Genomic DNA, 55,039 nt, shown 5'->3' with positions numbered 1-55,039 from the left:
TAACCATCCAGCGATTAGGATCGGACCGATTCAATGTGCCCGGAGCATTTCCGTTCAGGGCCCAGCAAATATTTTCGGTTCGGGACAGGCTATATGCGGCAAGGATATTCGCCCTCATACCCGCTGCGTGACGAGCGGATTACGGAAGACAGGCTGAAACTGGCCAATCTCTTCCGCAGGCAGTTCTATATCCTGTTCGGATTGGGCCTTCTGGCGCTCACCGGCATGGCTGTTGGCGCATTGGCGACATGGAATGTTGCCGATCCGAGCTTCAGTCATGCGACCGACAATCCGGTAACGAATGCGCTTGGCTATCCCGGCGCAGTTTTCTCCGACATTGCCATGCAGTTTTTCGGTCTGGCGAGTGTTCCCGCTCTGCTTCCGCTCGCCGTGTGGTCGCTTCTGATGATGACGCGCGGCGGCATCGGACGCATAGCCAAACGCAGTTTCGCATGGCTTGGCGCAGCACTCCTGTTCGCAGCCATCGCCAGTTGCTTCGCCGTACCCGAAAGCTGGCCGATGCCGATCGGTCTCGGTGGCGTCTTCGGTGACATGATTCTGAAGTTTCCGGGCCTTTTCCTCGGCAGTTTCCCGCAAGGAGCCATCGCCTCGGGCATTGCGCTTATCCTTGCAGTCCCGGCTTTCTGGCTCTGCCTTTTCGCCAGCGGCATCATTGGCCGCGGTGCGGGGATCGTCAACCCTGCGCAGCCTTTAGCCCGACGCGGTGCGGAGGACGATGATTTCGCGGCAAATGACGAGGATGATGAAGCATCAGCCGGTGGCGGTTTCCAGCTTATGGGCGCACTCACCCATCTGGCACTGACCACGACCGCGAACTTCAAGCGCCTGACCGGGCTTGGCCGACGTCGCCCGCGTGCGGAAGATTTCGACGATATGCGCGTCGTGCGCCGCAATGCCGAAACACGCAATGCGCCGCGCCGTGAACCCGGTTTCGGTGCGCCTGCCGCTGCCGATGACGAACCGCCTTTCGATATGGACGATATGGATGACGGCGCTCCCCTCGCCGGTCAGGAATGGCACGATGCGCCGCCGCCGCGGAGCCGCAAGGCCCGCGTGGAGCAGGCCGCCCCGTCGCCGAAACCCGGTCCACGCGCCCAGCGCGAGGCACAGCCATCCTTCCTCAAGGACAACGGCGTTTTCGAAATGCCATCACTGCATTTTCTTGCCGAGCCAAAGCTTGTCCAGCGCGATCCTGCGCTTTCCAAGGATGCTCTGGAACAGAACGCCCGTTTGCTGGAAGGTGTTCTGGAAGATTTCGGTGTGCGTGGTGAAATCATCAATGTGAAACCTGGCCCGGTCGTCACGCTTTACGAACTGGAACCTGCGCCGGGTATCAAGTCTTCACGCGTCATCGGCCTTGCCGACGATATCGCCCGCTCGATGAGCGCGATTGCGGCACGCGTGGCCGTCATTCCGGGCCGCAATGCCATCGGCATCGAACTGCCGAACCCGAAGCGTGAAATGGTTTATCTGCGCGAAATGCTGGCAAGCCGCGACTTCGAACAGTCCAAGGCGAAACTGGCGCTTGCGCTCGGCAAGACCATCAATGGTGAGCCGGTGATTGCCGATATCGCGAAGATGCCGCACGTGCTCGTTGCCGGTACGACCGGTTCGGGCAAGTCGGTGGCGATCAACACGATGATCCTGTCGCTGCTCTATCGCATGACGCCGCAGGAATGCCGCCTGATCATGATCGATCCAAAGATGCTGGAACTCTCCGTCTATGACGGTATTCCGCATCTGCTGACGCCCGTTGTGACCGATCCGAAGAAAGCTGTTGTTGCGCTCAAATGGACCGTGCGCGAAATGGAAGACCGCTATCGCAAGATGTCGAAGGTCGGCGTTCGCAATATTGACGGTTTCAATCAGCGCGTCGGCCTTGCGCAGAAGAAGGGCGAGCCGATTGCCCGCACCGTGCAGACCGGCTTCGACCGCAATACCGGCGAGGCGATCTACGAGACGGAAGAACTCGATCTGGAGCCGATGCCGTATATCGTCGTGATTATCGACGAAATGGCTGACCTGATGATGGTCGCTGGCAAGGATATCGAAGGTGCCGTGCAGCGTCTGGCGCAGATGGCCCGTGCGGCGGGAATCCACGTCATCATGGCGACGCAGCGTCCTTCGGTCGATGTCATCACCGGCACGATCAAGGCCAATTTCCCGACCCGTATTTCCTTCCAGGTGACGTCGAAAATCGACAGTCGCACCATTCTGGGCGAGCAGGGTGCCGAGCAGCTTCTCGGTCAGGGCGACATGCTCTTCATGGCTGGCGGCGGTCGTATCCAGCGCGTGCACGGACCATTCGTCGGCGACGACGAGGTGGAACGCATCGTGCAGCATCTGAAGCTTCAGGGCGTGCCGGAATATCTCGACGCCATCACCGAGGATGAAGAAGACGACGAAGGCGGCAGCGGTCCGGCTGGAACCGGCAATCTGGAAGATTCCGACGATCCTTACGATCAGGCCGTTGCCGTGGTGCTGCGTGACAAGAAGGCTTCGACTTCCTACATCCAGCGTCGTCTCGGCATCGGTTATAACCGGGCTGCCTCAATCATCGAACGCATGGAAGAGGAGGGCATTGTCGGCCCGGCCAACCATGCGGGCAAGCGTGAAATTTTGGTTCCGACCGGTGACGATGATTTCTGATGGCCATACTCGCGCCCAACTGGCGGCGTAGTTAAACAGAATGATGAAAAGAGAAAGTTTGTCGATGATGTCCTCCCGTTTCTCCGCCTTTGCGAAAGCTGGTCGCCTTGCAGCCGTGCTGGGAATGGGAGCGCTTGGACTTGGTATGACGTCGATGGTTCTCGCTCCCGTCGCCGCGATGGCACAGGGTGCGGGCGCCGGTGCGGCGGCACAACAGATTGCCGACCATTTTTCATCGGTGCGTACAATGACCGGCGAGTTCGTGCAGTTCGGCCCGAAGGGCGAACAGACGGGCGGCACTTTCTATATCGAGCGTCCGGGCAAGATCCGCTTCAACTACAACAATTCACCGATCCGGGTGATTTCGGATGGCGAATCGGTCGTCATCAACAATCGCAAGCTCGATACATGGGACCTTTATCCGCTTTCGAAAACGCCTTTGAAGCTGTTGCTGGCTGACAGGATTGATCTGGGCGGCGGCCGTCTTCAGAATGTGAAGCAGGAGCCGGACATGACCACGCTGGTGCTAGGCGACAAGTCGATCTTTGGCGATTCGAAAATCACCATGATGTTCGACCCCAAGTCCTACGAGCTGAAGCAGTGGACCATCACCGATGCCCAGAAGCTCGACACCACTGTCATGATCTTCAACCTGCGCAGCGGCGTGCGTTTCACCGACGATATGTTCAAGATCGACTATCAGCGCATCGCCATGAAGCGCAAAGGTCAGTAACTGTCACCTTGCTATGGCAAGCTGTTTGCATTTGTCGGATAAATGATTAGGTTCGCGGCATCTTTTTCGTTGCTGCGAGTCCTATCTTCATGGCTTTTTCTGTTGCTACCTGGAACATCAATTCCGTTCGTCTGCGCATGCCGCTGGTCGAACAGTTTCTGCGCGATTATCAGCCTGATGTTCTGTGTCTTCAGGAAACCAAATGCCCGGACGATCAGTTCCCGTCCAAGGGGTTTCGCGCGCTCGGTTATGAGCACATCGCGATCAGCGGCCAGAAAGGCTATCACGGCGTTGCAACAATATCGCGGCGTCCTCTGACGGGCGTGGAAAAGATCGGTTTCTGCGACATGGGTGATTGCCGCCATCTGAGCGCGGTGGTCGAAGCTGGCGGCAAAAAGCTTCGCATTCATAATTTCTACGTCCCGGCGGGCGGTGATGAGCCGGACCCGGAGATCAATCCGAAGTTTGCTCATAAGCTGGCTTTTCTCGAAGAAATGCGTGCCATTGTCGCTGACCGGCAGGATGGGCATTCATCCGTTCTCGTTGGCGATCTCAATATCGCGCCGCTTGAAAACGACGTCTGGTCGCACAAGCAGCTTCTCAAGATCGTCAGCCATACGCCGATCGAAACTGAAACGCTGGAAGACCTGCGTGTGAAGGGTGGCTGGAGCGACTTGATGCGACAGATCATTCCGTCTGACCAGAAAATTTTCACCTGGTGGAGTTATCGCGCCAAGGATTGGGCCGAATCGGATCGTGGCCGCAGGCTGGACCACGTCTGGGGTTCTGCCGATCTTGAAGGGCATATGCAGGGTCTGCAAATCCTTCGCGACGCACGCGGTTGGGATCGCCCGTCCGATCACGTGCCTGTTATTGCGACATTCGATCTGGATTGATCGCATCGTAAGGCTTATATAGAAGGCAGTTTAACAAGGAGAGAAGAACGATGGATCGGATTGCACTGTTTCAAATGACCAGTGTTTTCAACGTTTCCATGGTTCGCAATGTCTGCTCTTCTTACACTGCAGGATGTTTCCTGCGTTACGGCTGATGGCCGTACTCTCTTCGAATCCATTAATTTCAGCATAGCCGAAGGCCGCATCGGTCTGGTCGGGCGCAATGGCGTGGGTAAATCAACGCTGTTGCGTATGATGAGTGGTGCGCTGCTTCCGACAAGCGGAAATGTGACCGTAAACGGGACCATCGGTGTGTTGCGGCAGAACGTCGGCAGCGATGGTTTTGAGACGCTGGCGGATCTTTTCGATGCGCGCGCAGATTTCGACAGATTGGCACGTGTCGAACAGGGCTTGGCCAGTGATAGCGATCTGGATGAGGCAGACTGGCTTCTGCCGCAGCGTTTTACCGACGCGCTGCAGCAGCTTGGTTTGCCTGATATGGCTCCCGACACCGCCCTTTCAACCTTGAGCGGAGGCCAGCAGACACGCGCGGCGCTTGCAGCTCTCATCTTCCGCAGGCCTGATCTCATTTTATTGGACGAACCGACCAATAATCTCGATCGTGCCGGTCGTTTGGCAGTCGTCGATTTGCTGACCGCCTGGCGCGGTGTAGCCGTGGTGGTCAGCCATGACCGAGAACTGTTGCAGTTCATGGATGCGATAGCTGAATTATCCCCCGACGGGCTGCGGCTCTACGGTGGCAATTGGGATTTCTATCACGGGAAAAAGACCGAGGAGCGTGAGACGGCAGCGCGCGATCTCGCAACGGCGCGGCGCGAAGTCAAACAGGTCGAACACAAGGCCCAGGCTGCCGTTGAAAGGCAGGCGCGCAGCGATGCCCGTGGTCGCAAGTCGCGCGCCGATGCTGGGATGAGCAAGTTATTGCTCGATGCCCGGGAAGATCGAGCGCAACAGTCGAAAGGCCGGGGCGATGCACTGGCGGAACGCCAGTCCAGTCGAGCCAGCGAGCAATTGCGGGAGGCTGAGGCAAAGGTCGAGCGGGTAGGGCCGATGCATTTCGATGTGACTGGTGCGGTTCCGCCTTCCGGTCGCGTCATGCTCGATATGCGAGATGTCTCGGGTGGGCCGCAAGCCGATTATCCGGTAATCCGCGACCTGTCATTGAAGATCGTGGGGGCCGAGCGGGTGGTTGTCACGGGGCCGAACGGGGCAGGCAAGACCAGCCTGTTGCGGCTGATGACAGGGGAGCTTCAACCTGTGGCAGGAACCGTTATGCGTCCGGCGCGTGTGGCGATGTTCGACCAGCAGATGAGCCTGATGGATCGCGGCCAGACGCTTTATGAAAACTATCGACGTCTCAATCCGGGGTCGAACGACAATGATGCGCGCGCTGCGCTGGCGCGTTTTGCGTTTCGCGGCGAGGGAGCTTCACGGCTTGCCGGTAGTCTGAGCGGAGGCGAATTGTTGCGGGCGGCACTTGCCTGTGTCCTAGGTGGAACTGAGCTTCCCGAACTTCTGATCCTTGATGAACCGACCAATCATCTCGACCTCGATTCCATCGAGGCGCTGGAAACCGCTCTCAATGCCTATGAGGGTGCATTGATCGTTGTGAGCCACGATCAGGCTTTCCTCAGTGCTATCGGAATGGAAAGGGTGATTGAGCTCTGAAAAAGGTCAATCGCCATTCAGGCGCGGTGCGACTTTTTCGATTTCGCCGATCAGTTCCAGCAGATTGCGGCTGACATGCGCATGGAGTGCTGCCGCTACTTCCGGGTATTCTTCCAGAATGCGCCGGAAGATTGCGCGGCTGATGCGGATAACCTCGGTTTCCGCTTCGGCGACCGCACCGGTGAGACGCGAGGTCTGTGCGATCAACGCCATTTCGCCAATCATGGCACCGGGACCGACAGGGCGGATCGCAATCCGCCCTTCGTCTTGTTCGTGAAACAGGGTGATGTTGCCCGATACGACGATATAGGCACAGTCGGCGCTTTGCCCTTCGCGGAAAAGCTCTCGCCCGGCTCGAAGCACGAGGCGTTCCGCGCCGAAGGCAAGCAACCGCAGCTGTTCGGGCGTGAAAGACTCGAACAGGCCTACCGTGCCGAGAATACGAATATCGTCATCAAGCGCCATGGATCGTCAATACACCTGCATCGGGCGCTGTCCATCATGGGACAAGCTTGTATCCCCCGCTTTCTGTAACCAGAAGCGTCGCATTCGACGGATCTTTTTCGATTTTCTGGCGCAAACGATAGACGTGGGTTTCCAGCGTATGCGTGGTCACGCCCGAATTGTAGCCCCATACTTCTTCTAGCAGCACATCGCGACCGATAACCTTGTCGCCAGCACGATAGAGATACTTGATGATCGCTGCTTCCTTCTCAGTGAGACGGATCTTGCTGCCCTTCTCATCGATGAGCAGCTTCTGGCCGGGCTTGAACGTATAGGGACCAACGATGAAGGTCGCGTCCTCGCTCTGCTCATGCTGGCGTAGCTGTGCACGCACGCGCGCCAGAAGCACGGCGAATTTGAACGGCTTGGTGACGTAATCATTGGCGCCCGATTCGAGGCCGAGAATCGTATCTGATTCCGTATCGTGACCGGTGAGCATGATGATCGGTGCCTTGAAACCACCCTTGCGCAGCAGCTTCACAGCTTCACGCCCATCCATATCCGGCAAGCCGACATCCATGATCAGGAGATCTACAATGCCGTTTCGCGCAGTCTGAATACCCTTGGTGGCATTGTCTTCCTGCAGAATCTGGAATTCTTCGCACAGCTCCAGCTGTTCGACGAGGATAGAACGGAGATCTTCGTCATCGTCCACAATCAGTATCGTACGGCCTGTCATGCCTGTCCTCGTTACTCTTTGATTTAAATGGCTCTTGGTGTTTTATGACATTTAATGGAGACAAGTTGAAGCGGCGAAACGCGAAACAGGTTTTTGCTCTCGCCGACAACGGTTTTAAACATGCATGACACGGAGGCGGGGGGCTTGGCCAGATACGAAATTAGCCGGGGAATTGGCGTCATTGATGTGCGGGCCAAACCGGGCCACAAGACTCGCGGTTTGCTTGTTGCCGGCAATCTGGTGCTGGAATGCGCTCTTGGCAAGGGGGGAATCACCGCTTTCAAGCGTGAAGGTGACGGAGCAACGCCTCTGGCAACCATGCGGCTGCTCTATGGATACCGGCGCGGCGACAAGGGTGTGCTGCCGTCATCGCGGTTGCCGCTCGGGCGTGTCCGCCGTCTGGATGGCTGGTGTGATGCGCCGTCTGATGCCAATTACAACCGCCCGGTAAGGTTGCCTTATGCGGCGAGCCACGAGGATATGTGGCGGCGAGATGATATTTATGATGTCTGCATTGTGATGGACTGGAACATTGCGCCGCGCCGGCGCGGATGTGGCAGCGCGATCTTCTTTCATCTGGCGCGACCTGGCTATACGCCGACCGAAGGCTGCATAGCATTGAGGCGCGCCGACATGGCGCGCCTCCTGCCTCATCTGACGGACCGGACCATGATCCGTGTCCTGAGATAATCGTCTCAGTGTGCGGCGGCAGCAGCAACGACCCTGACTTCATTTCCCTTGGCATCGTAGAGCTTGCCGTTCAGGAAATAATCTCCGTCATGCAGCTCCGAGATGTTGTGATGGCGGATGATGCGTTCCGTACCTTCCGCGAAGACTGACATCTGGTTGCTGTTGCCGAGCTTGATTTCATTGAACATGAGGTTGAGCGCAATGGCCATCAGCGCTGCCGAACTGATACCGGAATGGAAGATGGTCTCGAACCAGGTCGGAAAGTGGTGATAGAACTGGGGCGCGGCGATCGGGATCATGCCGAAGCCGATCGAAGTTGCCACGATGATGAGATTGATATTGTTCTCATAGTCCACTTTGGCGAGCGTGCGGATGCCGCTTGCAGCCACTGTGCCGAACAGGACGATACCCGCTCCACCCAGAATAGCTGGAGGGACACAAGCAATCACCCGGCCCATCACCGGCAGGAGGCCGAGCGTGATGAGGATCAGTCCGCCGGTTGCCACCACGTAGCGGCTTTTCACACCTGTCACCGCGACAAGTCCGACATTCTGCGCGAAAGCGCTCTGTGTGAAAGACCCGACGATTGGTGACAGGATGCTTGAAAGCATATCCGCGCGCAGGCCATTGGCAAGGCGTCGTGAATCCACTTTCGTACCGAGGATTTCACCGACCGCCAGAATATCGGCAGAAGTCTCGACGAGCGTAACCATGATCACGATGAACATCGAGAGCGTGGCTGCAAGGCTGAACACCGGCATGCCGAAATGGAAAACCTCCGGCAGTGCCACCATCGAACCTTCGCCTACGCGCGAAAAATCGGTCATGCCGAGCGCCCAGGCAATAAAGGTTCCGATGACCATGGCGAGCAGGATCGAAAGCCGGGAAATCGTGGCATTGCCCATTTTGCTGAGAACGAGGACGATAACCAGTGTGAGGCCTGCAAGGCCGATATTGGCCATGCTGCCGAATTCGGGGCTGTTGCTGTCTCCGCCCATCGCCCACCGCGCCGCGACGGGCATCAGCGTCAGGCCGATGGTTGTGATGACGATGCCGGTGACGAGCGGTGGAAAGAAGCGCGTGATGCGCGAGAATATGGGTGTGATGACAAGGCCGATCACGGCTGCTGCGATGACGGCGCCCAGCACAACCTGCAAGCCTGCTTCACCTGTCTGGCTCGACGTGACAATGGCCACCATGGTGGCGACGCCCGAAAAAGAAACGCCCTGAACCAGAGGAAGCTGACAGCCGAAAAAGGGGATGCCGATGGTTTGCAGGACCGTCGCGACGCCGCCGGCAAAAAGCGATGCGGTGATTAACAGGCCGATTTCGGTCGGGCTGAGCCCTGCCGCCTGGCCGATGATCAGTGGAACTGCTACGATGCCACCATACATGGTCAGCACATGCTGAAAGCCATATGCCAGATTGGCAGCTACAGATAGTTTTTCATCTTCGGGACGCGAAAGCGTATCCGCCCCGGACTGGTGCGTATTCAATGATACTCCCTCCCAGCAGGCGCGAACGCATCGCCAGCCTGCTCTCTCCGTTCTCCCTGCGCTGGATCGTCATGGTGCGACGTCTTTCGACACCGAGCCGACGATGAAATGCGCGATGTCTCCTCCAAAGACATGTCGCAGGAGTATAACCGCAGCCGTCCGGATGACTGTGTCTCTTTTGCTTGAAATTGTTTTCGATGCGGGGATGCTAATGTTGAGGGAGTTTTTCAGATGTCTATTGGGCGCGGGCTTCTCTCATTGCATCGCGCAACACCGCAAAAATGTAGGGTTCCAGCGATTGCGCAACGTTGAAGCGGAGAAAGCCGCTCGCTGTGCGTGATGGGCTAAAGACATCGCCCGGTGCCAGAAGCACACCCTTCTCCAGAGCATGCCGGGCAATCTGGCTGGAGTCCAGCCCATCCGGCAATTCCGCCCAAAGGAACATGCCGCCTTGCGGCTCGGTCCACAGCGTGAGGCCTTCCGCTTTCAGGCGATTGGCGGTCAGCGTCATGGCATCGGCCAGTTTGGCGCGCAAGCTGTCGATATGACGGCGATAGGTACCGTCGGTCAGAAGTGCGTGCACGATCTGCGGCGACAATGCATTGCCGCCGAAGCTGGTGGCAAGTTTCAGGTCGGTGAGCCCGTCGATCCAGTCGCGACGCCCGGCAATATAGCCGACGCGGGCAGCAGCGGATAGCGTCTTGGAGAAGCTGCCGATATGTAAGACGCGCTCAAACCCATCGAGTTCGGCAAGTAGTGGCGCGGGCGAGGGGTGGAAATCGCCGAAGATATTGTCCTCAACGAGCGTGACGCCATGCGCTTCGGCAAGCTTCAGCAGGCGGTGAGCGGTGGCTGGCGTCATTGAGCCGCCGGTCGGGTTATGCAGTCCGGCATTGGATATATAGAGTTTCGGCGCGTGTTCGCTGGCCGCTCTCGCAAAAGCCTCGAGGTCCGGGCCGGTATGGGTATAGGGCACGCCGATCAGTTTTACACGGTGCGTCAGAAGTACGGCCTGAAAGTTGAAGTAGCAGGGATCGTCGACCAGAACCGTATCACCCGGCTGCAACAGATAGCGGCAGATCAGGTCGATTGCCTGCGTGCCCGAATCGGCCAGAAGTATTTCTCCGCTCGAAACGTCGATGCCCTGTTCGCCGAGCCGGCGAGCGAGATGATGGCGCAGAGGACGGAAACCGAGCGGTTCGCCATAGGTGGCAAGATTGCTTGTCTCGTCGCGGGCAACCAAGCGCATTGCCCGACGGATCGCTTCCTGCGGTAGCCATTCGTCAGGCAGCCACCCGCATCCCGGTTTGAGAGTGGCGTCATCAGCCTCAAGCGATTGCCGCATGACCCAGAAGGGATCGATCTGGCGTTCCTTATGTGGCGTGTTGGTGGCGAGTGAAAATGGCTGGCGGGCACGTTCCGAAACATAGAAGCCTGCTCCGCGCCGCGACTGGATGATGCCTTCCGCCACCAGCCTGTCATAGGCTTCGACGACGGTGGATTTCGAGACGTTCATCGTTTCGGCGAGGCGTCGGATAGAGGGCAGTCGTGCACCCGGCGCGAGGCTCATCGCGGTAATGCGTCCGCGAATAATGCCCATCACCTTTTCAACGAGTGGGGTCCTGTCGGCGGTGGCGTTTTCATCGTCGCGCTCGATTTCGCCGCTTGCGTAAGCGGCTTCTACAGCTTCAAGGCTGCGCAGCAGGCCCGTCGAGATCATCTGTACTATTCCTTGTACCAGTACAGTTTGTCAGGATTGTCCGGAAACTGTCTCTGATTATTCGGGCAGTTTCGCGGCATTGTCTCACGAATCCTTATACGATTTTAGAGAAAGCCGAAAAGACACAATGCGTGAGAATGTTGGGAATAAGACCGCCGGATGGATCAACGGGTTTTTGGGCGTATTGATTTTTTCCGGCTCGCTGCCGGCAACGCGGCTGGCGGTGATCGATATCGATCCGACCTTCCTGACGATGGCGCGCGCATCGATTGCAGGTGTGCTGGGACTGGCGCTGTTGCTGGCGTTTCGGGAACCTTTTCCCCGCCGTAACGATGCGATCTCGTTGATCGTGGTGGCGCTCGGCGTGGTCGTCGGCTTTCCGCTTCTGACGGGGCTTGCCCTCCAGCACATGACATCTGCCCATGCGATTGTCTTTATAGGACTGCTTCCGCTTGCCACGGCAATCTTCGCTGTCCTGCGCGGTGGAGAGCATCCGCGCCCAATGTTCTGGCTGTTTTCAGTGGTTGGAAGCCTCATCGTCGCTTCCTATGCCTATGGACAGGGAAGCCAATCCACGCTTCTGGGTGACGTGCTGATGCTCGCTGCCGTTATCGTTTGCGGTCTGGGCTATGCGGAAGGCGCGCAACTTTCGCGCAGGCTCGGCGGCTGGCAGGTTATCTGCTGGGCGCTGGTGTTCTCGCTGCCGGTCATGCTGCCGCTGAGTGTCATGACACGCCCGGAGACATGGGCAGGCATCGGTACGCCAGCCTGGATAAGCCTTGGTTACGTCTCACTGTTTTCAATGCTGATCGGCTTTTTCTTCTGGTATCGCGGTCTTGCGCAGGGCGGAGCGGCCACGGTGGGCCAGTTACAGCTTCTCCAGCCCTTCTTTGGCCTTATGCTGGCAGCCGGTATTGCGGGGGAACCCGTCAGTATGGGCATGGTCGCGACGGCAGCGGTGGTCGTCATCTGCGTGGCGGGTGCGAAGCGCTTTGCTTAAATAAACGCCCATACGGTCGTGCGCTTCACTTCCGCGTCTTCAAGGGCGCGGGTGACGGGCACGGTATAGACGGCAAGCTGCTCCAGCCGGTCCTTGGGCAGATAAGCGCGACCCGGATCGCCAACGACGATACGGGCGCCACGTTCGGCAAGTTTTGAAAACCAGGGAATGAGCCGCCCGGCGAGCGGCTTTTCATAAAAGACGTCGCCAGCCAGAACGACGTCCCAGCCATCATCCTTCCCGATAAGGTCATCCAATGAGGGAACAACCGACACACCATTGGCGGATGCATTGATCTCGATGGCCGGAAGCGCGAAGGGGTCGATGTCCGACGCCAGCACGCTTGATGCGCCCGCCTGCATGGCGGCAATGGCGACAAGGCCGGAACCCGATGCGAAATCGAGCACCGTCTTGTCTTTCACTGTTTCGGGGTGATCCAGTATATAGCGGGCGACACCTTGACCACCCGCCCATGCGAAAGCCCAGAAGGGCGGTGGCAGGCCGATTGTGGCGAGCTCTTCCTCTGTCTTATGCCAGAGGTCGTGGGCTTCATCGGCCAGATGCAGACGAATTTCCGGCACGTGTGGCGGCGCTTGCAGACTGGTATTGGCCAGAATGAAATCGCGCGCGCTTTTATGTGCCGGATTGAGCATCAGAGTATGTTTTCCCAAAGCGGGAGCCGTTTTGGGGATACAGACATGCTCATGCCAAAGCGCTCTTTGCGTCCATTCCGCCCATGCGGCAAACTTCGATCCATTCGTCTTCCGTCACCGGCTGAACCGAAAGGCGCATTGAGGTGACGAGCGCCATCTTCTCCAGTTTTGGATTGGCTTTCACATCTTTCAGTGTGACCGGCTTCGGCATGTCGCGCACAGCTCTGATATCCACGCATTCCCAGCGCGGATCGTCCGTCGTGCTATCATGATGCGCCAGCGCACAGACCTCAACGATGCCGACGACTTCCAGCCCTTCATTGGAATGGTAGAAGAAGCCTTTGTCGCCCAGTTTCATGGCACGCATGTTGTTGCGCGCCAGATAATTGCGCACACCGTCCCACTGCTCGCCTTTTTCGCCACGGGCTTTCTGCATTTCCCATGACCATTTGAACGGTTCGGATTTGAACAGCCAGTAAGCCATCAGTCATGAGCCTCAAGCGTTGGCGGGATTGTTGATCGCCCAGTTCCACGGACGCACAGTCACGCTCTCGAACAGGCCTGCCAATGCATAGGGATCATTGGCAGCGATCTTTTCCGCTGCGACCTTGTCGGCAGCTTCCACAACGACCAGACTGCCGTTCGGCTTGCCATCTTCACCGAGGAAAGGGCCTGCAAACTTCAGCCCGTCACCAAGACCCTTGAGATAGTCGAGATGTGCAGGGCGCGTATCGAGGCGCACTTGCAGATGGTCCGGCTTGTCGTTGCACAGAAGAGCAAAAAGCATTGTCAATTATCCTTTCCATTCGAGCATGATCTTGTCCGAAAACCGGTTCCCACTTTTCGGGATCACACTCTAATCCTCGGTTTTGAGTGGTCGGTTGAGCAGAGCCGTCACGGCTTCGTCAATGGTGATGGTGCCGTCAAGCAGCGCACCCGTCGCATCAATGATGGGTGCGGAGATGGAGTGTTTGCGGCATAATTCGGCGGCAATCGGCGCGGTCGCCACACCTTCGGCCAGCGGGCGATTGGTCAGATCCTCACCGCGTCCGAGTGCCAGCCCGTAGGAGTAATTGCGCGACTGCGACGAAGAACAGGTCAGCATCAGATCGCCGAGGCCGGAAAGACCCATGATGGTTTCGGGTCTTGCGCCCATGGCCTGTCCGATGCGGCGCAGCTCCGCAAACCCGCGGGTGACGAGAGCAGCCTGCGCGCTTGCGCCGAAACCGCGCCCGACGGCAGCACCGGCGGCAATGGCGAGAACATTTTTCAGGGCACCGCCGATTTCGACCCCTTTAAGGTCGGTTGTCGAATAGCAGCGGAAGGCTGGGCCGGACAGAAGTGCTGCGAGCTGATCTGCGGTTACAGGGGCTTCGCAGGCAATAGTCACGGCGGTTGGAAGCCCTCGGGCAACATCTGTTGCAAAGCTTGGACCGGATAATGCAGCGATCCGGTGGTTCGGCAGAACCTCGGCTACGACTTCCGACATCAATCGTCCGGTGCTGCGTTCGATCCCTTTCGCGCAGAGTACGACAGGTGCGGTTTGCGGAATAAGGCTGCTCAGTTGCGAAAGCCCGGCACGCATTGCCTGTGCGGGAATGACGGCCAGAACGGCATCCGCATGCTCGACTACGGCGACCGCGTCTGTGCTTGCATTAATGGCGGCGGGAAGCTCGATTTCGCCCAGATAGCGCGGATTGCGGTGTGTCCGATTGATGGCTTCGACCATCGCCTCGTCGCGGGCATATAGCCATGTATCGTGGCCGCTGCTGCATGCCATGGCCGCAAGGGCGGTGCCCCAGGCGCCGCCACCCAGAATGGCAATCTTGCTACTCTTTTCGTTCAGGCCCCGACCGCTCATGCCCCGACCACTCATGCCTTGGCTCCACGTCGTCCGGTTCCGATCAGCGGAGCCGATTTTTCGTCGAGCGGCCAGCGCGAGCGCGGTGCAAGATCAAGCCTATCGGGAGCCTCGGTCGCTGCGCGTTCGGCGCCGGCCCAGGCAATCATCGCGGCATTGTCGGTGCACAGATCGAGCGGCGGAGCGATGAAGCTGAAACCGTATCGGGCGCAAAGGGTTTCGAGCGCTGCGCGCAAGGTCTTGTTGGCCGCGACCCCGCCAGCAACAACAAGCGCCGGTGTTTCGCAATCGGGAAATTCGTTTCTGAAACGTTCAAGTGACCGGCCCACCCGATCGGACAGCGTGTCGGCGACTGCGGCCTGGAAAGAGGCACAGATATCGGCCACGTCCCGATCCGACAATGGAACCAGTTCTGTTGCGGTCTGGCGCACTGCCGTCTTGAGGCCCGAAAAGGAAAAATCGAGCCGTGCTTCGCCTTTCAACGGTCGTGGCAGTGCGAATCGCTTCGGATCGCCCTGAAGCGCCATGCGTTCAACCGCCGGGCCACCCGGATAAGGCAGACCGAGAAGCTTTGCCGTCTTGTCGAAGGCTTCGCCGAGTGCATCATCAATTGTAGTGCCAAGGCGTTCGTAATCGCCAATACCGCGCACCAGCACCATCTGCGTATGACCACCGGAAACGAGCAGCAACAGATAGGGAAATGGCAGGCCGTCTGTGAGACGTGCTGTCAATGCGTGGCCTTCCAGATGGTTGACAGCATAAAATGGCTTCTGTGCAGCCATGGCCAGCGCTTTGGCAGTCATCAGCCCGACGATCAGTCCGCCGATCAGTCCTGGCCCAGCCGTGGCTGCTACTGCATCGACATCGGCAAGCTTCATGTCAGCATCGTCCAGTGCGCGGGCAACCAGCCGGTCCAGCGCTTCGACATGGGCGCGTGCGGCGATCTCCGGCACCACACCGCCATAGGGTTCGTGCTCGGCGATCTGGCTTAAAACCACATTGGACAGAATCCGTCCTTCGCCCTTCGCGTCGCGTTCGACGATTGCGGCGGCTGTTTCGTCGCAACTTGTTTCTATTCCAAGAATGCGCATTTGCGGTTAGACCCTGCCTGTCTCATAATTCATTGAAAAATCCGGTACCATGGACAGCGCAATATGCAAACAGCATCCTTGAAGAATGGCACGTTGAAGATAGGCACGCGGGGCAGCAAGCTTGCTCTCGCCCAGGCTTACGAGACGCGTCGCCGCCTGATGGAGGCGCATGGTCTGCCGGAAGAAGCCATCGAAATCATTCCCATGTCGACGGCGGGCGACCGCATTCAGGATCGCGCACTTTCCGAAATCGGCGGCAAGGGGCTTTTTACCGAAGAGATCGAACAGGCATTGACGGAGGGACGAATCGATCTCGCGGTCCATTCCACCAAGGATATGCCGACGGTTCTGCCCGATGGTCTTCATCTTTCCATTTTCCTTGAGCGCGAAGATCCGCGTGATGCCTTTATCGGTCGTACAGCTTCGCGCCTTGTCGATCTGCCGCAGGGCGCGACGGTCGGTTCGTCATCATTGCGCCGTCAGGCTTTGATCCGCCGCCTCCGCCCCGACATTCAAGTGGTGATTTTTCGCGGCAATGTCGATACCCGCCTGCGCAAGCTGGAAGCCGGAGAAGTTGACGGGACGTTTCTCGCCTGTGCGGGATTGCGACGTCTGGGGCTTGGCGATGTCATTACCGACCTGGCCGATCCGGAAAGCTTTCCACCTGCGCCGGGGCAGGGCGCCATCGGGATTGAAACGCGTATCGGCGATACACGCATCGATGCGCTGCTCGCGCCCCTTGCGCATCGCGAAACAGGTATCGCCCTTGCCTGTGAACGGGCATTTCTGGCCGCGCTAGACGGCTCCTGCCGTACGCCGATCGCTGGTCTTGCAACAGTGAACGGTGACACGGTTTCCTTTCACGGCATGATTTTGAAGCCGGACGGGTCTGAAGCGCACGAGATAAGGACCGAAGGTCCGGCATCGAATGCTGCCGCACTTGGTACGGAAGCCGCAGAACATCTGCGCGCGAAGGCCGGTCCCCAATTCTTCGAGGGCTGGGAGTAGATTTGGCGGGGCCAGCGCAAATTGCATCGCTTGGTCGCGTTCTGGTAACGCGGCCACAGCCAGCTAGCTCCGGGACCGCCGCAAAACTGGCGTCGAGGGGCTATGAGCCGGTTCTGCTTCCGCTGAGCCGGACAGTTGCGCTCTCCTTTGCTCTGCCCGATGGCCCATTTTCGGCTTTGACGGTGACGAGCGCCAATGCGTTTCACCACATGAACACGGAACGGCTGAAGCCGTTTCTTGACTTACCGCTTTTTGCCGTGGGTCAGGGAACAGCGCAGGCGGCGCGGAAGGCCGGGTTCGGTCAGGTGATCGATGGCGGCGGCGATGCGGTTCGTCTTGCGGCGACGATGCGGCGCAATCTTCCCCAACAGTCCCGTGTTCTTTATCTCGCTGGACGCGTGCGCCAGCCGGTGTTCGAAGACGAGATGCGGGGCGCTAGTCTCGATATGCACGTCGCCGATGTCTATGACACGGAGGTGATTCCTTATTCTGCGTCAGCACTTCTGGACGTACTTCATGGCGCGCCTTTTGTCGCGGTCATGCTTTATTCCGGCGTTGCTGTGACGAGCTTTGTTGAAGCGATGCGTGAAATCACGCTGCCTTTTGACGAGAAAACTCGGTTTTTGTGCATTTCTGTCCGCGTGGCCGACCGGTTGCCGCCGCTCTGGCGGGCAAATGCCCTTGTTGCAGACCACCCGGATGAAGGCGGACTTTTCCGGCTATTTGCCAAACTTTGACTCATTTCGGCGCAACCTTCCTTCATCTGGCGATTTTATCTGTTAGAGTCTGAGGCAACCAATCGGCGTTTACGAGAGGATCCATGGCGAAACCCGGCACTCCGCGACATTCCAAATCGGCCCGCAATCCCGTGACGATCAATCTCGATCCATCGGATGTGAAGCGGGTTGACGAACCGGCGAAGGCGACGCCAGATGCGGAGCCGGTGGGAAGTTTTTCAAAATCTGAGAACCCAAAGTCGGAAACCCCGAAGCCTGCATCACCCAAACCGGAAGCTATGACTGCCGAAAAGACCGTGAAGACGGAAAAGCCGGAAAGTTCGACCTATGCCAAGCCGCCCTTTACCTCGGGCGTGAAACCGGAAATCCAGCAGCCTGCGCAAAAGAGCGGGGCAGGGGCGTCGCATCTTCTGGCCGGTATTGCTGGTGGCGTTATCGGCCTCGGTGGTTTGCTGGCGCTGCAATGGGGCAATGTCATCCCCTCCCCAGGTGCAAGAGTGACAGCGGAACAGCTCGCGCATATGGAACAGCAGATCGCCGATCTGCGCAGCAACCCGACACCGGCGCCGCTTGACGATGCAAGCCGCGCGCAGCTTGCGGCTCTGGAAAAGAATGTTCAGGCTGCCGAGATCAAGGCAGAAGCGGTTGCAGGTTCCTTCGCCGATCTTCAGCAGCAATTCGCTGCCTTGCCGAAAGAGGCGGGTCAGGATGCGGCAGCGGACACCACCGCTCTGACAGAGCGGCTGGATGCGCTGGAAAGCAAGCTTTCAGCGGCGCAGAACCGGGCGGATGAGGCGACAGCCGGAGTTTCGGGAAACAGCGGCACGATTTCATCCCTCGAATCGAAACTGACCTCCTTGCAGGAAAAGGTCACCCAGGCTTCACGCCAGCCCGATGCTACGGCGCTTATAGCGGCAAATGCGCTGAAAACCGCAATTGATCGCGGCGGTTCATTCAAGGCGGAACTGGACACTTACGCTTCGGTTGCGCCGGACGAGGCGTCCATCGAACAGTTGCGTGCTCATGCCGACAAGGGCGTTCCGACTGTTGCCGACCTGAATGCGTGGTTCGGTGCCGTTGCGAACAGGATCGTCGCGACGGAGAACAAACTGCCTGCCGATGCCGGAATTTGGGATCAGCTTGTCGCCAGCGCCAGGGGATTGGTAAGCGTGCGCCCGGTTGCTGGCAATGTCAGCGGTACTGGTGCCGGACCGATCACGGCCCGAATGGAAGCTGCCCTTCAATCCGGCGATCTGGAGCGTGCGCTCAGCGAATGGGAGCAGTTGCCTGCCGATGCCAAGGCCACCTCACAGGAATTTGCCGATCAGGTGCGGGCGCGACGGGATGCTGATGCGCTTGTGCAGCGCCTCGTTGCGGACAGCCTGAAACCGAAGGTTTCGGCGAGTGAAACCGGCGGGGCTCCGGCCTCTTCCGGTCAATAGGAGGCAGGCCGATGCTGCGTGTCCTATTCTATCTCGCCATTGTTGCTGCGCTCGGTTTCGGCTTTGCCTGGCTTGCGGACCGTCCCGGCGAACTCGATGTCACCTTCGCGGGCAACCACTACAATGTGCCTCTGATAACCGCTGTTGCGGGGATCGTTGCCATTGTCGCGGCCATTCTCATCCTGTGGTGGCTCATCAAGAGCATTATCCAGTCACCTTACACGCTGCGCAGGCATTTTCGCGCGCGCAAGCGCGATCGTGGCTATCAGTCGCTTTCGACCGGGTTGATTGCCGCCGGTGCAGGCGATGCGGAAGCGGCGCGCCGCATGACGAAGCAGGCAGGAAAATTGCTGAGTTCCGATCAGGAGCCGCTGATAAAGCTTCTCGAAGCGCAGACCGCGATGCTGGAAGGCCGCACGGAAGATGCCCGTAAGGGCTTCGAGGCGATGGTGGAGGATCCCGAGACGCGGTTGCTCGGCTTGCGTGGGCTTTACATCGAAGCCCAGCGTGTTGGCGCTCGCGATGCTGCCCGCCATTACGCTGCCGAAGCCGCCCAGCAGGCACCGCAGCTTGAATGGGCCTCTTCGTCCATGATGGGCCAGCTCTGTGCCGAGGGCGATTGGGATGGAGCGCTGAAGCTTGTCGATGCGCGCAAGCAGGCTCTCGCCCACAGCAAGGATGTGGTGAAGAAGGAACGCGCTGCATTGCTGACTGCCAAGGCGATGGCAGTCGTCGATGTCGATCATGCGCAGGCAAAGGCGCTGGCGCTGGAGGCAAACAAGCTCGCGCCCGATCTGGTGCCCGCCGCCGTGGTTGCTGCGCGTGCTCTTTTCGCCGATGGCGACGTGCGGAAAGGCTCGAAAATTCTGGAAGCTGCCTGGAAGCGGTTTCCGCAGCTGGACATTGCCTCAACCTATGTCTATGCACGATCCGGCGATACGGCACAGGATCGATTGAAGCGTGCAAAGCATCTCGTATCGCTGCGATCCAATAATGCCGAAGGCAGTCTTGCACTCGCGCGCGCTGCCTATGAGGCGGGCGATTATCGTCTTGCTCGCGACAATGCAGAGCAGGTTCTGCGCGCTTCGCCGCGCGAAAGCGCCTATCTGCTGCTTGCCGATATTGAAGAGGCTGAAACGGGCGATCAGGGCAAGGTTCGCGAATGGCTGGCGCGTGCGGTCAAGGCGCCGCGCGATCCTGCATGGACTGCCGATGGCTATGTTTCCGAACAATGGTCGCCTGTATCTCCGGTTACGGGACGCCTCAACAGTTTCGAGTGGAAAGTTCCCGTCGTGGCGCTCGCTCCTGCGATTGAAGCGGAAAAGCCTGAAATCAAAGGCCCGGTCGAGGCGAAGCCGGTCAATCAGATTGTTCTGGCAGAGCCTCGGGACAAGGCCGAAATGGCGGATGTTTCCGCGGGAGCCGAGAGCAAGCAGGTTGTTCGCGATATCGAGGAGGCTGAGGTCATTGTCCCTGCTGCTGAGCCCAACAAAGCGTCGCCAGCAGCTCCGGTAAAGAAAGCGGAGGAAGTGAACCCGCCAGCGGCCGATGTTGTCGTGGCTGACGATGATGCGAACGAGGAACCCCGTCGCGCACATCTCGTGGTGGACGATCCGGGTGTCGACGAAAGCAAATCTTCTCAGAAGGCGCAGAGTGGATTGAAGCTTTTCTGATCAGGCTTTCCGCGAATCGTTGCCGAAAAACAACGCAGCGCATCTCTTGGGCGGTAAACGGCTGTGTAAGACAGTTTACCGCCTTGCGTGGCGTATTCAGCCCGTTACCTTCGATATTGCTAACTAAATATGCCGGAATCGCGTTTACGGTCGGCAAGCAGTGAATGTGGCAGCGAGGGTGAATGTTTGATCGTCTTCTGGATTTTTTAAAAGAACTCCCGGCCAGCGGTTTTCGGGACCGGAATGAAAAATTCTCCAATGACGATCCGCGACTGGCTGCCGCTGCACTGCTTTATCACATTATGGATGCCGATGGTGAAACGCGTGAAAGCGAGCGTAAAAAGCTCTCTTCAATGCTGTCGCAGAAATACGGGCTGAAGGGCGATAGCCTGAAACGGCTGATCCTTGCAGCGGAAAAAGCCGATCAGGAAGCGATAGATTTATCGGATTTCACATCGGTTCTGAAGCGACAGCTTGATTATCAGGCACGTCTCGACCTGATCGGCCTGATGTGGGAAATGGTCTATGCTGACGGCAAGGTGAGCGAAGTCGAGGCCGACGTGATGTGGCGCGTGGCCGAGCTCGTCGGCATCCGGCAGGATGACCGGAATGCCATTCAGGAGCGCATGGACAAGGCGAGCCGCAGCACGTCCGCTTCCTGACGACCTCCTATAGCTCGAACGATCAGACCCGTCCTTGCAGGTGACGGGCCGTGCGCAATTGCGGGAACATTGCTGACCAAGCGACCGCAACGGCGATTGATCCCAATCCGCCAATGACGACGGCCGGAACAGCGCCGATGGCTGCGGCCATCAGACCGGCACGGAATTCGCCAAGCTCGTTTGATGCTCCGACAAAGACCATGTTGACGGCATTGACGCGACCGCGCACGTGATCGGGCGTCCAAAGCTGCATCAGCGTTTCGCGGATATAGACGCTGATCATGTCAGCCGCACCCGCAAATGCCAGGGCAACAACGGACAGCCATGTCAGTGTCGAGACGCCGAAGATGATATTGAAGAAGCCGAAGAGGCCAACGAAGATGAACATCACGCGGCCCGCATGGTCGCGGATCGGATGTCCGGCAAGCCAGACGGCAGTCAGGACAGCCCCGATGCCCGGAGCCGAGCGCAGTAGACCAAGCCCCCAAGGGCCGAGATCGAGGATATCTCGCGCATAGATTGGCAGCAGAGCCACGGTTCCGCCAAGGAGCACGGCGAAAAGGTCGAGCGAAATCGCGCCAAGGACAATCTTTTCCTTCCAGATGTAGCGGAAGCCAGCCAGCATGCTCGTCAGCGAGCGCTGCTCGGTAAGCGTGTGCTGTTTGGGCTTTGGAATGGAGAAGATCAGTAACGAGCCGATCAGCAGGAACAGCGTTGCGATGGAATAGGCCGCGACCGGAGAAATGCCATAGAGCAAGCCACCTGCAACCGGTCCCACGATTGTCGCCACCTGCCATGCCGATGAATTCCATGAAACGGCGTTCGCGAAATCCTCTGTCGGTACAAGATTGACGACCAGCGATGCGGAAGATGGGCCGAGAAACGCGCGGGCGACACCAAAAAGGGTCAGCGCTGCAAAGACGGTCAAGGGCTCGAACAGACCTGCAAGGGTTAGGCAAAGCAACAACGCCGTCACAACGCTTTCCAGAATGAGCGACAGGCCCATGATGAAGCGTCTGCCGAAACGGTCGGCAGCAGCGCCGGTTACCAGAACCAGCAACAGGGCCGGCAGGAATTGTACCAGTCCGACCATGCCCAGATTGAAGGCGTCACGGGTGAGATCATAGATCTGCCAGCCCACCGATACACTCACGATTTGCACCGCAAATGCGCTCAGGAAACGGGCGCCCCAGTATTTTTTGAAGGCAGAGTGCCGGAATGCTGCGTAACGATCCGCAGAAGAAGCATCAGTGGAGGGGGACATTGCTCATAACATCTAAAGCATTTCCAGCAAAAGTGCGAAGCGGCTTTGCTTGGGATAATGCGCAACAACAAGAAGATAGATGTTACTTACAGCATCCTTCCCATGATCGGAACCACTTTTTGTGAACGGTTTTGTGAAGTGCTGTATCTGACAGTGACAATGCAGCTTCACAAACAAAAAAGGCCGGTTTGAACCGGCCTTTCATTGCTGTCGCTCTGGATCAGTCTTTGCCGAGCAGGCCTTTCCAGATGATCGCGCCGATAGCTGCGCCGACAAGCGGTGCAACCCAGAACAACCAGAGCTGGCTGAGTGCTGCCGTGTCGGCGAAGAGAGCGACGCCGGTCGAACGGGCCGGGTTGACCGATGTATTGGTGACCGGGATCGAAATCAGATGGATCAGGGTCAGGCCGAGACCGATGGCAATCGGGGCAAAGCCAGCCGGAGCCAGCGACGAGGTGGAGCCCAGAATGATGATGAGGAAGAAGGCCGTCAGGATTACTTCGATGAGCAGGCCCGCCATCATGCTGTAGCCACCTGGCGAAAGTTCGCCATAGCCGTTCGAAGCGAGGCCGCCGGCGGAGAAGCCTTCCTTGCCTGAAGCGATGAGGAAGAGTACGGCTGCAGCTGCAATAGCGCCCAGAACCTGTGCAACCCAGTATGGGATCAGGTCCTTGGCTGGAAGACGACCAGCTACCATGAGGCCCAAGGAAACGGCGGGGTTGAAATGACCGCCAGAAATGCCGCCTACAGCATAGGCCATGGTAAGGACAGTCAAACCGAAGGCGAGGGCGACGCCGAGAAAGCCGATGCCCAGTTCAGGGAAGGCTGCGGCGAGGATTGCGCTGCCGCAACCACCGAAAACAAGCCAGAATGTTCCGAAAAATTCAGCCGACAATTTGTTCAGCATGGAAGTCCCCAGGGTTGGTGTAGTGAAAATGTCATATGCGAATCATTTAGCAAGAAGCATATAATCGTCTTTTTCTTTGGACAATCACGTTTAACTTTATCGGCAGCTTTTGTTCTCTGTGGATTTACCTGTCGTTTCAGTAAACGAAAAAGCTATTCTTCATATATTCGAGTTTGCTTTTATATCTCTTCCAAATTGGGTTCCGGCGGACAGTAAGAGTTGGTCGGCTAGGCTTTTTTAAAAGCTGTCGATACCGCTCAGCTATATTGCGGAGCAGGGCGGCGGCACGTTATAAGCGCAGATGTCGAACGGGCGACGCTGGCCGATACAAGACTGTTTGGCCGGGATTTCGCGGGGCAGATTGGAGTTGTCAGCCTTGAACACTCATCGTGGGACGAAAACGCAAAGGCTCGTTTTGGAGGCCGTCAAAGTCGTTCCGATTGTTGCAGCCCTGTCCGGTTGCACGGCGACCGCATGGACCGAAAAGGTGAAGATCGACAGCACGCCAATGCCGACGGAATGCGCGGGTTGGGAGAAGATCGATCTCAAGCAGCGCACGACATTGGTCCTTTTGCGCGAGGACCCGCGCCTTGTGGTCCAAATCGATTCGCACAATCTCAAGGGTCGCAACCTCGGTTGCTGGCAGTAGCCGGACCGCTTCAGGCTGGAGTGGCCAGTCGAACATCGACTTTCTCGATGGTGCCGCGCAACGCAGGAAGCATTGTCTCAAAGTCGATATAGGCACCTGGTTTCAGCATTGCTTCTCCTGGAGCCAGACGGCGTTCGCGTTTGCTGCCGTCGCTATAGGTGATCATGACGATCAGCGGCGGCGTGGCGCGTTCTTCGGATGTGGTGTTGCGGATGCGACCGCCAACACTGAGAACATCGCCTTTATCATGCACTCCAACGCTGGTTTTGAGATCGGTTAGCTGAAGTGCCGAAATGAGTGGCAGGGTTGGTTGCCTGCCGGAAAGAGGTTTGTCGGCAAGCAGTGTATATCCGCCCGCTATCCAGAAGGCGGTTGTCGCACAAAGAGCGACGAAAACCCAATAGCCGAATCCGGGCCATCCGCCGGGGAGACTTGTTTCGGACATAAGCTTGCTTGACGCGAACGGCTTCTGCGGAATGCTGTATGAGAAGGATTTCGGGCGCGGCGAGGCCGGGACAATGGTTTCGAATTCAGCATCCTCGACCGGTCCGGCATCGAAAGTGAACCATGCTGCGCGATGGTTTTCGCGCAAAGGCACGCGCGACATCTGCGCTGTCGATGGTTGTTTCGCCATCATGCCGTCATCATCCTTTGCGTTTTTCGCCCTTCGACTGGTGCCACACACTGGCTCATAATGGTTAATGCTTCATGGCCGCAGCCACGGTCACGCATTTTTTAAGGCTCACGCGGGCTGAATTAACGCAACATTAACCATAGAGGATAAAGGTCGATCTGATATCGATGTCATCCGTGCGCCCCTCAGCGCGCGGACAATTGAAGAGAAACAGCCCGGTGATACGTTTCGAGAATGTCGGCCTGCGATATGGAATGGGTCCTGAGATCCTGCGCGATGTCAGTTTCCATATTCCGCCGCGTTCATTCCAGTTTCTGACCGGCCCGTCGGGGGCAGGGAAAACCTCGCTCATGCGCCTTCTCTTCATGGCGCTGAAGCCGACACGCGGCCTTATCAATATTTTCGGCAAGGATGTTGCGCGGCTCAATCATGCGGAAATTCCGCTTCTGCGCCGCCGCATCGGCATCGTGTTTCAGGATTTTCGCCTGCTCGACCATATGACCACCTATGAGAATGTGGCGCTGCCGCTGCGTGTGCGCGGAAAGGAAGAGGCAACCTACCGTCACGAAGTGGAAGAGCTTCTGCATTGGGTTGGGCTCGGTGACCGAATGAATGTGCTGCCGCCGGTTCTTTCGGGCGGCGAGAAGCAGCGCGCAGCGATTGCCCGCGCGCTCATCGATCAGCCGGAACTGCTTCTGGCTGACGAACCGACCGGCAATGTCGATCCGCCGCTTGCAAAGCGTCTCCTGCGCCTTTTCACCGAGCTGAACCGTTCAGGTACGGCTGTGATTATCGCGACCCACGACCTTTCCCTGATGGAGCAGGTCGATGCGCGACGCATGATCCTCGAACATGGGCGGCTCGACATTTATGATTGATGCAAAGAACGCCTGGCGACGTACATTGGATGACATCCGGGTTCGTTTCGAAGACCTCAAGGACATGCTGCTCGTTCGTATCGGCAAACGCCGGAAGCGTCAGGGGCCAAGTCCTATCGTGCCCGATGGCAGCGTGACGGGCACCGCACTCGTCATCGTGATCGCCATCATGACGTTTCTGGCCTGTCTGACGATGGGCGGCGTGACGCTTGTTCGCGCCTCGGCTGCTGCCTGGCAGAGCCAGATCGCACGCGAAGCCACGATCCAGATCCGACCGGTCGACGGGCAGGACATGGAAAAGGCTCTGGCTCAGGCGAGCGAGATCGCGCGCGGCTTTGCCGGCGTCAAAGGCACCAGCATCATTGACAAGGATGCGACAGCGCGCCTGCTCGAACCATGGCTTGGCAGTGGCCTCAATATTGATGAACTGCCCGTACCACGTCTTGTCGTTGTCACGATCGACGAGAACGCACCGCCTGACTTTGAAACAATGCGTGCTGAAATCACACGCGCCATTCCGGCGGCTAGCTTTGACGATCATCGCACCTGGGTCGACAGGCTTGTCTCCATGGCACACACGACGGTTCTGGTTGGAACCGCCGTTCTCTCGCTCGTGATCGCTGCCACCGTTTTGACCGTGATCTTTGCCACACGCGGCGCAATGTCAGGCAACGGCCATATTATCGAGGTGCTGCATTTTATCGGCGCTGAATCGAAATTCGTGGCGCGTGAGTTCGAATGGCATTTCTTCCGCACCGCCTTGAAGGGCGCACTATGCGGCGGAGCGGCGGCAATGTTCGTATTTCTGATCTTCTCGTGGTGGGCATCGAGCCATATGGCGACCCCCGAAGGTGACCAGGCTGCTGCCATGTTCGGTAATTTCGCCATCGGGCGCAGCGGCTACATCGGCGCTGCCGTCATCATTATCCTGGTCAGTTTCCTCACCATGCTGACCAGCCGCCTGACGGTGATACGCCAGCTTGCAACCATGGATGGTCCGGGAGTGCGCTCCGAATGAAGGCCTTTTCCGATACTGGCGCTTTCAGGACAAGATTTTCGTCCGCTTCTCCGACTTCTCGCCGCAATGCTGGCTATGATGGAAGAAGAGATGGTACGCGAATCCCGCAAGCGCTATCGGGCGGGCACCGGTCGAGTGACGATGCAGTGGCACAGAGGCAGACAGCAAACGGGCTTTCTACGGGGGATGTGGTCTGGCGCCGCAATCGGAGCGGCGTTTCCCTGCAGTCCTTTACAGTTGCGTCCGGTAATTTCTTATGGTCTGTCATGATGCGCATGTTCAGACGTTTCCAACCTGTTTCCATCGTTCTGTTTGTTGTTCTTCTGGCGTTTCTCGTCGGCTTCGTCGCGTTTGGTGAAAAAGTCACCAGCATGCAGCCTCCGGCTATCGAGGAGCCTGCTGACGCAATCATCGTTCTGACTGGTGGACAGTCAAGAATCCAGGCGGCCGTCGATCTTTTGAAGGACAAGCGAGGGAAGCGGCTTCTGATCAGCGGTGTTCATCCGGCGACCAATGAAAAGGCGCTGCAGCGCGCGACCCATGCGGATCAGAGCCTCTTCGATTGCTGTGTCGATCTCGACCGGTCGGCACTCAACACCATCGGCAATGCGACCGAAAGCGAACGCTGGATTCGTAGCAACAATTATCACCGCGTGATCCTGGTCACCAATAACTACCACATTCCGCGCAGTACCCTTGAAATGTCCTATCGCATGAAGGATGTGGAATTCATTCCCTATCCGGTCGTGAATGGGGAGCGACGCGAACATAGCTGGGTTGCCGAAGGCGACACATTGCGCGTGCTCTTCATCGAATATGTGAAATATCTGGGCGCTGCTGTCCGTGTGGGTGCGACCGAACTGTTTGGAACGCAGTCAGTGCAAAATGCAACGACTGAGAGCTGATCTGGCTGCAGGTTTGCGATTTCCTGATGGAAATGACCGATCTTCCTGATATATCGGTGCCGTCACTTTCTGCAGAAAGTCCAGAATTCGCGCGTGATCGTTTACCGCCAGCCGGGAGCGAAAATGCTTTAGCCAGGGTCTCCACCGACTGATGCTTCTCTATCTGCGCTCAATCTTGTTCAATGCGGCGTTCTATATCTGCACACTTGTTCAGATGATCGTCTATACGCCCTTTTATTTCCTGTTGCCCCGCAAGAAGGCATGGATCGTGCCGAAGCTGTGGGCAAGGGTCAATCTCTGGCTCCAGAAGCATATCGCCGGGACAGACTATGTGGTCGAAGGATTGGAGAACATTCCCGAAGGCGCCTATATCTGCGCGCCAAAGCACCAGTCTGCCTGGGATACCTATGCTTTCCTTCCCTATCTTGACGATCCCGTGCTGATCCTGAAGCGGGAATTGATGCGCATTCCGCTTTTCGGCTGGTATATCGCCAAGATGCAGATGATCCCGGTGGACCGCGGTTCCCGCGTCAAAGCGCTGCATTCGATCACCAAGGGAGCGGAAAAGGCGATTGCGGAAGGCCGCCAGATTCTGATCTATCCGGAAGGAACGCGCCGGGCGCCGGGTGCTCCGCCGCACTATAAATATGGAATCGTTCATCTCTATGAGGCGCTCAATCTTCCGGTATTGCCGATTGCGCACAATGCAGGCCTCTACTGGCCGCGCCGCAAATTCCTCCGCTATCCCGGAACCATTCGCGCCCGTATTCTGCCGCCAATTCCGGCGGGGCTTCCGAAGGAAGAATTCCTGAAGCGACTCATCGAATCCACCGAAACGGCCTGTGACGAATTTCTGGTCGCCGCCAGCCGCGATCCCAATCCACCACCCATGCCACCGACCGCCGTTCAAAGACTGAACGAGCTCGGCGCCTAACCCTCACAGCATGTTATCGGCCTGATCACGTTCAATTGCGTTGCGAGAACGACAATTCGCCGCGTTTTCTAGAACTTTCGTTTTTCTTGCGTGCAACCATGAAACCCGTTATCAGAGCCCGACACGAAAGGACACATCATGAATATTGATGCCATCTCCATCGGCTCCAATCCTCCTGAAGACGTCAACGTCATCATTGAAGTGCCTGTCGGCGGCCAGCCGATCAAGTACGAGATGGACAAGAAGGCCGGCGCCCTCATCGTCGACCGCTTCCTCTACACGCCAATGACCTATCCGGGCAATTACGGCTTCGTGCCGCATACGCTTTCGGAAGATGGCGACCCGATTGACGTTCTCGTCTGCAACACCCGTCCGCTGGTTCCCGGCTGCGTGATCAACGTTCGCCCGATTGGCGTTCTGGTCATGGAAGACAATTCCGGCAAGGATGAAAAGATCATTGCCGTTCCGTCGCCGCACCTGACGCGCCGCTACGAGAAGATCCACGACTATACCGATATGCCGGAGATCACTCTGAAGCAGATCGCGCACTTCTTCGAGCACTACAAGGATCTGGAACCCGGCAAGTGGGTCAAGATCGGTGACTGGGGCGACGAGGATTACGCACGCAAGTTCATCGTGGAAGCTATCGAACGCGCCAAGGGCAAGTAAGCGACAGCTTTTCGATCCGTCTAAAACAAAAGCGCCCGGCAATGTCCGGGCGCTTTTGTTTTCAGGCTTGCGAGTGATGCGCTTAGAGCATAATCCGACCGGAGTGAAACGAAGACCGATAAGATTATGCTTGAAATATAATAACTTAGAGCGCCGATCCGACCCAATCAGATCGAAATGCGCTTAAAGGAAAAGCGGTAGCAGTGTCGTCCACATGAACTGGCGGATGAAGAAGATAATCAGCAGCAGGATGATCGCCGAAATATCGATGCCGCCGAGATTGGGCAAAATATTGCGGATTGGGCGAAGAACGGGCTCTGTCACCTTGTAGAGAAACTCACCGATTGATGCCACGAAGCGGTTGCCGGAATTGACGACATTGAACGCATAGAGCCACGAGAAAATGGCACTCGCAATAATAATATAGGTGTAAATATCGAGCGCCAAATCAATGGTGCGGAACAATGCGATCATGGAGGCCTCCTTGGCGATTGGCCGAGATGTAGCGGTTGCATCGGGCGAGAACAAGGGCTGAGGGCTTGAGCGCTGGAATTTTTGAGAAGCGCTGCAAGTGTTTTCAGCCGCCCGAACCGTCGAACTGTCGTTGAGAATTTTGGTGAATGAGATCGTTGACGTGCTCCAGCCAGTGATCACGGACGCGCATATTACGCAAATGCTGGAGCGTGTTGGCGACATAATCCACATTGGTGCCGGAATCGCCGCGGGCGGATCCGACAATGGCTGCGGCTTCCTCGGCTTTCAGCGAGCCCGCATATTGCAGGTGGCGGCGGTCGGCCACGTAGGTGACGGCGTCGACATCGCGGCCATCGGCAAGACGCAGGCGAAGATGCTTTTCATGATAGACTTGGTTCGACATTTCGCGTTCGCGCAGATAGGTCATCACTTCACCGGTCATGTCTCCGGGCACACGAAAAGCAATACCGAGACACGAGCCACCAGCATCCAGGCCCAGTACCAGACCCGGATGGTCCGGTGTTCCTCGGTGGACATGTGAATAGATGCACAGGCTGCGCCTGTAGCCGTACAGGCGTGCACGCGTGGTCTCCACATGCGCAAAACCCGGCCGCCACATCAGCGAGCCGTAGCCGAAAACCCAGAAATCGTTCATTCGTCTATCATCAGGGAGTATGGTCATGAGAGTGTCCATATTGATTTAGTGAACGTCGATTTCCACCGGTATTCAACGGATATCCCTCTATTTTTCTTCTCGTTCGCTTCACAAGGCACATTCCTGCCATAATATGGCCAACAGTCGGGGGGAGCAAAACATATCGGGGTTGGATATTCGGTCTGAACCCGGAGTGAGTTTCTTCGAAACAACCGTCTGATTCATGTAAGGCTTTTGAAATGGCGCACCCTGGAATGAACGCACCGAAAGCCAGAAAGCGTCCGATAACGCTCGTCGTCATTCTTGTTGTCTTGATCGCTGGCTATACGGTGGGCTGGTTCTACGTTGCAAACAGGCTGGAGGCGCGAGCCAGGGCTGATATGGCCAAGCTTGCTGCCCAGGGTGTTGGTGTGAAATGCGAAGACCTGCGCATGGGCGGCTATCCGCTGCGCGTCAATGTCGTCTGCGACAGCATTTCCTGGCAACGTCCTTCCGAGGGTATGTCGTTCCGCGCCGGGCGTTTCACTTCGGGATCGCCGGTCTATGCGCCACGTTCGCTCTCGAACGATCTGACAGGTCCAGCCTTCATCGAGTTTCCGGGACTGGAGCCGCTGGAAGTCAACTGGAGCAAGTTTACCTCCAATACCCGGCTGGCACGTCCGTTCCCGACCGAAATCGAACTGGCTGCACGTGAGGTCGCGGTTGGCCTTCGCACCGAAACGACGAAGACGGAGCCGCTCAGCACGCTTGAGCAGATGGATTTCCGCATGAGCCAAGCGGACGGAACTTTGAAGATCAATGGCCGCTTTGCTGGATTGAAGCTTGCCAAGGCAGTGATCGGTAGTGCCACCAGCCCTGAAATCGACGGCGTGGCGGATATTGATGTGGCAGATGCTGCGACACTGCTTGCAAGGAGCGAAACGCCTTTCCATCAACGTCTGCGCGGACATTCCGGTACGGTCAATCAGGCTTTCCTGTCCATGCCCAATGGAGCCATGGTTTCTGTTGCAGGGCCGTTTTCGGTCAATGCCGACGGGCTCATCAATGCTGATGTGAAGCTGACCCTCGTCAATCCGCAGTCGCTGGCACAGGCAGGACAGACCGTATTCCCCGAGCAGGGCGGCAATATCGCCACCGTTCTGTTTGCTCTTTCCGCTATGCCGAAAGACGAAAACGGCAATCCCGTTATGGAGATCGCCGTTCGCAAAGGTAAAGTCAGCGCCGGATTTATTCCGCTCGGGCGGTTGCCTGCTCTTTAAGGGAGCAGGGGAATAAGGCAGTAAGGGAGTAGGACAGTATATTTGCGACCCTATCCGTTCCTTACTTTTTTTCGCTCGTGCGCGTCGCAGCCTGACGGCCGAAGTCCGGTGCATCTACTTCCTGACCGGCATCGATGATGCCGCGCCGAACAGCGCGCGTGCGCGTGAACAGATCAAATAGTGCTTCACCATCACCCCAGCGGATCGAGCGCTGAAGCGAGGCGAGATCTTCCGAAAAGCGACCGAGCATTTCAAGGATGGCATCCTTGTTGTGCAGGCATACGTCACGCCACATTGTCGGATCGGACGCGGCCAGTCGCGTGAAATCGCGGAAACCGGAAGCCGAATATTTGATGACTTCCGATTTGGTCACCTGTTCCAGATCGCTGGCCGTGCCGACGATGTTATAGGCAATGATGTGCGGCAGATGCGAGACGATAGCCAGTACCAGGTCGTGGTGCTGCGGGTCCATGCGATCAAGCCGCGAGCCGCAGGCGATCCAGAAGTCGCTCAGCTTTTCCAGTGCTGCTTCATCCGTATCAGCCAAAGGGGTGAGGATGCACCAGCGATTGGTAAAGAGGTCGGCAAAGCCTGCATCCGGCCCGGAATATTCCGTGCCCGCCAGCGGGTGCCCCGGAATGAAGTGCACATTACCGGGCAGTCCCGGCTGCATCTGTGCAATCACAGAAGCCTTGGTGGAGCCGACATCGGTGACAATGGCGCCGGGCTTGAGATTTGCCGCGATCTGCCGCGCTACCGTGCCGGACGAGCCGACGGGAACCGAAACGATGACCAGATCGGCATCCTTGACAGCCTCAGCGCTATCGGTGGTGTAGCTGTCACCGAGTGCAAGTTCTTCGGCGCGTTTCAGCGTTTCACCGCTGCGTGTGGCAATGGCGATGTGATCTGCGAGCTTTTCGCGCCGAATAACGCGGGCCAGCGATGAACCGATAAGGCCGATGCCGATCAGGGCGATCTTGTCGAAATGGACCGTGGACATTGTTCTACTTCAAAAATTCAGTCAGGGCGGCGACGACGCCACGATTGGCTTCTTCCGGTCCGACGGTCATGCGCAAGGCATTGGGGAAACCGTAGCCGCCGACGCGACGCAGGATATAACCGCGCTTGGAAAGCCATTCATCGGCCTTATCCGCCGAATGTACGGCATCGTCCGGAAAATGGATCAGCAGGAAATTCGTGACTGACGGCGTTACCCGCAGGCCGAGCTTGGTGAACTCGTCGGCCAACCAGCCAAGCCACTTGTCATTGTAAGTGATCGACTTTTCGACATGGGCGCGATCACGAATGGCTGCGGCGCCCGCAGCAATGGCGGCGGAATTCATGTTGAACGGTCCGCGGATACGATTGACGGCATCGATCACGTGCAGGGGCGCATACATCCAGCCGATACGCAGGCCAGGCAGCCCGTGAATTTTCGAGAAGGTGCGCGTCATGACGACGTTCTCGTTGGACGAAACGAGTTCGAGGCCGGATTCATAGTCGTTGCGACGGACATATTCGGCATAAGCTGCATCGAGAATGAGGAGCACGTGCTTCGGCAGTCCGGCATGGAGACGACGGACTTCCTCAAAAGGCAGATAGGTTCCGGTCGGATTGGCCGGATTGGCAATGAGGACGATTTTCGTGCGCGGCGACAGGCCAGCCAGAATGGCGTCCACGTCGATACGCTCGTTCTTCTCCTTCACCGTTATCGGCGTCGCGCCTGCACCCAGCGTCTGGATCTTGTAAACGGCAAAACCGTGCTCTGTAATGACGGCTTCGTCACCCGGAGCAAGATAGGTCTGGCAGATCAGACCAAGCAGTTCGTCGGAGCCGTTGCCGCACAGGATATTGGCCATGTTGAGCCCCTGCGTTTCGGCAATTGCCTCACGGAGCGCCAGCGCCTGTCCATCGGGATATAGCTCCAGTTTTTCGCCTGCGTGTCGATAGGCTTCGACAGCATGCGGGCTTGGTCCGACAGGCGTTTCGTTAGAGGAGAGCTTATAGACCTTGGCAACACCTTCCACATGTTCCTTGCCGGGTACATAGGCTGCGATGTCGAGCAGGCCGGCCTTGGGCTGGGGACGGGTAAGGTTTTGCGTATCGGTCATGATTTTGGCTCCGCCAAAAGGTCAATGTTAAAGTTACGATGGGTTAAAGTTATGATGGCGGCATATCCCGCCATTGCGTCCAAGTCGAGAAAAACCTTGTACGGTAATACTTGTCGACCGCAGCAACTGTACGTTTTCACGGGCGATGATGCGCAAATGCCCTAGTGTGGTGGATTTGAAGTTCCTGTCATTTGCATGGCATCATCGTCCAGGAACTTCAAATCCGTAAACCACACTAGTTTTTTCGTTCTGTAATGATGGGTCGTGCCGGTGCTTTCCGCAGTCCGCCGACGGGCGTGCCTTGTGGGGCGAGAACAGGAACGAAGACGCGACGGGAAGAGCGCTGGGCAACCGGCAGCCCTTGATAGAGCCGCTTTTGTGCTTCCACCACCAGAACGCCTGAAAAGACCGGCCACAACCGTCGCCCCATGCCTTCGAGTGCGAGACAGGGCCGCATCATCCATCGCCGCGTGGCGGGTGGGAAGTGCAGGGCATCGCTCACCATACTGACTGTGAAATTCGCTTCCCGCAGCAAGGTCGTCAGCTGTGTTCTGCTGTAAGGCCGCCCGCTGCCGAAGGGTGTGTGTTCGAAGCGGGCCCAAAGTCCGCGGCGGTTCGGCACCACGATAACGAGTCGCCCATTGGGGGCGAGGACGCGCCACATCTCCTTGAGCGTTTCCGTCGGATTTTCAGCATATTCCAGAGCATGTACCATGAGCACGCGATCAATCGAGGAATCAGGCAGAGGCAGTTCTTCGTCGAAAACGAGCGCTGTTGCCGTTTTCTCTATCGAGGGCCAGGCAACGGCGCCCTGTCCAGCCGGCATGAAGGCGAATGTGCGTTCCGTATCGGCACTGAAGCGGTCGAGATAGGGCAGGCTGTAACCCATGCCGACAAGCCTCTCTCCCGGCACGTGCCCCCAAAGACCGGCCAATGCCATTCGGATCGCGCGCTCCGCGAGATGGCCCAGTGTCGTGTCGTAAAATGATCGCAGTTCGATGATGTCTGGATGCATGCAGGTCACGCTATATGAAATCTCGACGCTGGGAAATGGAGAAGCCGGAGCATCTTCATCCGGTGGGGTGCAATTTCCTCAAACCGTGCTATAGAGCGTGCCTTTCCGGCACCTTTGATGGGCGCCGAAGTCTGCGCGAAAGCGAACGATCAGGAGAAGCAGCAGATGCCCGAAGTCGGTGGCAAGACAATCGAAGTTCTCTTTAGTCCGGATGAGATCGCCGGTCGCAATCTCGAGCTCGCCAAGGCCATTGCTGAACACAAGTTTCACAATCTGCTGACGATTTCGATCCTGAAGGGCTCCTTCATCTTTGCAGCCGACCTCATCCGCGCGATGCACGATGCGGGGGTGGAACCAGATGTCGAATTCATCACCGTTTCAAGCTACGGCAAGGGAACGACAAGCACGGAAGTTCGTCTGCTGCGCGATATCGACAGCGATGTGCGTGACCGCGATGTGCTTCTGATCGACGATATTCTGGAATCCGGAAAGACGCTGAAGTTCGTTCGCGAGCTCATGCTGGAACGGGGCGCGCGGAGCGTCAGCATTGCTGTTCTTCTCGACAAGAGCGTGCGCCGCAAGGTCGATCTTGATGCCGATTTCGTGGCTTTCGAATGCCCCGACTATTTTGTTGTCGGCTATGGCATGGACGTCGGGCATGCCTTCCGCCAGTTGCCTTATGTCGGACGGGTGATGGAATAAGCGCCGTCCGGCGTCTGTGCTTTCAGATCAATCGAACTTCAACAGACGCTGCAGATATTCCTTTTCCATTTGCGGCGTGAGCGCATTGCCGAGCTTGCGGCGGATTTCATCGAGAATTTCGCGCGCGCGCTGAATATCTATTTCACCTGGAATCTTGATGTCATCGTTGAGGCCGCTGTCGCTGGTACCTTGCTGGCGACCAAGCGGGTCCCTTCCGCGACTGCCATTGGCGCCACTCTGCTCCTGACCTTGCTGGCCCATGGCCTGCTGCATTTTCTGCATCATGTCGCGCCCGCCGCGACGCAGTGCATCGAGCGCGCTACCCTGCTGGTCGCTTGCTTCTGCACCTGCGCTGCGGCCCAGCGCATCCGTCGCGTTGCCCATCGATTTTCCGGCATCCGAAAAATCCTTGCCGGGTTCAATGCCCATGCCCTTCAGATCGTCCATCAGTTTTTGCAGATCGGACTGGAGGTTTTTCTGTTGTTGCTGCAGCTTGCGCATGGCTTCGGCCATGTCGGGTGGAACGTCGCCTTTCCCACTTTGACCGTTCCCGCTCTGGCCGTTATCGGCTTCACCGCCCGGCTGCCCGCCGCCCATGGAGCCATCATCACCGGGGAACAGGTTGTCGCCGAATTCGCCTTCACCATCACTGCCGCCGAACTGGCGCTGCATCTTCTGATCGAGATCGAAGGTTTCGTTCATCGTCTTTTGCTGGCGCTGCATCAGTTCGCCGAGCTTGTTCATCTGCTGCTGAATCTGGCCTTGCTGACCTTGCCCCTGACCTGGCTGGCCCTGTTGCGCCTGTCCCATTTGCAGATTGTCCATCAGATTCTGCAATTGCGACAGCAGTTCTTCCGCCTGATCGCGCGAGCCCTGACGTGCCAGACTTTCGATCTGGTCCATCATGCGCTGTAGGTCTTTTTCCGTCAGCATTCGCGCATTGGGATCGGGTGCTGCGCGGCGTGTGTTCGGGTTCTGCTGCTGGCGCTGGGCGAACTCCCGCAGAAAATCCTGCATCGCCTTGCGCAGTTCTGCCGAAAGCTTTTCGATTTCTTCTTGCGGGGCGCCGTTCTGAAGAGCATTTTTCAGGGCTTCCTGTGCCTGCCGCAGGCGCTTTTCGGCAGCAGACAGATTTCCATCCTCGATACCGAGCGCAACCTGCCACATATAGTCCGCGGCATCGCGCAAGGCGTCATCGCTTCTGGCAAGACGAAGACGCGTACCAATTGTGACCAGACCCAGATAATGGGCTGCGTTCTTGATGGTTTCTTCCGGGCGAAGCGTGATTGCCGACAGCATGTCGAGCACGTGGTCGCGCTGCGTCGCATCGAGCGCGAGGATACGGCGCTGCTCTGCGATGGCACGGGCAAGTGGATTGCTGAAAGGGCGCTCGGGCAAGGTAATGATCTTGGTTTCGCTGCGACCTGTTTGTCCGGCGGCGTCGGTTACGACCAGCGTGAGCGCAACTTTTTCGCCCGCCCAAGGATGTTCGGTCAGGTCCTTCGACGTCGTAGCGTCCTTTACGCCGCGGCGGGGCAGTGCAAGCGGCAGTTCAGGCGCATCGTAAAGCGGTGCGGCTTCTTCATCCTCATCATTGTTGAGCGGGATAATCTCAGCTTCGGCCTTTGCCGGCGCGTAGTCGTCCTCGATCTGATACGACAGTTGCAACGTACCATTCAGCGCGTGTCCCGGCTCTTTCGTGAAGCGGATCGTCGGCGGAATGTCCGGCGTGACGGAAAATTTCCAGCGCGCATCGGTGCCGGAAAGTGCCAAAGTCTCGTCCTGCTGTAAATCATAGCGGAAGTTATGGCTTCCATCGACGACGGCCTGTTCTGCAGGTTCTTTCTGGTATTCCTTCACGCTTATCGGCTGTATGTCGCGGCGCTCGCCCGTTGCGTCAGTCGCAGTCAGGCGTTCAGAACCGCCACCGATCACGCGGACCGACAGGATGCTGCCCTGTGGTACATTGATTGCGGCTCGTTCACTGTCGATGGTCGTGGACAGGAAGACAGGCGCGTGGCCGGTATAGCGCGGCGGCGTCACCCATGCATCGATGCGGGTAACGGCATTGCCATCGCCTGGGCGGATATGAAAGGCATCGGTAATGCGCCCGCTGTTCGGGCTGATGCTGTAGGCGGAGGCAGTCACGAAGAGCATGGCAACCACTGCACGAATGCCGAAGGGGTCATGTTCGGGAACACGTGTATAGGGCAGGCCGGATTGCAGGTTCTTGAGCCGGTCCGCCATGCGGCGCTGATGTTCGCGCCACAAGGCAACGGCGAAAGGATCGTGTTCGCCGGTTGCCATATGGCCTGTCTGTACGGCGAGTGGTTCGTGAACCAGGCCGTTGATCGCCTCGATGCGGCTTGTGACGTCACTTTCTGTCGGAGATCGAAACCGGAACGGCAGGCAAAGTGCAATGAGGCTGGCAAGACCAAATAGCGCCAGCACGCCGATATGAAGCCATCGCGGCATCATGCCGAACAGGCCGAACCAGCTCAGGCTGGCAAACAGGCCAATGATGAGGATCAGCGGCAGGATCAGCGGCCAAAACCGCTCGAAGCTGATTGAAAGAAAGCTGCGCAGACGTAGACGATGCAGGCTGGCGCCATCGCCTGAAAATAGCCGCAGAAAAGCATCCCGCGCATGACGCGGCAGGTTTTTCCTGTCGTTGCTGCTATCTGTCTGTCGTGCCGCCTTTGAGGCAGTCATAGGGTATGGTCTTTCACGTCAGCCGATTTCGGTTCGGCTGACAGGATAACACGCATCATGGCAAAGGCGAGGCTTTGTCATGATAAATCTGGGCCATGATAATTGTGGGCCGTGAGAATTATGGTCGCAAGCCTATAGCCATTCCGGCACGGAATCGAGCGCAAGCAGTTCTTCATAAGTCCGGCGCGGGCGCACGACATGATAACGGTCACCATCAACCAGTACTTCGGGGATGAGAAGACGGCTGTTATAGGTGCTGGAAAGCACGGCCCCATAAGCGCCCGTCGTGCAGATGGCGATAAGGTCGCCCGGAACAGGCTTCGCCACTTCCCGGTCGAGGCCGAGATAGTCACCGGTTTCGCAGACTGGACCGACAAAATCGGCACGAATACGCGGCGCGTTATCCTTCGGCAAGGCTACCGGCTTGATGTCGTGGAATGCATCGTAAAGTGTGGGACGAATCAAATCATTCATCGCGGCATCCACGATGACGAAGTTCTTGGCATCGCCTTCCTTGACGAAGATCACTTCCGTTACCAGAAGCCCGGCATTGCCGACGATCAGGCGGCCCGGCTCGAACACGGTTTTCAAGCCAAGCGGCTTGATATGTTTTGCAACGATTTCCGCATAGGCGACGGGTAGCGGCGGAGGCGTGTTATCTGTGCGGTAAGGAATACCCAGTCCACCGCCAACATCGACGTGACGGATATTGTGGCCGTCAGCCTGCAATTCCTTGACCAGTTGCGCCATCAGGGCAAAGGCATTGTCGAACGGTTCGAGGTCGATAATCTGGCTGCCGATATGCATATCGATGCCGACCACGTCGAGACCGGGCAGACTTGCCGCGCGGGCATAGGCTTCACGCGCCTTGACGCGCGGAATGCCGAACTTATTTTCGGATTTGCCGGTCGAAATCTTGGCGTGGGTCTTCGCATCCACATCAGGATTGATGCGCAGCGATACGGATGCGACCTTGCCAGTCTTGACGGCGCGAGCGGAAAGAATTTCCAGTTCCGGCTCGGATTCAACATTGAAGCAATAGATACCTGCTTCCAGCGCGAAGTCCATTTCGTGTGGGGTCTTGCCGACGCCTGAAAAGACGATCTTGTTGGCCGGGATGCCCGCAGCAAGTGCCCGGCGAATCTCGCCTTCCGAAACAGTGTCGGCACCGGCGCCAAGCTTCGCCAGCGTTTTCAGCACAGCCTGGTTGGAATTGGCCTTCAGCGCGTAGGTCACCAGCGTTTCCATGTCAGCGAAGGCTTCGCTGAATACACGGAAATGGCGCTCGATAGTTGCGCGGGAATAGATGTAGAAAGGCGTTCCAACGGCCTGAGCAATTTCAGGCAGGCTGACATTTTCGGCATGAAGAACGCCGTTGCGATACTCGAAATGATTCACGGGAAGGCCCTGCAGCAGAAACTTACAACAGCTTGTCGAGGATGATCGGCTTGTCTTCCTTCGGTTTTGGCTTGGTGTGTCCCTGATCGTCGGTGATCAGCGAAGATGGCGGTGGCTCCAGCGGGCCCTTGCGACCGCAAGCAGCAAGCGTGGCCGCGAGCGCGGCGATCAGAAGCACGGAAGAAATGGCGGAGCGGCCTGTCATCAGCTTTGGTTCCCGAAATATATGATCTTGCTCTAAGTTTTGTCTTTACGCATGTCTCCCGAAACCGGTTCCCACTTTTGGGAGACATGCTCTAGCGGTCTGATTCCGATATTTGCATCCCTCGGATATGAGCGCCGAGCAAACGTCAAATTCAATCCACTAGATCTAACTCATAATGTCCGAAATGTGGAATCATCAGTTCAATTCATGATTCCACATGACGTCATGTTGATCGCCTATCAGGCCTTGGTAATGCGCTTCTTCCAGTAACGGATCTGGCGACGTACTTCCTGCGGGGCTGTGCCACCGAAGGACTGACGGCTCTTCACGGATTTCTCAACCGTCAGATAGCCGAAGATCGCATCCGTGATGCCTGGATGGATCGATTGCAGTTCTTCCAGTGAAAGCTTCGACAGATCGACCTTGCGGCTTTCCGCCAGAGCGACGGCGCGACCGGTGACATGATGTGCTTCGCGGAAGGGAAGCCCCAGTTCGCGCACCAGCCAGTCGGCGAGATCGGTCGCAGTGGAATAGCCTGAACCGGCAGCCTTCTTCATCGACGCGACATTGATCGTCAGGTCACGCACCATGCCAGCCATGGCTGCGATGGCAAGTTCCAGATTTTCGGCGGCGTCGAAGACCTGTTCCTTGTCTTCCTGCATGTCCTTGGAATAGGCGAGTGGCAAGCCCTTCATGATGGTCAGAAGTGCAACCAGCGAACCGTTGATGCGGCCGGTCTTGGCGCGAACCAGTTCTGCGGCATCCGGGTTTTTCTTCTGCGGCATGATCGACGAGCCGGTCGAGAAGGCGTCGGACAGGCGCACAAAGTTGAACTGCGGCGTCGACCAGATGACGATTTCTTCCGCAAGACGCGACAGATGACCGGCGCAGATGGCTGCAAGCGACAGGAATTCCAGCGCATAGTCGCGGTCGGAAACGCTGTCGAGCGAGTTGCGGGTCGGTTCGCGGAAGCCGAGCGTCTTTGCCGTCATGTGGCGGTCGATCGGGAAACCGGTGCCTGCAAGGGCCGCAGCACCCAAAGGTGATTCGTCCATACGCTCAATCGCATCGCGTACACGCGACAGATCACGGCCGAACATTTCCACATAGGCCATGCAATGATGACCGAAGGTCACCGGCTGTGCGGTCTGAAGATGGGTGAAGCCCGGCATCACGGTTGCGGCGTGTTCTTCCGCGCGTTCCAGAAATGCCTCGATAAGATTCTTGAGGGCAGCAGCGGTCTTTTCCAGTTCCTGCTTCACCCACAGGCGGAAATCGACGGCCACCTGGTCATTGCGCGAGCGGGCAGTATGCAGGCGTCCTGCAGACGGGCCGATCAGATCAGCCAGCCGCGCCTCAATGTTCATGTGAATGTCTTCGAGCTTGCGCGAGAAGGTGAACTTGCCGTCCTCGATTTCCTTGAGGATGGCTTTCAGTCCGTTTTCGATTTGCCGATGGTCTTCCGCCCCAATAATGCCTGTCTTTGCCAGCATGGCTGCATGGGCGAGCGAACCCTGAATATCCTGCGCATAGAGCTTGCGGTCGAAACCGATCGATGCATTGATCTCTTCCATGATCGCATCGGGCCCTGAGGCAAAACGGCCGCCCCACATCTGGTTGCTTGATTTTTGTTCGCTCATGCTCATATGCCCCGAGTGACGGTTTGGCGGAATATTGGAAAGAAGTAACGCGACATGGCAGAAGACAACGAAAAGGCGAATTCCGAACAGCAGGCGAAATCGGGAAATCGCAAGATCGTCCTTCTTGCCGCCCTTGCCGGTGTCATTGCCGGTATTGGGGCGGTATACGTGATGGAGCGCCCTTCTGGCAATGTGGTTACCCAGAATGTTTCGACGAATGTTGCAGCAGAAACCGATGAAGCTTCGGCGCAGTGCGTATTGAAGGCAGATAAGCTGAAGGCACTTGATGCAGCTGCGACCGGGGGAGTGGCGGCGATGCGTGCCGCTGAAAAGCCGATTTCTGTCTCGCATATTGCTTTCACAGGCCCGGACGGAAAGCAGATGACGCTCGGCGATTTCAAGGGCAAGACACTGCTGGTCAATCTCTGGGCGACGTGGTGCGCGCCATGTCGCGAGGAAATGCCCGCTCTCGACAAGCTCGAGGCCGAAAAAGGCGGCGCTGATTTCGAGGTCGTCGCAATCAACATCGACACTGGCTCGGATGACAAGCCCAAAGGCTTTCTGAACGAAATCGGCATCAAGAATCTGACCCTGCACCGGGACGCTTCCATGTCGAGCTTCAACGAATTGAAGCGCAAGAACCTGGCCTTTGGCCTTCCGGTGACGCTGCTGGTCGACAAGGACGGGTGCCAGATTGCATCCATGAACGGTCCGGCGCCATGGGACAGCCCGGAAGCTGCGAAGCTGATCGACGCCACTCAGAAACTCTAACACTCGACAAAATCGAGAATCAGTGGCTTGCTTTCTCTCCCAAAGAGGGAGTTGCCAATGAGCCTTGAAGTCTGGCTTGCATTTTCCGCCGCATCCATCGTGCTCCTAATTATTCCGGGGCCGACTGTTCTGCTCGTTGTTTCATATGCACTCGGTCAGGGCTGGAAAGCGGCTTTCCCGATGGCGGTTGGCGTTGCGCTGGGGGATTTTACGGCTATGACGCTTTCCATGCTTGGTGTGGGTGCGCTATTGGCCGCTTCGGCAAGCGTGTTCACCGCCGTCAAATGGGCAGGTGCCGCCTATCTCATCTGGCTTGGCGTAAAATTGTTTCGCGCTGGCGGAACACTTCACGCCAGTGCGCGGCATGACAAGATACATCCGGCGCGGATGCTGGTTCATGCCTGGCTGGTGACGGCACTCAATCCGAAAAGCATTACCTTTTTCGTGGCTTTTCTTCCGCAGTTTCTCAGCCCGCACCGGGATTTCCTGACCCAGATGCTGGTTTTTGAAAGCACGTTCCTTGCGCTCGCTTTCGTCAACGCCTTTGCCTATGCACTTCTGGCGACCCGCGCGCGGAGCTTCTTCTCGAGCGAACGAGCGCTACGCATTTTCAATCGGGCTGGCGGAACATTGCTGATCGGTGCCGGTGTCGCCACCGCCTCAATGCGATCAACCTGAGATGAAACCGGCGCGTTTCAGCCGGACGATGGCGAGATCAAGCGCCGAGAGGAATGCCGAACGGTCCTTGGGCGAAAAGGGAGCGGGCCCGCCTGTAACTTCGCCTGCGGAACGCAAGCTGTCCATCAGATTGCGCGTCGCAAGCGTATTGCCGATCGTGCTTTGGGTGTGAACCCGTCCGTTTGGGGCGATCACCGAGGCGCCTTTCTCGAGTGAGCGGCTGGCCAAAGGAATGTCGGCGGTAATCACGATTGCACCCGGTCGCGAATTCTCGGCGATCCAGTCGTCGGCGGCGTCCAACTTGTCTGATACGATAACCCGTTCGACACGCTCTGCATCACGGGGAATGGCAATGAAACTGTTGGCCACCAGCATGACCGGCAGATTGTGCCGTTCCGCCACGCGATAGATTTCAGCTTTCACCGGGCAGGCGTCGGCATCGACGAGAATGCGGATGGTTTCAGGTTCGTTGTCCATGCCGCTTCATAAAATGCGGGCGGCTATTTGGCAAATTCAACGCAGCGATCAGTTTTATGCGATAGGCGTTTGCCGCAAAGCGGTATAAGGCGAGCCGCGAAAGTGAGAATTATGTCATGGCCGCCCGTTTCTTCCCCATCATGTTTGTCCTGCTTTGGGCCACCGGCTTCATCGGTGCAGGGCTGTCCATGCCTTATGCCGAACCGTTCACTTTCATGGCGGTGCGTTTTTCCATTGCCGCGATCATCATGACACTTTGGGCGCTGGCGAGCCGGAGCATCTGGCCCAAGGGCGATGTGCTTCTTAATGCGGCGATTGCCGGTTGTCTCATCCACGGCGTTTATCTTTCCGCCTTGTTCTGGGCGGTGCACCACGGCCTGCCTGCGGGAATGTCCGGTCTGGTGGCCGGGCTTCAGCCGATGCTGACCACGCTGATTGCGGCCATTCTTCTGGGTGAACGGCCGAGCGGACGGCAATGGACAGGGCTTCTCATCGGTTTCATTGGTGTCGCGATGGTTGTATGGCCAAAGTTTTCGGCGGGCAGCGGCGTTGATCCGAAAAGTCTTGCGGCGGCTTTCTTGGCCGTAGTGGCGATCAGCACTGGCACTGTCTGGCAGAAGCGTTTTGGCACGGCTGGCGATCTCAAGGCTGGGACGGCGGTGCAATATATCGCTGCTGCCATTCTGACCGCTATCTGCGCCTTCGCCTTTGAAACGCGGGTCATGATCTGGTCGCCATCGTTGATCTTTGCGCTGGTCTGGCTGACGCTCGCTATTTCCATCGGTGCCATTCTGGCTCTTCTCGTCATGATCCGCGAAGGCGCCATGTCGAAAGTCGCATCGCTGTTTTATCTGGTGCCCGGTACTGCCGCGGTCATGGCCTATCTGATTTTTGGTGAAACGCTGTCGGCAATCCAGATTGCAGGTATGATGGTGACCACGCTCGGCGTTGCACTGACTACTTTACGTCGATAAGCTCGGGTTGTTGTTCGCGCTTGCGAAAAATCATGATCGCGGCGTTTATTTCCGCACCGATGATGAAAATTGCTGACAGCATATAGAGAAAGACGATCGCCACCATGATGGAGGCGAGGCCCGCATAGGTCGTCACATAGGTGGCGAAAGTTTCCAGATATTTTGCAAAGGCCATCGCGGCGGCAAGCCAGGCGATGAGCGTGATCAATATGCCGGGCAGGATATCACCGAGGCTTCGTCGTCCGGCTGGAAGCCAGATATGCACCATGAATAGTGCCAGAACCAGAACCGCCACAGCCACCGTATAGCGCCAGAAGGCAATCGTGCCGGTGAACGGCGCAATATCTGGAAACCATTGTTCGGCAATACGCACGGCAAGCGGGGCCAGAACCAGCAGGAAGCTGATTGCCATCAGGCTCAATGTGCCGACCAGAACGAAGCCCAGGCTTTGCAGGCGGCAGAAAATGATCGAGCGCTGGTCGGTGACGCGATAGGCGCGGTTGAGCGCGATGCGCAACGCCTCGACGCCATTTGAGGCAAAATAGGCCGCTGCAATCACGCTCAATGTCAGAAGTCCACTGCGCTGCACGGTCAGCACGTTCATCACTTCGTTGGCAATTGGGGCAGCGATATTCGACGGCCACATATCGAAGATGACATGCACCGCCGTATCGGCGAATTCCTTGGTGCCGAGAAAGCTCGCCAGCGTGGTAGCAAAGATGAGGAACGGAAACAGTGCCATCAGGCCGGAAAGCGCTATATGGCTGGCGAAAGCCCAGCCATCGTCGGAACTGAAATGACCAATGACGTCATAGGTGATCTGACGGAGAAAACGTTTGATTTTTCGCATCCGCAGATTTGTCCCCTAAAGCCTTGGTCGGTATTCGATAGGTGTTCAGCCTGTGTTTCAAGGCCTTAAATCTAGCATCGGTCTGCGGATTGCAAGGGCAGGACCCGTTTTAAACCGGAGCCGAATCAAGCAAGCTTGTCGAAATTGCAGCGGGAAACGAACCTATGGCTCCGGCACATTCCGGTCAGAATCGACAACGCAGTATCATCATCACTGGCTGTTCCTCTGGCATCGGCGCCTATTGTGCCGAGGCGCTTCAGAGCCAAGGCTGGCGCGTTTTTGCGACCGCCCGCAAGGATGCCGATATTGCGGCACTCAAGGCAAAGGGAATGGAAGCCCATTATCTTGATTATACGGAGCCGCAGTCGATTGCTGCTCTTGCCGATGAGGTGTTACGCCAGACTGACGGCAAGCTTGATGCCCTTTTCAATAATGGTGCTTATGCTCAGCCCGGCGCAATAGAAGACTTGCCGGTCGAAGCCTTGCGCCAGCAGTTTGATGCCAATTTTTTCGGCTGGCATGACCTTACGCGGCGCGTGATCCCAGTCATGCGGCGGCAAGGGCATGGGCGCATCGTGCATTGTTCGTCGATTCTGGGACTGGTTCCGATGAAATGGCGCGGCGCTTATGTTGCGTCCAAATTCGCGCTTGAGGGGCTGATGCTTGCCCAGCGCATGGAGCTGGAAGGCTCTGGTATCGATGTGTCGCTGATCGAGCCCGGCCCGATTGCTTCCCGCTTTACCTATAATGCCGCCAGTCACGCCAGAGCCAATATCGATATGGAAGCTTCGGTGCATCGTGAGCTCTACCAGCGCCAGATGGCGAAATTGGAAAGCGGCGGTACAAAATCCAAGAACAAGCTTGGACCGGAAGCCGTCTATGCTGTACTGCTTCATGCATTGGAGGCGCCGCGTCCCCGTCCGCATTATGTGGTGACGAGACCGGCGAAACTTGGGTCACTGGCACGGCGCCTGATGCCTGCACGCTGGCTTTACCGGATGCTGTCCGACCAGTCATGAGGTCAGGAACAGTGCGCATGGGAAGGAAATAAAATGGACGTTCTGTTCAAGGGCGCGGCAATGGTGGCCATGTTTGCTGTGGCCGTCGTTCTGATCATCGGTCTGCGCAACATGATGCGCGGCGGTGACGGCAATTTCTCGAACAAGATGATGCAGCTGCGCGTTTTCCTGCAGTTCATTGCCATTGTTCTGATCGTTGGCGCGATCTATTTCGCTCGCCAGAAAACCGGTCAGTAAATATGGTCAAGCTCAACAAGATTTATACCCGGACAGGCGACAAGGGCACAACCGGGCTCGCCAGCGGGCCACGGCGGCTGAAGTCGGACCTGCGTGTCGAAGCCTATGGTACGGTGGATGAAGCCAATGCCTGCATTGGCATGGCGCGCCTTCACACCGGCGGCGAAGATAATCCTCATGCGCAAATCGATGCCATGCTGGGCCGTATCCAGAACGATCTTTTCGATCTTGGCGCGGATCTTTCGACGCCGGACGACGGCAAACCACTCGCCTACGAACCGTTGCGCATCGTCGCATCGCAGGTTTCTCGTGTGGAAGCCGATATTGATCTCCTCAATGCCCATTTGCAGCAGCTGCGCTCGTTTATTCTTCCGGGCGGCTCGGCGGCATCGGCTGCATTGCACCTTGCTCGTACGGTTTCACGCCGGGCGGAGCGCCTGATGGTAGCGCTTGCCCGCGTCGAAGGAGAGGTCGTTTCGGTGGAGGCTCTGCAATATATCAACCGCCTTTCCGATTTCCTGTTCGTGGCATCGCGAACCGTTAACGATAACGGTGCGCAGGACGTTCTCTGGGTGCCCGGCGCCAATCGTTAGAGCGTCGACCTGATTCAATCAGATCGACGCTCTAAGGGTTTACTTTTACGCACATCTTGTCCGAAAACCGTTTCACACTTTTCGGGATGTGCTCTGGTTTAGACACCGCGCCTGTTGCCCCAGATCAGCACGTGGAGCTGGGGCAGGACGTGTGCTTCGTACCAGCCATCCGCAATCACCTTTTCCACCAGCCATTCCATCCGCCGCATGATACCGTCGATATCGATTGCGGCGTCATGTGCTTCGGGCGGCGGCGGTGTGTGATTGCCGGGTTGAAGATAGAGTGGCAGACCGGAATATTGACTGGCCACATCTTTGGCGAATGCGTAATCGGTATCGTCGAAGATGACGAATTTCAGAACCGTTCGCGGCGCTCTGCCCGCAGCCTCGACACACGTGGCGAGCGCATTGAAATCGACGTCCATACCGCTTGAGGGTGTTTTTGGACTCAGTACCAGCGTGTCGAGCTCGGAAAACCACTCTTGTGCGACCGATCCTTGGGTTTCCAGTGCAAAGTGATAGCCTTCGGTCTTGCCGTGCCTGATCAAGGGTCCCAACGGTTGAATGGCCGGATTGCCACCCGAAAGTGACACTGTCAGAGGCTTGTTTCGGGAAAGTGCCGTCACTTCATCCCAAATTGCTTCTACGCTCATTGCCTTCCACTCGCGACGAAAGCGGCTTTCGACAGCATGCAGACTGTCGCACCAGGTGCAGCGATAATCGCAGCCGCCGGTTCGCACGAAAACCGTCGGCTCGCCGATCAGCACGCCTTCGCCCTGTATCGTCGGGCCGAAAATTTCCGCGATGCGTATTTGCGTCACGGTCTGTACTCGGCCCATGTTTTGAGCGTTTCGCTGACCCGTACGGCGGAAATTTCCGGCCAGCGGACATGGCACCAATCGAAAAAATGCCGGGCGAGTGTTTCAGCCGTGCTCTGGTTGTGCCCCAGAATATCGTTGAGATGGCGGTGGTCAAAACAATCATCAATATAGCGCTTGAACGGCGCCAGCTCGTGATAATCACGGACAAAACCGTGCTCATTCAGATCGCGAGCCGAGAGCTCGACCTCCACGACATAATTGTGACCGTGCAGGCGGGCGCATTGATGATCTTTAGGTAACCCGGTTAGCTGATGCGATGCGGAGAAATGAAATTCCTTGGTGATGCGAAACATCAGGCTCTCCTCCGCGCAACGGCATCGCGCCAGAAATCCGCGTCCTCATAGAGCGTTGGGTCTTCGATGCCCGCGATATAAAAGGCCTCGCGTCGTTCGACACAGGTGCCGCAGCGCCCACAATGGTGTTCTCCGCCCTTGTAGCAGGACCACGTTGCGGCAAAGGGCGTACCGTATTTTGCGCCGTCGATAACGATATCGGCTTTCGATGCGTGCACATAAGGCGCGAGCAGCCTTATGTTCGCATATCCGTCCAGTGCATGGTTCTGCATCGTCTGGAAAGCATCGATGAAGCCGGGGCGGCAGTCAGGATAGATGAAGTGATCGCCGCCGTGTACGGCAAGGGCTACGGCGTCTGCCTTTTGTGCCGCCGCCACACCGAATGCGATTGCCAGCATGATCGCATTGCGGTTGGGAACGACGGTGATCCTCATCGTTTCTTCGGCATAGTGTCCGTCCGGCACATCGACATCGTCGGTGAGTGCGGATCCGGTCAGACTTGCGCCGATATCAGTGATGTCGATGACCTGATGGGGAACGCCGAGCCTTTCGGCGCAGACTTTGGCTGAATCCAGTTCCTTTTTGTGGCGCTGGCCATAGTCGAAGGAAAGGAGGGCGGTGAGTTGATGTTCCGCTGCTATTCTGTAGGCAAGCGAAACGGAATCGAGTCCGCCGGAGCAGACGACGAGCGTTTTCATAAGTCAGGGTTCCTTGTTTTGACCGGGTAGGCTGCGACCGGATTGCGAGGCGTTACCTAAAGCATGGTGCATCGCTTGTAAACGACATGAAAACAGGAGGCGTGGAATTGCTCAGTTTTGGAATGACCTCGTGTCAGAATAAATTGATTTTAATCGATATAGCGGCGCGTGCCTAATTGACGTGCACGTCAACCGTCTTTAGGTTTCGTGCCGGTTCCCGGCGGGTAGGCAGCGCATTTGCGTCATAACCCAAGTTGCGCTGGTGCCGCTTTCATGTCGGATTTTGACATGCGGGTGGGAGTTTACAGCGGCATAGTCGTGCTGCAAGAGTCATTGAAGAGGTAATCGCGGATGAAAGTCCTTGTCGCAGTGAAACGGGTTGTCGATTACAACGTGAAGATCCGTGTAAAGGGAGACGGTTCGGGCGTTGAGCTTGCAAACGTCAAGATGTCGATGAACCCTTTTGACGAGATCGCGGTTGAAGAAGCGATCCGTCTGAAGGAAGCTGGCAAGGTGACGGAAATCGTCGCGGTTTCGGTCGGCCCGGCACAGGCACAGGAAACCTTGCGTACCGCACTTGCCATGGGTGCGGATCGCGCGATCCTAGTAAAGTCGGACGAAACGGTTGAGCCGCTTGGCGTTGCCAAGGTTCTGAAGGGCGTGGTCGATGCGGAAAAGCCGGATCTCGTCTTCCTCGGCAAGCAGGCAATCGACGACGATTCCAACCAGACCGGCCAGATGCTGTCGGCGCTCCTCAACTGGAGCCAGGCAACCTTTGCTTCCAAGGTGGAGTTGGGCGACGGTTCGGCCAAGGTAACGCGTGAAGTTGATGGCGGTCTCCAGACCATCGACGTGAAGCTTCCGGCGATTGTCACGGTCGATCTTCGTTTGAACCAGCCGCGTTATGCGTCGCTGCCGAACATCATGAAGGCCAAGAAGAAGCCGCTCGACGAAAAGTCGCCTGCTGATTTCGGTGCCGACATTGCGCCGCGTCTCAAGGTCCTGAAGACGGAAGAGCCAGGCGGCCGCAAGGCTGGTGTGAAGGTCGGCTCCGTTTCCGAACTGGTCGAGAAGCTCAAGGCCGACGGCGTATTGTAAAGAAATCGGAAGGGACAAGACATATGGCTATTCTTCTTATTGCCGAACACGATAATGCAACCCTTTCCGACCAGACGGCGAAGGCGCTGACGGCGGCTGCCCAGATTGGCGGCGACGTGGATGTTCTGGTTGCAGGCAAGGGCGCAAAGGCTGCGGCCGATGCAGCCGCCAAGCTCAAAGGTGTACGTAAAGTTCTGCTTGCTGAAAGTGATGCACTGGAAAACCGTCTGGCCGAGCCAACGGCAGCTCTCATCGTGGAACAGGCAGGAAATTACGACACGATCATTGCTCCGGCAACGACCTCGGCCAAGAATATCCTGCCGCGCGTGGCAGCGCTTCTCGATGTGATGCAGCTTTCGGAAATCATGGAAGTCGTATCGGCTGATACGTTCAAGCGCCCGATCTATGCAGGCAATGCAATCCAAACCGTGCAGTCCACCGACGCCAAGAAGGTGATCACGGTGCGCACGGCTTCGTTCCAGGCCACCGGCGACGGCGGTTCGGCTGCCGTTGAAAGCGTCAATGCGGCTGCCGATCCGGCGCTGTCGAGCTTCGTTGGCAATGCGTTGTCGGATTCGGATCGTCCGGAACTGACCTCGGCTAAGATCATCATCTCGGGTGGTCGTGCACTCGGCTCTGCCGAAAAGTTCCAGGAAGTGATCCTGCCTGTAGCCGACAAGCTCGGTGCGGCGGTTGGCGCCAGTCGTGCTGCGGTCGATGCGGGTTATGCACCGAACGACTGGCAGGTTGGCCAGACGGGCAAGGTGGTCGCACCGGATCTCTACATTGCGGTCGGTATCTCTGGCGCAATCCAGCATCTGGCGGGCATGAAGGATAGCCGCGTGATCGTGGCGATCAACAAGGACGAGGAAGCGCCGATCTTCCAGGTCGCGGATTACGGCCTCGTCGGTGATCTCTTTACAGTTCTGCCCGAACTGCAAAAAGCGCTTTAATCGATCAGAAAGCGGCGGGCCGGTCCCGCCGTTTTTTATTTTTGAGGACTTCAGGCACGAAAGCGCTGATTTTGCTTTCGCTGAATGAGGGCTGTATCTGTCTTAGGCAGAATTGGTATATTGAAGCATTCCCAGCAAAAGTGCGAAGCGGTTTTGCTGGGGTAGTGCGTAAGAACAAAAGTTAGAGCATATGCTCTCGGCCTTAGCTTCTGTTGTGGAGCGGCTGAATGAAGGAGTTATAACTGTGGCAATCAAGACGGTAGGGGTGGTCGGCGCAGGACAGATGGGCAGCGGTATTGCTCATGTATGCGCGCTGGCCGGGTTTGATGTGCTTCTTCACGATGCAGCAGCGGACCGGCTGGAAAAGGGCATCGCCACCATCAATGGCAACATGGCGCGACAGGTTGCTTCGGGAAAATTGCTGGAAGATCAGCGCGCTGCAGCGATGAAGCTTATCCGTCCGGCAAATTCCATGGCGGATCTGGCGGGTGTCGATCTGGCTATCGAAGCAGCAACGGAAGACGAAACCGTCAAGCGCAAGATTTTCGCACAGCTTTGCTCGGCTTTGAACCCGGAAGCGATCCTCGCGACCAACACGTCATCGATCTCTATCACGCGTCTCGCATCCACGACCGATCGTCCGGAGCGCTTCATCGGCATTCATTTCATGAACCCCGTTCCGGTTATGAAGCTTGTCGAACTGGTGCGCGGCATAGCGACGGATGAAGAAACCTTCCGAAAGTCGAATGATTTTGTGACTGCGCTTGGCAAGACGGTAACCGTTGCCGAAGATTTCCCGGCCTTTATCGTCAACCGCATCCTGTTGCCGATGATCAACGAGGCCATCTACACGCTTTATGAAGGCGTCGGCAGCGTCGAGGCCATCGATACGGCGATGAAGCTTGGCGCCAATCACCCGATGGGCCCGCTCCAGCTTGCCGATTTCATCGGCCTGGATACCTGCCTCTCCATCATGCAGGTTCTGCATGACGGGCTGGCGGATTCCAAATATCGCCCGTGCCCGCTTCTGGTCAAATATGTCGAAGCAGGCTGGCTGGGGCGCAAGGCGGGCCGTGGCTTTTACGATTATCGTGGCGAGCATCCGGTTCCGACGCGATAAGCCTCACGATCCTTCGCCCATGAAAGGCCGGTTCAAACCGGCCTTTTTCGATTGTGGCAACAAATTGTGGCCTGTGGAAAAGCTTCAACATCCTTACCATTAACTTACCCTTAACCATAAGAGTTCAGGGCTTATTCATCTTTGATTGTTAAAGTTTTCATTAAGATGTTCGGAAATGAACAACGTTTCAGCGTCCGGTTAGTCGGGACAGGACGGGCATCCATTCCGAATAGCGTGTTTTTGACGAAGGTTAAGACGATGAGCATTCTTGTTCAGCTGCGTGACAGCGTTAATGTCATCCGCGAGTTCGTCGCACCGAGCTACAGGCCCGAGCGCCATTATATGCGCGGACCAGGCCCGGCTTGCGCCGCGCGTACCCATCATTGATATGAGCGCTTAGAGCATAATCCGACCGGAGTGGAACGGGGACGGATAAGATTATGCTCGAAACATATGAAGTTAGAGTGCTGATCTGATCCGATCGAAACGCGCTTTAAAGCCTGCGTTTGCTTGACGAACGGATCGGCATTCTAAAAAGTAAAGCCAGAACGGTTCCCCGCTCTGGCTTTTGTTTTTTGGCTACTGCGTGTGACAGCGGATTATTCCAGGCCTTCAAACAATGCCGTTGAAAGATAGCGTTCGGCAAAGGATGGAATGATGATGACGATGTTCTTGCCGGCGTTTTCCGGGCGCTTGCCGATTTCGACAGCGGCAGTCAGAGCCGCGCCGGACGAAATGCCGACCGGAATGCCTTCAAGGCGAGCCAATAGGCGTGCATTGGCGAAAGCATCTTCGTTCGATACCTGAACGACTTCGTCATAGATGCTGGTGTCGAGCGTCTTCGGAGCGAAGCCTGCACCAATGCCCTGAATCTTGTGTGGGCCGGGTGTGCCGCCGGAAAGCACCGGAGAATCTTTTGGTTCCACTGCGATCACCTTGAAGGAGGGTTTGCGTCCCTTGATGACCTGACCGACGCCGGTAATCGTCCCGCCCGTGCCAATGCCGGAGATCAGTATATCCGCTTCGCCATTGGTGTCGTTCCAGATTTCCTCTGCCGTCGTGAGACGATGAATTTCCGGATTGGCCGGGTTTTCGAACTGCTGCGGGATGATCGCGTTCGGATTCCCCTCTGCGATGGCTTCCGCTTCCGCGATAGCGCCCTTCATGCCTTTGGCACCCTCGGTCAGCACCAGTTCCGCGCCGAGAAGCTTGAGAAGCTTGCGGCGTTCCACCGACATGGTTTCCGGCATGGTGAGGACGAGGCGATAGCCCTTGGCTGCAGCGGCAAACGCAAACGCAATACCTGTATTGCCGGAGGTCGGCTCGACGAAGACCGTCTTGCCCGGCACGGCTCGACCGTCACGCTCCAGTGCTTCGATCAGCGCCAGACCGATACGGTCCTTCACGCTTGCAAGAGGGTTGAAGAATTCCAGCTTGGCCAGAAGATTGGCTTCCACGCCTTTTTCCTTGGCGAACTTGTCGATGCGCACAAGCGGCGTATTGCCGATCGTGTCGAGGATGGAATCGTAAACGCGGCCACGGCCTGCAGTTTTACCGGCTTGCTGTTCGTTCAGGGGCTTGTTCATGGCGTGATCTCCCTTTTGTCGCGCAAAGTTTAAGAGGAAACTGCGAAAAAGCATAGTCGGGTACGTGCGCTTGTCGTATCAAGTTTAGAATTTTATTCTTTATAATCATATAAATTAGAAGTAAATTCCATCATAATTGGGAGACTGCGTATTAGCTTGGAGTAAAGCTCGATTGATCCGCGTCAATGCGTTCTGGCGGTAAGGCGCGCATCATTGAGTATCAGGCAGCCAGGAGAACACAAATGTACAAGAACATATTGATCGCAACCGATGGATCGGAACTTGCTGAAAAGGGCGTCGATCAGGGCGTCGCCCTGGCCAAGGAAACGGGTGCGAAGGTTATCTTCGTTTCCGTGACCGAGCTTCTACCATCCTATGGTATTGTGGTCGCCGCTGAATGGGCATCAAGCCCGGCGGCGTTTCAGGAATATCGTGAGGCTATCACCAAAGCGGCCACGGAAATCCTGTCGAAGGCCAAAGCGAAGGCAACGGAGATCGGCGTCAATGCTGAAGCCGTGCATGTCGAGAACCAATCTCCGGCGCAGGGTATCGTCGAGGCTGCGAAAGCCAGGAATGCCGATCTGATTGTCATTGCCTCACATGGTCGTCGCGGCGTGAACAAACTGCTGCTCGGCAGTCAGGCTGCGGAAGTTCTGTCGCTCAGCACTGTGCCAGTGCTGGTCATCAAGTAATCGACGGCTAAACGGCGCCCCTCTGGCATCGCAGCGATTTCCCTAAAAGGCATAACAACGCAAGAAGATTCCTGATTACCTCTGTTAAGCTCCTCCTGTCCGAATACGGACGGGAGGATTTTCTCAAGGAGGTATTCATGACTGCGCCACGGCCTTCAAAGACCATGTTGGGCAATCATCCGCTTCATCCAGAAACGCAGATGCTCAATTATGGCTACGACCCGGAGCTTTCCGAGGGAGCGGTCAAGCCACCGGTATTCCTGACGTCGACTTTTGTCTTCAAGACGGCCGAAGACGGACGCGATTTCTTCGATTTCGTTTCCGGTCGCAAGGAACCGCCCGCCGGTGTCGGTGCCGGTCTCGTCTATTCCCGTTTCAACCATCCCAACAGCGAGATCGTTGAAGACCGCCTCGCGGTCTATGAAGGCACCGAGAGCTGCGCGCTGTTTTCTTCTGGCATGTCAGCTATCGCCACAACGCTGTTTGCTTTTGCACGTCCGGGCGATGTCATTTTGCATTCGCAACCGCTTTATGGCGGCACGGAAACGCTTCTTGCCAAGACGTTTCTCAACTTCGGCGTCGAAGCCGTTGCTTTCGCAGATGGCGTGCACGAAACCTCGATAGAACAGGCTGCGGAAGAAGCTGTTCGCAAGGGACGTGTATCGGTGATCCTGATCGAGACACCTGCCAACCCCACCAACAGCATCGTCGATATTGCGGCCATTCGGCGTGTCGCGGAAAAAATCGAACAAAAGCAGGGACATCGCCCGGTCATTGCCTGCGACAATACCCTGCTCGGACCTGTCTATCAAAAGCCGCTCGATCATGGTGCCGATCTTTCGGTCTATTCTCTGACCAAATATGTCGGCGGACATTCAGATCTGAT

58 protein-coding genes are annotated in these 55,039 nt (G+C 57.1%); 31 read left to right on the top strand and 27 right to left on the bottom strand.

From position 1 onward, the window contains the following. Positions 1-93: 93 nt before the first annotated feature. From F9K91_RS20350 to F9K91_RS20335, 4 genes are all read left to right on the top strand, one after another. Positions 94-2,670 (top strand): DNA translocase FtsK, encoded by a 2,577-nt coding sequence (locus F9K91_RS20350; RefSeq protein ID WP_151555379.1) that lies wholly within the window; start codon positions 94-96, stop codon positions 2,668-2,670. 64 nt (positions 2,671-2,734) lie between these two features. Next, entirely contained in the window at positions 2,735-3,403 is a 669-nt protein-coding gene (locus tag F9K91_RS20345; protein WP_192799230.1) for an outer membrane lipoprotein carrier protein LolA, read from the top strand. Between the two features lie 89 nt (positions 3,404-3,492). Continuing rightward, a complete protein-coding gene (gene xth, locus F9K91_RS20340; protein WP_151555377.1) occupies positions 3,493-4,299 on the top strand; it encodes an exodeoxyribonuclease III in 807 nt (268 codons plus the stop codon). Between the two features lie 108 nt (positions 4,300-4,407). Continuing rightward, the gene (locus tag F9K91_RS20335; protein WP_151555376.1) at positions 4,408-5,988 is read left to right on the top strand and encodes an ABC-F family ATP-binding cassette domain-containing protein; all 1,581 of its coding nucleotides are present in this window, start codon (positions 4,408-4,410) and stop codon (positions 5,986-5,988) included. Positions 5,989-5,994: 6 nt separating this feature from the next. Here F9K91_RS20335 and F9K91_RS20330 read toward each other — a convergent pair whose 3' ends face one another. Beyond that, positions 5,995-6,453, bottom strand: coding sequence for a cyclic nucleotide-binding domain-containing protein (locus F9K91_RS20330; protein ID WP_010657562.1), 459 nt, complete (start codon positions 6,451-6,453; stop codon positions 5,995-5,997). 34 nt (positions 6,454-6,487) lie between these two features. Further along, complete coding sequence (locus tag F9K91_RS20325) at positions 6,488-7,171, bottom strand: response regulator transcription factor (RefSeq protein ID WP_109988596.1); 684 nt, start codon at positions 7,169-7,171, stop codon at positions 6,488-6,490. Between the two features lie 144 nt (positions 7,172-7,315). On the opposite strand from F9K91_RS20325, the gene F9K91_RS20320 reads away from it, so the two are divergent. Next, positions 7,316-7,861 (top strand): L,D-transpeptidase family protein, encoded by a 546-nt coding sequence (locus tag F9K91_RS20320; RefSeq protein WP_151555375.1) that lies wholly within the window; start codon positions 7,316-7,318, stop codon positions 7,859-7,861. Between the two features lie 5 nt (positions 7,862-7,866). On the opposite strand, the gene F9K91_RS20315 is transcribed toward F9K91_RS20320, so the two are convergent. Next, positions 7,867-9,357: a nucleobase:cation symporter-2 family protein gene (locus F9K91_RS20315; protein ID WP_151678590.1), complete on the bottom strand. Its 1,491-nt coding sequence runs from the start codon at positions 9,355-9,357 to the stop codon at positions 7,867-7,869. A gap of 235 nt (positions 9,358-9,592) precedes the next feature. Continuing rightward, the gene (locus F9K91_RS20310; protein WP_151555373.1) at positions 9,593-11,077 is read right to left on the bottom strand and encodes an aminotransferase-like domain-containing protein; all 1,485 of its coding nucleotides are present in this window, start codon (positions 11,075-11,077) and stop codon (positions 9,593-9,595) included. A 127-nt stretch (positions 11,078-11,204) separates the two neighbouring features. Between F9K91_RS20310 and F9K91_RS20305 the strand changes: the two genes are divergently transcribed. Continuing rightward, positions 11,205-12,077, top strand: coding sequence for a DMT family transporter (locus F9K91_RS20305; protein WP_151555372.1), 873 nt, complete (start codon positions 11,205-11,207; stop codon positions 12,075-12,077). Here the strand turns inward: F9K91_RS20305 and F9K91_RS20300 are convergent. From F9K91_RS20300 to tsaD, 5 genes are all read right to left on the bottom strand, one after another. Next, a complete protein-coding gene (locus F9K91_RS20300) occupies positions 12,074-12,730 on the bottom strand; it encodes a class I SAM-dependent methyltransferase (protein WP_151555371.1) in 657 nt (218 codons plus the stop codon). The genes F9K91_RS20305 and F9K91_RS20300 overlap by 4 nt on opposite strands. Before the next feature lie 49 nt (positions 12,731-12,779). After that, complete coding sequence (locus F9K91_RS20295) at positions 12,780-13,214, bottom strand: EVE domain-containing protein (protein WP_061344506.1); 435 nt, start codon at positions 13,212-13,214, stop codon at positions 12,780-12,782. A 12-nt stretch (positions 13,215-13,226) separates the two neighbouring features. Beyond that, positions 13,227-13,517 (bottom strand): YciI-like protein, encoded by a 291-nt coding sequence (locus F9K91_RS20290; RefSeq protein ID WP_151555370.1) that lies wholly within the window; start codon positions 13,515-13,517, stop codon positions 13,227-13,229. Positions 13,518-13,586: 69 nt separating this feature from the next. Beyond that, on the bottom strand, positions 13,587-14,606 hold the full coding sequence (locus F9K91_RS20285) for an NAD(P)H-dependent glycerol-3-phosphate dehydrogenase (protein ID WP_151678589.1): 1,020 nt from the start codon (positions 14,604-14,606) through the stop codon (positions 13,587-13,589). Further along, on the bottom strand, positions 14,603-15,682 hold the full coding sequence (gene tsaD, locus F9K91_RS20280; RefSeq protein ID WP_151555368.1) for a tRNA (adenosine(37)-N6)-threonylcarbamoyltransferase complex transferase subunit TsaD: 1,080 nt from the start codon (positions 15,680-15,682) through the stop codon (positions 14,603-14,605). The genes F9K91_RS20285 and tsaD overlap by 4 nt, the downstream gene beginning before the upstream one ends. Positions 15,683-15,745: 63 nt before the next feature. On the opposite strand from tsaD, the gene hemC reads away from it, so the two are divergent. The 5 genes from hemC to F9K91_RS20255 all read left to right on the top strand — a co-directional run bounded on the left by hemC (position 15,746) and on the right by F9K91_RS20255 (position 21,204). After that, entirely contained in the window at positions 15,746-16,690 is a 945-nt protein-coding gene (gene hemC, locus F9K91_RS20275; protein WP_151555367.1) for a hydroxymethylbilane synthase, read from the top strand. 2 nt (positions 16,691-16,692) lie between these two features. Next, entirely contained in the window at positions 16,693-17,427 is a 735-nt protein-coding gene (locus F9K91_RS20270) for a uroporphyrinogen-III synthase (protein WP_151678588.1), read from the top strand. Positions 17,428-17,510: 83 nt separating this feature from the next. Continuing rightward, complete coding sequence (locus F9K91_RS20265) at positions 17,511-18,869, top strand: COG4223 family protein (protein ID WP_151555365.1); 1,359 nt, start codon at positions 17,511-17,513, stop codon at positions 18,867-18,869. 11 nt (positions 18,870-18,880) lie between these two features. Then, a complete protein-coding gene (locus F9K91_RS20260) occupies positions 18,881-20,542 on the top strand; it encodes a heme biosynthesis protein HemY (protein ID WP_151678587.1) in 1,662 nt (553 codons plus the stop codon). 182 nt (positions 20,543-20,724) lie between these two features. Continuing rightward, complete coding sequence (locus F9K91_RS20255; protein WP_109988583.1) at positions 20,725-21,204, top strand: tellurite resistance TerB family protein; 480 nt, start codon at positions 20,725-20,727, stop codon at positions 21,202-21,204. A gap of 22 nt (positions 21,205-21,226) precedes the next feature. On the opposite strand, the gene F9K91_RS20250 is transcribed toward F9K91_RS20255, so the two are convergent. Together F9K91_RS20250 and aqpZ are read right to left on the bottom strand one after the other, a co-directional pair. Then, positions 21,227-22,468 (bottom strand): MFS transporter, encoded by a 1,242-nt coding sequence (locus tag F9K91_RS20250; protein WP_151678586.1) that lies wholly within the window; start codon positions 22,466-22,468, stop codon positions 21,227-21,229. 220 nt (positions 22,469-22,688) lie between these two features. Then, on the bottom strand, positions 22,689-23,375 hold the full coding sequence (gene aqpZ / locus F9K91_RS20245) for an aquaporin Z (RefSeq protein WP_010657546.1): 687 nt from the start codon (positions 23,373-23,375) through the stop codon (positions 22,689-22,691). A 376-nt stretch (positions 23,376-23,751) separates the two neighbouring features. On the opposite strand from aqpZ, the gene F9K91_RS20240 reads away from it, so the two are divergent. Beyond that, positions 23,752-24,024, top strand: a complete 273-nt coding sequence (locus F9K91_RS20240) for a hypothetical protein (RefSeq protein ID WP_151555362.1) — start codon at positions 23,752-23,754, stop codon at positions 24,022-24,024. Between the two features lie 10 nt (positions 24,025-24,034). On the opposite strand, the gene F9K91_RS20235 is transcribed toward F9K91_RS20240, so the two are convergent. Beyond that, the gene (locus F9K91_RS20235; protein WP_192799229.1) at positions 24,035-24,661 is read right to left on the bottom strand and encodes a hypothetical protein; all 627 of its coding nucleotides are present in this window, start codon (positions 24,659-24,661) and stop codon (positions 24,035-24,037) included. Positions 24,662-24,912: 251 nt separating this feature from the next. On the opposite strand from F9K91_RS20235, the gene ftsE reads away from it, so the two are divergent. The 5 genes from ftsE (at position 24,913) to ppa (ending at position 29,062) form a co-directional block, all read left to right on the top strand. Next, complete coding sequence (gene ftsE, locus F9K91_RS20230; protein WP_029375806.1) at positions 24,913-25,536, top strand: cell division ATP-binding protein FtsE; 624 nt, start codon at positions 24,913-24,915, stop codon at positions 25,534-25,536. Continuing rightward, complete coding sequence (locus tag F9K91_RS20225) at positions 25,529-26,554, top strand: cell division protein FtsX (protein ID WP_061345196.1); 1,026 nt, start codon at positions 25,529-25,531, stop codon at positions 26,552-26,554. Before ftsE ends, F9K91_RS20225 begins: the two co-directional genes overlap by 8 nt. Beyond that, complete coding sequence (locus tag F9K91_RS20220; RefSeq protein WP_151555359.1) at positions 26,551-27,459, top strand: YdcF family protein; 909 nt, start codon at positions 26,551-26,553, stop codon at positions 27,457-27,459. Before F9K91_RS20225 ends, F9K91_RS20220 begins: the two co-directional genes overlap by 4 nt. Before the next feature lie 151 nt (positions 27,460-27,610). Beyond that, positions 27,611-28,393, top strand: coding sequence for a lysophospholipid acyltransferase family protein (locus F9K91_RS20215; protein WP_061344493.1), 783 nt, complete (start codon positions 27,611-27,613; stop codon positions 28,391-28,393). A gap of 138 nt (positions 28,394-28,531) precedes the next feature. Next, complete coding sequence (gene ppa, locus F9K91_RS20210) at positions 28,532-29,062, top strand: inorganic diphosphatase (protein WP_010657539.1); 531 nt, start codon at positions 28,532-28,534, stop codon at positions 29,060-29,062. A gap of 183 nt (positions 29,063-29,245) precedes the next feature. Here ppa and F9K91_RS20205 read toward each other — a convergent pair whose 3' ends face one another. Further along, positions 29,246-29,536 (bottom strand): YggT family protein, encoded by a 291-nt coding sequence (locus tag F9K91_RS20205; RefSeq protein ID WP_151678585.1) that lies wholly within the window; start codon positions 29,534-29,536, stop codon positions 29,246-29,248. A gap of 103 nt (positions 29,537-29,639) precedes the next feature. Then, entirely contained in the window at positions 29,640-30,191 is a 552-nt protein-coding gene (locus F9K91_RS20200) for a gamma-glutamylcyclotransferase (protein WP_192799231.1), read from the bottom strand. 239 nt (positions 30,192-30,430) lie between these two features. On the opposite strand from F9K91_RS20200, the gene F9K91_RS20195 reads away from it, so the two are divergent. Beyond that, on the top strand, positions 30,431-31,450 hold the full coding sequence (locus F9K91_RS20195; RefSeq protein ID WP_151555357.1) for a DUF2125 domain-containing protein: 1,020 nt from the start codon (positions 30,431-30,433) through the stop codon (positions 31,448-31,450). 61 nt (positions 31,451-31,511) lie between these two features. Here the strand turns inward: F9K91_RS20195 and F9K91_RS20190 are convergent, their stop codons facing one another. From F9K91_RS20190 to F9K91_RS20180, 3 genes are all read right to left on the bottom strand, one after another. Next, positions 31,512-32,450, bottom strand: coding sequence for a prephenate/arogenate dehydrogenase family protein (locus tag F9K91_RS20190; protein WP_151555356.1), 939 nt, complete (start codon positions 32,448-32,450; stop codon positions 31,512-31,514). A 4-nt stretch (positions 32,451-32,454) separates the two neighbouring features. Continuing rightward, a complete protein-coding gene (hisC, locus tag F9K91_RS20185; protein WP_151678584.1) occupies positions 32,455-33,561 on the bottom strand; it encodes a histidinol-phosphate transaminase in 1,107 nt (368 codons plus the stop codon). A 235-nt stretch (positions 33,562-33,796) separates the two neighbouring features. After that, complete coding sequence (locus tag F9K91_RS20180) at positions 33,797-34,576, bottom strand: class I SAM-dependent methyltransferase (protein ID WP_151678583.1); 780 nt, start codon at positions 34,574-34,576, stop codon at positions 33,797-33,799. 165 nt (positions 34,577-34,741) lie between these two features. On the opposite strand from F9K91_RS20180, the gene hpt reads away from it, so the two are divergent. Continuing rightward, positions 34,742-35,278, top strand: coding sequence for a hypoxanthine phosphoribosyltransferase (hpt, locus tag F9K91_RS20175; RefSeq protein WP_061345194.1), 537 nt, complete (start codon positions 34,742-34,744; stop codon positions 35,276-35,278). A 27-nt stretch (positions 35,279-35,305) separates the two neighbouring features. Here hpt and F9K91_RS20170 read toward each other — a convergent pair whose 3' ends face one another. The 4 genes from F9K91_RS20170 to argH all read right to left on the bottom strand — a co-directional run bounded on the left by F9K91_RS20170 (position 35,306) and on the right by argH (position 41,233). Next, complete coding sequence (locus F9K91_RS20170; RefSeq protein ID WP_151678582.1) at positions 35,306-37,990, bottom strand: TIGR02302 family protein; 2,685 nt, start codon at positions 37,988-37,990, stop codon at positions 35,306-35,308. A 132-nt stretch (positions 37,991-38,122) separates the two neighbouring features. Then, positions 38,123-39,388 carry a diaminopimelate decarboxylase gene (lysA, locus tag F9K91_RS20165; RefSeq protein ID WP_151678581.1) on the bottom strand — a complete coding sequence of 422 codons (1,266 nt, stop codon included), beginning with the start codon at positions 39,386-39,388 and terminating at the stop codon, positions 38,123-38,125. A 22-nt stretch (positions 39,389-39,410) separates the two neighbouring features. Further along, positions 39,411-39,593, bottom strand: coding sequence for an LPS translocon maturation chaperone LptM (gene lptM / locus F9K91_RS20160; RefSeq protein WP_061344485.1), 183 nt, complete (start codon positions 39,591-39,593; stop codon positions 39,411-39,413). A gap of 239 nt (positions 39,594-39,832) precedes the next feature. Beyond that, positions 39,833-41,233: an argininosuccinate lyase gene (argH, locus tag F9K91_RS20155; protein ID WP_151555351.1), complete on the bottom strand. Its 1,401-nt coding sequence runs from the start codon at positions 41,231-41,233 to the stop codon at positions 39,833-39,835. Positions 41,234-41,287: 54 nt separating this feature from the next. Between argH and tlpA the strand changes: the two genes are divergently transcribed. Together tlpA and F9K91_RS20145 are read left to right on the top strand one after the other, a co-directional pair. Further along, complete coding sequence (gene tlpA / locus F9K91_RS20150) at positions 41,288-42,004, top strand: thiol:disulfide interchange protein TlpA (protein WP_151555350.1); 717 nt, start codon at positions 41,288-41,290, stop codon at positions 42,002-42,004. 57 nt (positions 42,005-42,061) lie between these two features. Further along, positions 42,062-42,682 carry a LysE family translocator gene (locus F9K91_RS20145; protein WP_151555349.1) on the top strand — a complete coding sequence of 207 codons (621 nt, stop codon included), beginning with the start codon at positions 42,062-42,064 and terminating at the stop codon, positions 42,680-42,682. On the opposite strand, the gene F9K91_RS20140 is transcribed toward F9K91_RS20145, so the two are convergent. Further along, positions 42,674-43,159 carry a YaiI/YqxD family protein gene (locus F9K91_RS20140; protein ID WP_151678580.1) on the bottom strand — a complete coding sequence of 162 codons (486 nt, stop codon included), beginning with the start codon at positions 43,157-43,159 and terminating at the stop codon, positions 42,674-42,676. The genes F9K91_RS20145 and F9K91_RS20140 overlap by 9 nt on opposite strands. Positions 43,160-43,275: 116 nt before the next feature. Here F9K91_RS20140 and F9K91_RS20135 point away from each other — a divergent pair, with 116 nt between their 5' ends. Next, complete coding sequence (locus tag F9K91_RS20135) at positions 43,276-44,133, top strand: DMT family transporter (RefSeq protein WP_151678579.1); 858 nt, start codon at positions 43,276-43,278, stop codon at positions 44,131-44,133. Here the strand turns inward: F9K91_RS20135 and F9K91_RS20130 are convergent. Then, entirely contained in the window at positions 44,117-44,983 is an 867-nt protein-coding gene (locus F9K91_RS20130; protein WP_061344479.1) for a YihY/virulence factor BrkB family protein, read from the bottom strand. The genes F9K91_RS20135 and F9K91_RS20130 overlap by 17 nt on opposite strands. A 164-nt stretch (positions 44,984-45,147) precedes the next feature. Here F9K91_RS20130 and F9K91_RS20125 point away from each other — a divergent pair, with 164 nt between their 5' ends. From F9K91_RS20125 to F9K91_RS20115, 3 genes are read left to right on the top strand one after another with little or no spacing between them, the layout of a single operon-like run. Next, positions 45,148-46,002: an SDR family oxidoreductase gene (locus F9K91_RS20125; RefSeq protein ID WP_151678578.1), complete on the top strand. Its 855-nt coding sequence runs from the start codon at positions 45,148-45,150 to the stop codon at positions 46,000-46,002. A 33-nt stretch (positions 46,003-46,035) separates the two neighbouring features. After that, complete coding sequence (locus F9K91_RS20120) at positions 46,036-46,239, top strand: twin transmembrane helix small protein (RefSeq protein WP_010657522.1); 204 nt, start codon at positions 46,036-46,038, stop codon at positions 46,237-46,239. A gap of 2 nt (positions 46,240-46,241) precedes the next feature. Beyond that, complete coding sequence (locus tag F9K91_RS20115) at positions 46,242-46,832, top strand: cob(I)yrinic acid a,c-diamide adenosyltransferase (protein ID WP_151678577.1); 591 nt, start codon at positions 46,242-46,244, stop codon at positions 46,830-46,832. Positions 46,833-46,930: 98 nt separating this feature from the next. On the opposite strand, the gene queE is transcribed toward F9K91_RS20115, so the two are convergent. Genes queE through queC form a run of 3 tightly spaced genes read right to left on the bottom strand, consistent with a single transcriptional unit; the run spans position 46,931 to position 48,704 of the window. Beyond that, the gene (gene queE / locus F9K91_RS20110; protein WP_151555343.1) at positions 46,931-47,671 is read right to left on the bottom strand and encodes a 7-carboxy-7-deazaguanine synthase QueE; all 741 of its coding nucleotides are present in this window, start codon (positions 47,669-47,671) and stop codon (positions 46,931-46,933) included. Continuing rightward, positions 47,650-48,006, bottom strand: a complete 357-nt coding sequence (gene queD, locus F9K91_RS20105; RefSeq protein WP_151678576.1) for a 6-carboxytetrahydropterin synthase QueD — start codon at positions 48,004-48,006, stop codon at positions 47,650-47,652. The genes queE and queD overlap by 22 nt, the downstream gene beginning before the upstream one ends. Continuing rightward, the gene (gene queC / locus F9K91_RS20100; protein WP_151678575.1) at positions 48,006-48,704 is read right to left on the bottom strand and encodes a 7-cyano-7-deazaguanine synthase QueC; all 699 of its coding nucleotides are present in this window, start codon (positions 48,702-48,704) and stop codon (positions 48,006-48,008) included. Before queC ends, queD begins: the two co-directional genes overlap by 1 nt. 351 nt (positions 48,705-49,055) lie before the next feature. Between queC and F9K91_RS20095 the strand changes: the two genes are divergently transcribed. The 4 genes from F9K91_RS20095 (at position 49,056) to F9K91_RS26590 (ending at position 52,262) form a co-directional block, all read left to right on the top strand. Further along, entirely contained in the window at positions 49,056-49,802 is a 747-nt protein-coding gene (locus F9K91_RS20095) for an electron transfer flavoprotein subunit beta/FixA family protein (protein ID WP_010657517.1), read from the top strand. Positions 49,803-49,825: 23 nt separating this feature from the next. After that, positions 49,826-50,755: an electron transfer flavoprotein subunit alpha/FixB family protein gene (locus F9K91_RS20090; protein WP_151555340.1), complete on the top strand. Its 930-nt coding sequence runs from the start codon at positions 49,826-49,828 to the stop codon at positions 50,753-50,755. A gap of 244 nt (positions 50,756-50,999) precedes the next feature. Further along, the gene (locus F9K91_RS20085; RefSeq protein WP_061344472.1) at positions 51,000-51,875 is read left to right on the top strand and encodes a 3-hydroxybutyryl-CoA dehydrogenase; all 876 of its coding nucleotides are present in this window, start codon (positions 51,000-51,002) and stop codon (positions 51,873-51,875) included. A gap of 258 nt (positions 51,876-52,133) precedes the next feature. Then, entirely contained in the window at positions 52,134-52,262 is a 129-nt protein-coding gene (locus F9K91_RS26590) for a hypothetical protein (RefSeq protein WP_255362115.1), read from the top strand. Between the two features lie 212 nt (positions 52,263-52,474). Here the strand turns inward: F9K91_RS26590 and cysK are convergent, their stop codons facing one another. Beyond that, positions 52,475-53,461 carry a cysteine synthase A gene (gene cysK / locus F9K91_RS20080; RefSeq protein WP_151555338.1) on the bottom strand — a complete coding sequence of 329 codons (987 nt, stop codon included), beginning with the start codon at positions 53,459-53,461 and terminating at the stop codon, positions 52,475-52,477. A 242-nt stretch (positions 53,462-53,703) separates the two neighbouring features. On the opposite strand from cysK, the gene F9K91_RS20075 reads away from it, so the two are divergent. Together F9K91_RS20075 and F9K91_RS20070 are read left to right on the top strand one after the other, a co-directional pair. Then, positions 53,704-54,153: a universal stress protein gene (locus F9K91_RS20075; protein WP_061344470.1), complete on the top strand. Its 450-nt coding sequence runs from the start codon at positions 53,704-53,706 to the stop codon at positions 54,151-54,153. Between the two features lie 137 nt (positions 54,154-54,290). Then, a partial coding sequence (locus F9K91_RS20070; protein ID WP_151678574.1) for an aminotransferase class I/II-fold pyridoxal phosphate-dependent enzyme occupies positions 54,291-55,039 on the top strand: 749 nt, incomplete at its 3' end.

The organism is Brucella tritici, from assembly GCF_008932295.1.
Classification (GTDB): Bacteria; Pseudomonadota; Alphaproteobacteria; order Rhizobiales; family Rhizobiaceae; genus Brucella; species Brucella tritici.
This window is presented reverse-complemented; position numbering and strand designations above follow the sequence as displayed.

What these genes read in the sequence shown, in the direction of transcription:
- hpt (WP_061345194.1), top strand. Translation starts at nt 34,742, where the DNA reads ATGCCCGAAGTCGGTGGCAAGACAATCGAAGTTCTCTTTAGTCCGGAT.
- F9K91_RS20190 (WP_151555356.1), bottom strand. Translation starts at nt 32,450, where the DNA reads ATGTCCACGGTCCATTTCGACAAGATCGCCCTGATCGGCATCGGCCTT.
- cysK (WP_151555338.1), bottom strand. Translation starts at nt 53,461, where the DNA reads ATGAACAAGCCCCTGAACGAACAGCAAGCCGGTAAAACTGCAGGCCGT.
- aqpZ (WP_010657546.1), bottom strand. Translation starts at nt 23,375, where the DNA reads ATGCTGAACAAATTGTCGGCTGAATTTTTCGGAACATTCTGGCTTGTT.
- F9K91_RS20130 (WP_061344479.1), bottom strand. Translation starts at nt 44,983, where the DNA reads ATGCGAAAAATCAAACGTTTTCTCCGTCAGATCACCTATGACGTCATT.
- F9K91_RS20345 (WP_192799230.1), top strand. Translation starts at nt 2,735, where the DNA reads ATGATGTCCTCCCGTTTCTCCGCCTTTGCGAAAGCTGGTCGCCTTGCA.
- F9K91_RS20180 (WP_151678583.1), bottom strand. Translation starts at nt 34,576, where the DNA reads ATGCATCCAGACATCATCGAACTGCGATCATTTTACGACACGACACTG.
- ftsE (WP_029375806.1), top strand. Translation starts at nt 24,913, where the DNA reads ATGGGTCCTGAGATCCTGCGCGATGTCAGTTTCCATATTCCGCCGCGT.
- queC (WP_151678575.1), bottom strand. Translation starts at nt 48,704, where the DNA reads ATGAAAACGCTCGTCGTCTGCTCCGGCGGACTCGATTCCGTTTCGCTT.
- F9K91_RS20250 (WP_151678586.1), bottom strand. Translation starts at nt 22,468, where the DNA reads ATGTCCCCCTCCACTGATGCTTCTTCTGCGGATCGTTACGCAGCATTC.
- F9K91_RS20305 (WP_151555372.1), top strand. Translation starts at nt 11,205, where the DNA reads ATGCGTGAGAATGTTGGGAATAAGACCGCCGGATGGATCAACGGGTTT.
- queD (WP_151678576.1), bottom strand. Translation starts at nt 48,006, where the DNA reads ATGTTTCGCATCACCAAGGAATTTCATTTCTCCGCATCGCATCAGCTA.
- F9K91_RS20095 (WP_010657517.1), top strand. Translation starts at nt 49,056, where the DNA reads ATGAAAGTCCTTGTCGCAGTGAAACGGGTTGTCGATTACAACGTGAAG.
- F9K91_RS20310 (WP_151555373.1), bottom strand. Translation starts at nt 11,077, where the DNA reads ATGATCTCGACGGGCCTGCTGCGCAGCCTTGAAGCTGTAGAAGCCGCT.
- hisC (WP_151678584.1), bottom strand. Translation starts at nt 33,561, where the DNA reads ATGACCGATACGCAAAACCTTACCCGTCCCCAGCCCAAGGCCGGCCTG.
- F9K91_RS20335 (WP_151555376.1), top strand. Translation starts at nt 4,408, where the DNA reads ATGTCTGCTCTTCTTACACTGCAGGATGTTTCCTGCGTTACGGCTGAT.
- F9K91_RS20090 (WP_151555340.1), top strand. Translation starts at nt 49,826, where the DNA reads ATGGCTATTCTTCTTATTGCCGAACACGATAATGCAACCCTTTCCGAC.
- F9K91_RS20125 (WP_151678578.1), top strand. Translation starts at nt 45,148, where the DNA reads ATGGCTCCGGCACATTCCGGTCAGAATCGACAACGCAGTATCATCATC.
- F9K91_RS20265 (WP_151555365.1), top strand. Translation starts at nt 17,511, where the DNA reads ATGGCGAAACCCGGCACTCCGCGACATTCCAAATCGGCCCGCAATCCC.
- F9K91_RS20285 (WP_151678589.1), bottom strand. Translation starts at nt 14,606, where the DNA reads ATGAGTGGTCGGGGCATGAGCGGTCGGGGCCTGAACGAAAAGAGTAGC.
- F9K91_RS20350 (WP_151555379.1), top strand. Translation starts at nt 94, where the DNA reads ATGCGGCAAGGATATTCGCCCTCATACCCGCTGCGTGACGAGCGGATT.
- F9K91_RS20120 (WP_010657522.1), top strand. Translation starts at nt 46,036, where the DNA reads ATGGACGTTCTGTTCAAGGGCGCGGCAATGGTGGCCATGTTTGCTGTG.
- hemC (WP_151555367.1), top strand. Translation starts at nt 15,746, where the DNA reads ATGCAAACAGCATCCTTGAAGAATGGCACGTTGAAGATAGGCACGCGG.
- F9K91_RS20170 (WP_151678582.1), bottom strand. Translation starts at nt 37,990, where the DNA reads ATGACTGCCTCAAAGGCGGCACGACAGACAGATAGCAGCAACGACAGG.
- ppa (WP_010657539.1), top strand. Translation starts at nt 28,532, where the DNA reads ATGAATATTGATGCCATCTCCATCGGCTCCAATCCTCCTGAAGACGTC.
- F9K91_RS20200 (WP_192799231.1), bottom strand. Translation starts at nt 30,191, where the DNA reads ATGAACGATTTCTGGGTTTTCGGCTACGGCTCGCTGATGTGGCGGCCG.
- F9K91_RS20145 (WP_151555349.1), top strand. Translation starts at nt 42,062, where the DNA reads ATGAGCCTTGAAGTCTGGCTTGCATTTTCCGCCGCATCCATCGTGCTC.
- F9K91_RS20225 (WP_061345196.1), top strand. Translation starts at nt 25,529, where the DNA reads ATGATTGATGCAAAGAACGCCTGGCGACGTACATTGGATGACATCCGG.
- tsaD (WP_151555368.1), bottom strand. Translation starts at nt 15,682, where the DNA reads ATGCGCATTCTTGGAATAGAAACAAGTTGCGACGAAACAGCCGCCGCA.
- tlpA (WP_151555350.1), top strand. Translation starts at nt 41,288, where the DNA reads ATGGCAGAAGACAACGAAAAGGCGAATTCCGAACAGCAGGCGAAATCG.
- lptM (WP_061344485.1), bottom strand. Translation starts at nt 39,593, where the DNA reads ATGACAGGCCGCTCCGCCATTTCTTCCGTGCTTCTGATCGCCGCGCTC.
- F9K91_RS20330 (WP_010657562.1), bottom strand. Translation starts at nt 6,453, where the DNA reads ATGGCGCTTGATGACGATATTCGTATTCTCGGCACGGTAGGCCTGTTC.
- F9K91_RS20205 (WP_151678585.1), bottom strand. Translation starts at nt 29,536, where the DNA reads ATGATCGCATTGTTCCGCACCATTGATTTGGCGCTCGATATTTACACC.
- argH (WP_151555351.1), bottom strand. Translation starts at nt 41,233, where the DNA reads ATGAGCGAACAAAAATCAAGCAACCAGATGTGGGGCGGCCGTTTTGCC.
- F9K91_RS20140 (WP_151678580.1), bottom strand. Translation starts at nt 43,159, where the DNA reads ATGGACAACGAACCTGAAACCATCCGCATTCTCGTCGATGCCGACGCC.
- F9K91_RS20075 (WP_061344470.1), top strand. Translation starts at nt 53,704, where the DNA reads ATGTACAAGAACATATTGATCGCAACCGATGGATCGGAACTTGCTGAA.
- xth (WP_151555377.1), top strand. Translation starts at nt 3,493, where the DNA reads ATGGCTTTTTCTGTTGCTACCTGGAACATCAATTCCGTTCGTCTGCGC.
- F9K91_RS20220 (WP_151555359.1), top strand. Translation starts at nt 26,551, where the DNA reads ATGAAGGCCTTTTCCGATACTGGCGCTTTCAGGACAAGATTTTCGTCC.
- queE (WP_151555343.1), bottom strand. Translation starts at nt 47,671, where the DNA reads ATGGGCCGAGTACAGACCGTGACGCAAATACGCATCGCGGAAATTTTC.
- F9K91_RS20260 (WP_151678587.1), top strand. Translation starts at nt 18,881, where the DNA reads ATGCTGCGTGTCCTATTCTATCTCGCCATTGTTGCTGCGCTCGGTTTC.
- F9K91_RS20215 (WP_061344493.1), top strand. Translation starts at nt 27,611, where the DNA reads ATGCTTCTCTATCTGCGCTCAATCTTGTTCAATGCGGCGTTCTATATC.
- F9K91_RS20290 (WP_151555370.1), bottom strand. Translation starts at nt 13,517, where the DNA reads ATGCTTTTTGCTCTTCTGTGCAACGACAAGCCGGACCATCTGCAAGTG.
- F9K91_RS20135 (WP_151678579.1), top strand. Translation starts at nt 43,276, where the DNA reads ATGGCCGCCCGTTTCTTCCCCATCATGTTTGTCCTGCTTTGGGCCACC.
- F9K91_RS20325 (WP_109988596.1), bottom strand. Translation starts at nt 7,171, where the DNA reads ATGACAGGCCGTACGATACTGATTGTGGACGATGACGAAGATCTCCGT.
- F9K91_RS20255 (WP_109988583.1), top strand. Translation starts at nt 20,725, where the DNA reads ATGTTTGATCGTCTTCTGGATTTTTTAAAAGAACTCCCGGCCAGCGGT.
- F9K91_RS20115 (WP_151678577.1), top strand. Translation starts at nt 46,242, where the DNA reads ATGGTCAAGCTCAACAAGATTTATACCCGGACAGGCGACAAGGGCACA.
- F9K91_RS20300 (WP_151555371.1), bottom strand. Translation starts at nt 12,730, where the DNA reads ATGCTCAATCCGGCACATAAAAGCGCGCGCGATTTCATTCTGGCCAAT.
- F9K91_RS20295 (WP_061344506.1), bottom strand. Translation starts at nt 13,214, where the DNA reads ATGGCTTACTGGCTGTTCAAATCCGAACCGTTCAAATGGTCATGGGAA.
- F9K91_RS26590 (WP_255362115.1), top strand. Translation starts at nt 52,134, where the DNA reads ATGAGCATTCTTGTTCAGCTGCGTGACAGCGTTAATGTCATCCGCGAG.
- F9K91_RS20195 (WP_151555357.1), top strand. Translation starts at nt 30,431, where the DNA reads ATGGCGCACCCTGGAATGAACGCACCGAAAGCCAGAAAGCGTCCGATA.
- F9K91_RS20235 (WP_192799229.1), bottom strand. Translation starts at nt 24,661, where the DNA reads ATGATGGCGAAACAACCATCGACAGCGCAGATGTCGCGCGTGCCTTTG.